This is a genomic window from Mesorhizobium sp. WSM4844, from assembly GCF_055811775.1.
In genome coordinates this window covers 1-51,295 of sequence record NZ_JBVVQB010000049.1, presented here as the reverse complement: position 1 = coordinate 51,295, position 51,295 = coordinate 1, and the positions used below count along the sequence as shown (strand labels likewise).

33 protein-coding genes and 1 pseudogene are annotated in these 51,295 nt (G+C 64.2%); 23 read left to right on the top strand and 11 right to left on the bottom strand.

The annotated features are described in order from the left end of the window. Nucleotides 1-178 precede the first annotated feature (178 nt). Entirely contained in the window at nt 179-466 is a 288-nt protein-coding gene (locus AC0L2A_RS28110) for a DUF3175 domain-containing protein (RefSeq protein WP_473611549.1), read from the bottom strand. A 180-nt stretch (nt 467-646) separates the two neighbouring features. Here AC0L2A_RS28110 and AC0L2A_RS28105 point away from each other — a divergent pair, with 180 nt between their 5' ends. From AC0L2A_RS28105 to AC0L2A_RS28060, 10 genes are all read left to right on the top strand, one after another. Next, nucleotides 647-1,879, top strand: coding sequence for an MFS transporter (locus AC0L2A_RS28105; protein WP_473611548.1), 1,233 nt, complete (start codon nt 647-649; stop codon nt 1,877-1,879). A gap of 141 nt (nt 1,880-2,020) precedes the next feature. Beyond that, entirely contained in the window at nt 2,021-2,344 is a 324-nt protein-coding gene (locus AC0L2A_RS28100; protein WP_128175152.1) for an ArsR/SmtB family transcription factor, read from the top strand. After that, entirely contained in the window at nt 2,341-2,751 is a 411-nt protein-coding gene (locus AC0L2A_RS28095; protein ID WP_473509232.1) for an SRPBCC family protein, read from the top strand. The genes AC0L2A_RS28100 and AC0L2A_RS28095 overlap by 4 nt, the downstream gene beginning before the upstream one ends. 122 nt (nt 2,752-2,873) lie before the next feature. Further along, nucleotides 2,874-3,095 (top strand): hypothetical protein, encoded by a 222-nt coding sequence (locus AC0L2A_RS28090; protein ID WP_473611546.1) that lies wholly within the window; start codon nt 2,874-2,876, stop codon nt 3,093-3,095. Nucleotides 3,096-3,343: 248 nt separating this feature from the next. Beyond that, nucleotides 3,344-4,372, top strand: coding sequence for an HTH-type transcriptional regulator GntR (gntR, locus tag AC0L2A_RS28085; RefSeq protein WP_473611545.1), 1,029 nt, complete (start codon nt 3,344-3,346; stop codon nt 4,370-4,372). Nucleotides 4,373-4,700: 328 nt separating this feature from the next. Then, nucleotides 4,701-5,825 (top strand): sugar ABC transporter substrate-binding protein, encoded by a 1,125-nt coding sequence (locus AC0L2A_RS28080; protein ID WP_473611543.1) that lies wholly within the window; start codon nt 4,701-4,703, stop codon nt 5,823-5,825. 69 nt (nt 5,826-5,894) lie between these two features. Then, entirely contained in the window at nt 5,895-7,463 is a 1,569-nt protein-coding gene (locus AC0L2A_RS28075; RefSeq protein ID WP_473611542.1) for a sugar ABC transporter ATP-binding protein, read from the top strand. Further along, nucleotides 7,460-8,440 carry an ABC transporter permease gene (locus tag AC0L2A_RS28070; RefSeq protein ID WP_023798662.1) on the top strand — a complete coding sequence of 327 codons (981 nt, stop codon included), beginning with the start codon at nt 7,460-7,462 and terminating at the stop codon, nt 8,438-8,440. Before AC0L2A_RS28075 ends, AC0L2A_RS28070 begins: the two co-directional genes overlap by 4 nt. Next, entirely contained in the window at nt 8,437-9,423 is a 987-nt protein-coding gene (locus tag AC0L2A_RS28065) for an ABC transporter permease (protein WP_023798663.1), read from the top strand. The genes AC0L2A_RS28070 and AC0L2A_RS28065 overlap by 4 nt, the downstream gene beginning before the upstream one ends. Nucleotides 9,424-9,452: 29 nt before the next feature. Next, nucleotides 9,453-9,980 carry a gluconokinase gene (locus tag AC0L2A_RS28060; RefSeq protein WP_473611541.1) on the top strand — a complete coding sequence of 176 codons (528 nt, stop codon included), beginning with the start codon at nt 9,453-9,455 and terminating at the stop codon, nt 9,978-9,980. 37 nt (nt 9,981-10,017) lie between these two features. On the opposite strand, the gene AC0L2A_RS28055 is transcribed toward AC0L2A_RS28060, so the two are convergent. Together AC0L2A_RS28055 and AC0L2A_RS28050 are read right to left on the bottom strand one after the other, a co-directional pair. Then, entirely contained in the window at nt 10,018-10,467 is a 450-nt protein-coding gene (locus AC0L2A_RS28055) for an RrF2 family transcriptional regulator (protein ID WP_027154320.1), read from the bottom strand. A 252-nt stretch (nt 10,468-10,719) separates the two neighbouring features. Continuing rightward, a complete protein-coding gene (locus tag AC0L2A_RS28050; protein ID WP_091600295.1) occupies nt 10,720-11,706 on the bottom strand; it encodes a sulfate ABC transporter substrate-binding protein in 987 nt (328 codons plus the stop codon). A gap of 379 nt (nt 11,707-12,085) precedes the next feature. Between AC0L2A_RS28050 and AC0L2A_RS28045 the strand changes: the two are divergent. Beyond that, nucleotides 12,086-12,205: pseudogene (locus AC0L2A_RS28045) on the top strand (type II toxin-antitoxin system VapC family toxin); the annotation flags it as partial. A gap of 18 nt (nt 12,206-12,223) precedes the next feature. On the opposite strand, the gene AC0L2A_RS28040 reads toward AC0L2A_RS28045, so the two are convergent. From AC0L2A_RS28040 to AC0L2A_RS28015, 6 genes are all read right to left on the bottom strand, one after another. Next, nucleotides 12,224-13,264 (bottom strand): sulfate/molybdate ABC transporter ATP-binding protein, encoded by a 1,041-nt coding sequence (locus AC0L2A_RS28040; RefSeq protein ID WP_473509220.1) that lies wholly within the window; start codon nt 13,262-13,264, stop codon nt 12,224-12,226. An 80-nt stretch (nt 13,265-13,344) separates the two neighbouring features. Further along, a complete protein-coding gene (gene cysW / locus AC0L2A_RS28035; protein WP_023798668.1) occupies nt 13,345-14,229 on the bottom strand; it encodes a sulfate ABC transporter permease subunit CysW in 885 nt (294 codons plus the stop codon). Further along, nucleotides 14,222-15,073 carry a sulfate ABC transporter permease subunit CysT gene (cysT, locus tag AC0L2A_RS28030; protein WP_473611539.1) on the bottom strand — a complete coding sequence of 284 codons (852 nt, stop codon included), beginning with the start codon at nt 15,071-15,073 and terminating at the stop codon, nt 14,222-14,224. The genes cysW and cysT overlap by 8 nt, the downstream gene beginning before the upstream one ends. A 32-nt stretch (nt 15,074-15,105) precedes the next feature. Further along, a complete protein-coding gene (locus tag AC0L2A_RS28025; protein ID WP_473611538.1) occupies nt 15,106-16,134 on the bottom strand; it encodes a sulfate ABC transporter substrate-binding protein in 1,029 nt (342 codons plus the stop codon). 272 nt (nt 16,135-16,406) lie between these two features. Next, on the bottom strand, nt 16,407-18,512 hold the full coding sequence (pbpC, locus tag AC0L2A_RS28020) for a penicillin-binding protein 1C (protein ID WP_473611537.1): 2,106 nt from the start codon (nt 18,510-18,512) through the stop codon (nt 16,407-16,409). 193 nt (nt 18,513-18,705) lie between these two features. Then, complete coding sequence (locus AC0L2A_RS28015; RefSeq protein WP_473611535.1) at nt 18,706-24,186, bottom strand: alpha-2-macroglobulin family protein; 5,481 nt, start codon at nt 24,184-24,186, stop codon at nt 18,706-18,708. Nucleotides 24,187-24,490: 304 nt separating this feature from the next. On the opposite strand from AC0L2A_RS28015, the gene AC0L2A_RS28010 reads away from it, so the two are divergent. The 6 genes from AC0L2A_RS28010 to AC0L2A_RS27985 all read left to right on the top strand — a co-directional run bounded on the left by AC0L2A_RS28010 (nt 24,491) and on the right by AC0L2A_RS27985 (nt 41,088). Beyond that, complete coding sequence (locus AC0L2A_RS28010; RefSeq protein WP_473611534.1) at nt 24,491-26,419, top strand: autotransporter assembly complex protein TamA; 1,929 nt, start codon at nt 24,491-24,493, stop codon at nt 26,417-26,419. After that, nucleotides 26,419-34,335 carry a translocation/assembly module TamB domain-containing protein gene (locus tag AC0L2A_RS28005; RefSeq protein ID WP_473611533.1) on the top strand — a complete coding sequence of 2,639 codons (7,917 nt, stop codon included), beginning with the start codon at nt 26,419-26,421 and terminating at the stop codon, nt 34,333-34,335. Before AC0L2A_RS28010 ends, AC0L2A_RS28005 begins: the two co-directional genes overlap by 1 nt. A 388-nt stretch (nt 34,336-34,723) precedes the next feature. Then, nucleotides 34,724-36,379: an ABC transporter substrate-binding protein gene (locus AC0L2A_RS28000; RefSeq protein ID WP_473611531.1), complete on the top strand. Its 1,656-nt coding sequence runs from the start codon at nt 34,724-34,726 to the stop codon at nt 36,377-36,379. A gap of 224 nt (nt 36,380-36,603) precedes the next feature. Further along, nucleotides 36,604-37,638 (top strand): ABC transporter permease, encoded by a 1,035-nt coding sequence (locus tag AC0L2A_RS27995; protein WP_287292385.1) that lies wholly within the window; start codon nt 36,604-36,606, stop codon nt 37,636-37,638. A 12-nt stretch (nt 37,639-37,650) separates the two neighbouring features. After that, nucleotides 37,651-38,808 (top strand): ABC transporter permease, encoded by a 1,158-nt coding sequence (locus tag AC0L2A_RS27990; protein ID WP_473611530.1) that lies wholly within the window; start codon nt 37,651-37,653, stop codon nt 38,806-38,808. Between the two features lie 51 nt (nt 38,809-38,859). Beyond that, nucleotides 38,860-41,088: a dipeptide ABC transporter ATP-binding protein gene (locus AC0L2A_RS27985; protein WP_473611529.1), complete on the top strand. Its 2,229-nt coding sequence runs from the start codon at nt 38,860-38,862 to the stop codon at nt 41,086-41,088. 13 nt (nt 41,089-41,101) lie between these two features. Here the strand turns inward: AC0L2A_RS27985 and AC0L2A_RS27980 are convergent, their stop codons facing one another. Next, the gene (locus AC0L2A_RS27980) at nt 41,102-41,692 is read right to left on the bottom strand and encodes a transglycosylase SLT domain-containing protein (protein WP_473611527.1); all 591 of its coding nucleotides are present in this window, start codon (nt 41,690-41,692) and stop codon (nt 41,102-41,104) included. A gap of 218 nt (nt 41,693-41,910) precedes the next feature. On the opposite strand from AC0L2A_RS27980, the gene AC0L2A_RS27975 reads away from it, so the two are divergent. Both AC0L2A_RS27975 and AC0L2A_RS27970 read left to right on the top strand, forming a co-directional pair. Further along, the gene (locus tag AC0L2A_RS27975) at nt 41,911-43,449 is read left to right on the top strand and encodes a trimethylamine methyltransferase family protein (protein ID WP_473611526.1); all 1,539 of its coding nucleotides are present in this window, start codon (nt 41,911-41,913) and stop codon (nt 43,447-43,449) included. Between the two features lie 88 nt (nt 43,450-43,537). After that, nucleotides 43,538-45,979: a GcvT family protein gene (locus AC0L2A_RS27970; RefSeq protein ID WP_473611525.1), complete on the top strand. Its 2,442-nt coding sequence runs from the start codon at nt 43,538-43,540 to the stop codon at nt 45,977-45,979. Between the two features lie 253 nt (nt 45,980-46,232). Here AC0L2A_RS27970 and AC0L2A_RS27965 read toward each other — a convergent pair whose 3' ends face one another. Beyond that, nucleotides 46,233-47,009 carry a VOC family protein gene (locus AC0L2A_RS27965; protein ID WP_473611523.1) on the bottom strand — a complete coding sequence of 259 codons (777 nt, stop codon included), beginning with the start codon at nt 47,007-47,009 and terminating at the stop codon, nt 46,233-46,235. Between the two features lie 218 nt (nt 47,010-47,227). Here AC0L2A_RS27965 and AC0L2A_RS27960 point away from each other — a divergent pair, with 218 nt between their 5' ends. The 4 genes from AC0L2A_RS27960 to AC0L2A_RS27945 all read left to right on the top strand — a co-directional run bounded on the left by AC0L2A_RS27960 (nt 47,228) and on the right by AC0L2A_RS27945 (nt 51,235). Next, the gene (locus AC0L2A_RS27960; RefSeq protein ID WP_287249480.1) at nt 47,228-48,592 is read left to right on the top strand and encodes an NAD(P)-dependent oxidoreductase; all 1,365 of its coding nucleotides are present in this window, start codon (nt 47,228-47,230) and stop codon (nt 48,590-48,592) included. A 2-nt stretch (nt 48,593-48,594) separates the two neighbouring features. Then, nucleotides 48,595-49,908: an NAD-dependent dihydropyrimidine dehydrogenase subunit PreA gene (gene preA, locus AC0L2A_RS27955; protein ID WP_473611522.1), complete on the top strand. Its 1,314-nt coding sequence runs from the start codon at nt 48,595-48,597 to the stop codon at nt 49,906-49,908. Nucleotides 49,909-50,246: 338 nt separating this feature from the next. Beyond that, a complete protein-coding gene (locus tag AC0L2A_RS27950; RefSeq protein WP_473611521.1) occupies nt 50,247-50,765 on the top strand; it encodes an RrF2 family transcriptional regulator in 519 nt (172 codons plus the stop codon). An 11-nt stretch (nt 50,766-50,776) separates the two neighbouring features. Beyond that, entirely contained in the window at nt 50,777-51,235 is a 459-nt protein-coding gene (locus AC0L2A_RS27945; RefSeq protein ID WP_473611520.1) for a carboxymuconolactone decarboxylase family protein, read from the top strand. Nucleotides 51,236-51,295: the final 60 nt, after the last annotated feature.

Genomic DNA, 51,295 nt, shown 5'->3' with positions numbered 1-51,295 from the left:
ATCCGCGAAGCTGCCGATCTCCCCCAAGTGGGGGAGATGTCGAGTCTTGGCAAAGAGGGCAGGACAGAGGGGGGCGCGAAGGATCGCTACAGAGCGCTTTTATTCTGAGCCGTTGCATTCTTCGGCGGCTGTCACGGAATGGCTCCCAGGGTCTGCGCCGCGTCGCTTCGCTCCTTGCTCAGTGTTCTCTCGGGCGCCCAAACACGGCGCGCAGTTCGTCCTTGGCGTCCTCCAGCACTTTCTTCTGCTTGGCCGGCAGGTTCGTGCCGGCGCGGTTGATGTAAAAATTCAGCATCGACATGGCGGACTGGAACGGCTCGGCCTTGCGCCGGTCGCTGTGCTCGGCCGATCGCTTCAACGAGGCTGCGATCTTCTTGGGGTCGTGGGATTCGAAGATATGGTCCTCGAGGTCCAGCGCATCGCTGTGCTCGGTGACCTCGGCCGACCATTTCCTTTTCGCGGTCATGACAAGCTCCTTCCATTGCTAAGTTTGATGAAAAACTCCGGGAAGGCGGCCACCGTTCCACTGCAGCTCAAATCTCTGGAGCCACGCAATTGCGCGATGTGGCGCTGCACGGCGCCGTCAATCCTGCCGATAGTGGTGTCGAACCCGTCGACTTGCGCACAACCGCGGACAGGAAACGCCTTGACCACAACCGCCTCCAGCCGGCCGAGCAGCCCCGGCATAGACAGCGCCTATGCCTGGCTGCGGCTCGGCATCTCGATGCTGCTGGCGACGATCGGCGGTGTCGGCATGTGGGCGGTGGTCGTGGTGCTGCCCGCCATGCAGGCCGAATTCGGCGTCGATCGCGCCGCCGCTTCGATGCCCTATACCGCGACCATGGCCGGTTTCGCCGTCGGCAATGTGCTGGTCGGCCGCGCCATCGACCGCATCGGCTACTGGATACCGGCGCTCATTGCCTCGGTGACGCTTGGTACCGGATTCCTGCTGGCGTCGCTGACCACTTCGATCCTGCAGTTCACCCTTGTCCAGGGACTTTTGATCGGCGTCGGCACGTCGGCGATTTTCGGGCCGCTGATCGCCGACATCTCGCACTGGTTCAACCGCCGCCGCGGCGTCGCGGTGACGGCTGCCGCCGCCGGCAGCTATCTCGCCGGGGTGATCTGGCCGTTGGCAATGCCCTACGTCATGCAGAGCGAGGGCTGGCGCTTCACCTATGCCGCGATCGGCGTCATCTGCCTCGCCACCATGCTGCCGCTGATCCTGCTGCTCAGGCGCGGCGCACCACATGCCGCCGCTCCCGGTTCACCCGGCAGCCGGCCGGTCCAGCCGATCTCGCTGTCACCGGCAGCGCTGCAGGTGTTGCTCGTCGTCGCCGGCCTTGGCTGCTGCGTGGCGATGTCGATGCCGCAAGTCCATATCGTCGCCTATTGCATGGATCTCGGCTACGGCGTGGCGCGAGGCGCCGACATGCTGTCGATCATGATGGCGGCGGGCGTCGTCAGCCGGCTGGCGTCCGGCTTCCTTGCCGATCGCATCGGCGGCGTGAAAACCCTGCTAATCGGCTCGGTGCTGCAAGCCCTGTCGCTGTTGTTCTACATCCCCTTCGACGGGCTCGCGTCGCTTTACGTCGTCTCGCTGGTCTTCGGCCTGTCGCAGGGCGGCATCGTGCCTTGCTATGCCATCATCGTGCGCGAATACATGCCCGCCAAAGAGGCCGGCCAGCGCGTCGGAATCGTAATCATGGCAACGATCTTCGGCATGGCAATCGGCGGCTGGATGTCGGGCTGGATCTACGATCTGACCGGCTCCTACGCCGCCGCGTTCCTCAACGGCATCGCCTGGAACCTGCTGAACATAGCGGCCATGGTGCTGCTGTTGTGGAAGGCGCGACGCAGCGCCGCGGCGATGGCCTGAGCACTGACCCCGCTGGCCCAGAGCGATGGCAGCGACATGGGGTGAGCCCCCCGTGACGCGGAGCCCGGTCCAGGTTCCTGCTTGACTTACACATATCTCGGCGGTTATTGGTTTTCAATAGCCAGAGAGTTATCGATCGCCATGTCACAGCCCCACGAGATCCTCTTCAAAACGCTTGCCGATCCGACGCGACGGGCCATCTTCGAGCGGCTGTGTCGCGACGGAGACCAGACCGTCGCGGCCCTGACCGCTCGGGCCGGGGTCTCACAACCGGCCGTGTCAAAGCATCTTGGGGTGTTGAAGCAGGCCGGGTTGGTGCGCGACCGCCACGAAGGCCGCAACACGCACTACAGCGCGGAGTTCGGCGCCCTGGCGCCGCTGATCGACTGGACAAACCAAATGGCTGGGTTCTGGCAAAGCCGGTTCGACAACCTCGAAGATCTGCTCAAAAGGATGGACCAATGATCAATACCGAGACCGAAACGCGCGCCGTCATTGTTGAACGGGAGGTCGCTTTTCCGCCGGAAAAGATCTGGCGCGCGCTCACCCAATCACACCTGATCGAGGAGTGGCTGATGAAGAACGATTTCAAGCCAGACGAGGGGCACCGTTTCAATCTGAGCGCGGACTGGGGGACGGTCGACTGTCAGGTCCAGGCAGTCGAGCCCAACAAGACGCTGTCTTACACGTGGGATACCAAGGATCTCAGAAGTGTCGTCACGTGGACGCTCACCCCTACGAGCACGGGGACCCATCTGCGCATGGAGCAGTTGGGCTTCCGGCCGGATCAGCAGCAGTACTATCAGGGCGCCCAACACGGATGGCAGCGGTTCTTTGCGAAGCTGGAGCAGGTCCTGGCGCGAATAGAATAGGCGTGCCGGCGCCATAGGCATCTGCGGGCGAACGCAATGCCCAACAAGACGTCTGTCAACGAAACAAGGTAGCAAAAAAGCCGCCAAGCGGGCGTGCAGCTCGTCTTCAGAGGAGGTCCCAAATGAACTGGAACAAATGGATCCGGCAATTCCACCGCTGGCTGTCGATCATTTTTACGGCGGTCGTCACTGCCATCTTCATCACCTTGGGCGTAGGTGTCGAGCCGGCCTATTGGGTATATCTCATGCCGCTGAGCCCGCTCGGCTTGCTCATGCTCAGCGGTCTCTATCTGTTCGCGTTGCCCTATGCCACGAACTGGCGCAGCGGACGACGCACGGCGTAGAAGACCGAGCACGGTGGACGACAAGACGCCCGCTCACCACCCACAGCCGAAATTCAAACAGTGGCGCTACCCGAGTTCGGGTAGCGTCCTGCCCGGTTCGCTTGACAATGGGGTAAGGCTGCGCGACGCCAGACGGGTGTGGCAAGTCGGGTGCGGCAAAGTCGGATTGGCATGGCGACAGTGGCAAAGACGCTGAACAGCATTTCGCGGTCGCGCTTCGGCGAGGGCGCCGCGTTCGGGACCAGGCTATGACCAAACCGCGCTCGCGCCGTGGCGGCGGCCGTCCGACGATCGCCGATGTCGCGCGCAAGGCCGGCGTCGGCGCCATTACCGTCTCCCGTGCCTTGCGCGAGCCGGAGCGCGTTTCGGAGGATCTGCGCCGCCAGATCGAGGCTGCTGTCGATGAGCTCGGCTATCTGCCCGATCCGAATGCGCGAGCATTGGCTTCGGCGCGCGCCGAGGTCTTTGGCGTGCTGGTGCCGTCGCTCACCAACAGCGTCTTTGCCGAAGTGCTGCGCGGCATCTATGACAGCCTGTCCGACAGCTCCTACCGCATCCAGTTCGGCAACACCCATTATTCCGGCCTCGAGGAGGAACGGCTGCTGCAGGTGTTCGGCCCGCAGCGCCCGGCGGCGCTGATCGTGGCGGGCATCGACCAGACGCCAGTTTCGCGAAGACTGCTCGAGACGGCCGGCTGCCCGGTGGTGCAGGTCATGGAGACCGGCCCCGATCCGGTCGACATGATGGTCGGCTTCTCGCATTTCGATGGCGGCAGGGCGGCGACTGAGCACATGATCGAAATGGGCTATCGCCGCATCGGCTTCGTCGGCGCGCGCATGGACCCGCGCTCGCAGCGGCGTCTGGCCGGCTATCGCGCGGCGATGGAGGCGGCCGGCCTGTTCGACGCGCGGCTTGTCACCACCACGCCGGTGCCGTCCAGCGTGACGCTCGGGCGCGAATTGTTTCGCGACGCGCTGGCCAAGGTGCCGACGTTGGACGGGGTTTTCTGCAACAATGACGACATCGCGCTCGGCGCGCTGTTCGAGTGCCACCGCGCCTCGATCGCCGTGCCGAAGACGATCGGCATCACAGGCTTCAACGATCTCGACATGATGGAAGTGGCTTTCCCCTCGGTCACCAGCGTCCGGACGCCTCGCTACGAGATCGGCCGGCTGTCGGTCGCCATGGCGCTCGCGGCGATTGCAGGCAAGCGGCCGCAACAACCGGTCGTAGACCTTGGCTTCGAACTCAAGCGCCGTGAGAGCACTTCCCGCTGAAAGTACTGGCCGCTGAAAGCACTGGCCGCTGAAAGCGCTTGCAGGCATCGCCAAATGCCGCTTTACTCTACGTCATGGTAGCGCTACCAGTTCTATCCAGGCGAAAGCTCGCGAAAGAGCGAAAGTCTGTTTATTATATATAAGCGACAGCTGATGCTTGTTTATTATGTATAATATGATAGTTTTTATTCCGGTTTACTGAGCCACGAGGGAGGAGATCGGGTCGGCATTCGGCCACCCTGAAAGCGCGACGGCAAGGCAGGAGGTGCCGAGCCAGGCACGCGAGACGCGTAAGAACAATCAGAAACTGCAACTGGGAGGAATATCGATGATCAAGTCACTCGTAGGTGGCGTCGTCGCCGCCACTGCATTCGTCATGCTGAGTTCGTCGGCGCTCGCCGAACCCGAAATCGTCGCAGGCCCATCCGCCGAGCCGGAATGCTTCGCGCCATGGGCCGCCGACACGCAGTTCTTCAAGTTTCCCAAGAAGGAAAGCCCGTACCGCATCGCGCTCGCCAATGGCTATATCGCCAACACCTGGCGCATCCAGATGGTGCAGACGGCAAAAGCCTATGCGGCGCAGCCGGAGGTCGCGGCCAAACTCAAGGAATTCAAGGTCGTCTCGACCGGCGAAGACGTGCCGGCACAGATTTCGGCGATCAACAATTTCATCGATTCCGGCTATGACGCGATCGTCGTCAACGCGCAGAATCCGACGGCGTTCGGTCCGGTCATCAAGCGCGCCAAGCAAGCCGGCGTCGTGCTGGTCGCCTTCGACAACATCCTCGACACCAAGGACGCCATCAACGTCAATGTCGACCAGAAAGGCCTTGGCGAGTTGTGGGCCAACTGGCTGATCAAGCATATCCCCAATGGCGGCAAGCTCCTCGAGGTGCGCGGCGTTGCCGGCACGTCGGTCGACACCGACCGCCACAACGGCATCCATGAGGCCCTCGACGCTTCGGGCAAGAAGTGGGAGGTCACCGAAGTCGTCGGCAAATGGGACGATGGCGTCGCGCAAAAGGCTACGGCCGACGCGATCGCCACCAACGGTCCCTTCGACGGCGTCACCGGGCAGGGCGGCGACACCGGCATCGTCCAGGCGATGATCGACGCCAAGCATCCGTTCGTGCCGTTCGGCGGCGAAACGGAGAATGGCTTTCGCAAATTCTGCGCCAAGTTTGCCTCAGAAGGGCTGAAATGCTCGTCGGCCGGAACCGGACCCGCCCAGGTGGCGGTCGCCATCAAGACGGCGATCGCCGCGCTCGAAGGCCAGGTCGTCCCGCAGGCGGTGAAGCTGCCGCTGGCGATCGTCGAGGATCCGAACTTCAAGGAGGGCGAGGACTATTTCCCCGACCAGTCCGACAATTTCTTCGTCGGCAATTCCTTCCCGACCTGCGGCATCAATTTCACTGCGCAGGAAATCATGGGCCAGAGCAAGGAGAACCAGTAGGCTGATCGCTCGGCGCCGCGGGTATTCCGCGGCGCCAGTCCCGAAGAACAAGCGCCTTGGGAGGGGCCGATGGACGGTGCGGTTCCGCTCTTCCGCATGGAGGGCATATCCAAGCGCTATGGCGGTGTGCGGGCGCTGGAAAAGGCCGAGCTTTCGGTCACGCCAGGCAGCATCCACGCCATCCTCGGCGAAAACGGCGCCGGCAAATCGACGCTGATCAAGGTCATGGCCGGCGTCGTCGCGCCTGACGAAGGCCGCATGATGCTGGACGGAAGCGAGGTGAGCTTCGCGTCGCCGGCCGCGGCCAACCAGGCCGGCATCGTCTGCATCTTCCAGGAATTGTCGCTCGTCCCCGAACTCAGCGTCGCCGACAACATCGTCATTTCCGATCCGCCGAAACGGTTCGGAATGATCGACCGCAAGGCGCAGCGACGCATCGCGGAGGAAGCCCTGGCGCGTGCAGGCGCCGCCGACATCCACCCGCTGGCGCTGGTCAAGGACCTTCCGCTTTCAAGACGGCAGATGGTCGAGATCGCCAAAGCACTTGCCAGGAAGCCGCGCATCCTGATCCTCGACGAGGCGACCTCGGCGCTGACCGCGGCCGACGTCGCCAAGATTTTTGGCGTCTTGAAGCGGCTGCGCTCGGAAGGGTTGGCGCTGCTCTACATCTCGCATCGGATGAACGAGATCGCCGAACTGGCCGACCAGTGCACGGTGTACCGCAACGGCCGCAACGTCGCCAGCTATGCTGCGGGCTCGAAGAGCGACAATGAAGTCGTCGAGCTGATGATCGGCCGCGAATACAGCCATATTTTTCCACCGAAGCCGGTGCGCGCCCCGCCTATAACCGCTCCGGTGCTTGAGGCGCGAGAACTGTCGTGGACCGACCGGCTGGACAATATCTCGCTTACGGTCGGGGCAGGCGAGGTCGTCGGCCTCGGCGGCCTCGACGGCCAGGGCCAGCGCGAATTGCTGCTCGCCTTCTTCGGCGTGCTGCGCGGCCTCAGCGGCCAGATACTGATCGACGGCAAGCCGGTGGCGATCGCCAGCCCGGCCAAGGCCCGCGGTGACCGGATCGGCATGGCGCTGATCCCGGAGGACCGCAAGACCGAAGGCCTGATGCTGCCGATGACGGTGCGCGAAAATCTCTCCTTCGCCGCACTCGACCGGTTGTCCAGGGCCGGCATCATCGACCGTGCCGCCGAGCAGCGGCTGATCGACGACATGGTCGCCCTGCTGGCGATCAAGACGGCCGGCCTCGACATCCCGGTTGGCGCGCTGTCCGGCGGCAACCAGCAGAAGGTGGTCATCGCCAAATGGCTGATGCGGCAGCCGCGCATCATCCTGCTCAACGACCCGACGCGCGGCATCGACGTCGGCACCAAGCAGGAACTGTATCAGCTGATGCGCAAGCTCGCCGACCAGGGCGCGGCGATCCTGTTTTACTCGACCGACTATGACGAGCTGATCGGCTGCTGCGACCGGGTGCTGGTGCTCTATGACGGAGCGGTCAAGCGCGAGCTGGTCGGCGCCGAGATCACCGAGCGGGCGCTGATCGCCAGCGCGCTCAACATCCATGGCGAAGAGATGCCCGTCAGAGGCATGGCGAAGACGCCAGCCCGAGGAGCAGACGCGTGAAGGATTGGCGCTACTGGCTTGCCGAACAACGCGGAACGCTGCTGGCGTTCGGCATCTTCATCGTGATGTTCACGATCTACACCTCGAACCATCCGGCCGGCTTTACCGCCAATGTCGTGCAGACGGCTTCCAACAAGGGCGTGCTGCTTGCCTTCGTCGCCATGGCGCAGACGCTGGTGGTGATCACCGCCGGCATCGACCTTTCCGTCGGCATGATCTTTCTGCTGACCAATTGCCTGGCCTCATGGCTGGTCATCGGCACCGGCATCGAGACCGCCTTCGGTGTCGTCGCGGTGCTCGGCACCGGACTGCTGTGCGGGGCGATCAACGGCGCCATCGTCATCTACGGACGGCTGCAGCCGATCGTCACCACCATCGCCACCGGCGCGGTCTATTTCGGCATCGCGCTGCTGCTGCGACCGTTCCCGGGCGGTTCGGTCAATGAGGATCTTGCCGACGCGCTGACCGGGCGGCTGTTCGGCGTGGTGCCGGCGAGCCTGGTGGCGCTGCTGGCCATCGTGCTCGTCGTCTGGGTGCCGTTCAGCCGCTCGGTGCTTGGGCGCGCGGCCTATGCCGCAGGATCTTCGGAGATGGCAGCCTACATGTCCGGCGTGCCGATCCGCCGGGGAAAATTCGCCGCCTATGCGCTGGCCGGCCTGCTCGCCGCGATCGGCGGGCTGTTCCTGACCTTCTTCACCTATACGGGCGAGGCGGCCTATGCCAGCGGCAATGCCTATACGCTGTTCTCGATCGCCGCCGTGGTGCTCGGCGGCGTCTCATTGTTCGGCGGCAAGGGCAGCGCCATCGGCGCGATTTTCGGCGCGCTCGCCTTCCGCACCATCGGCGACCTGCTCTTCGTCTTCGATTTCGATCCGCTCTGGCAGCCGCTGTTCCAGGGCGTCATCCTGCTGATCGCCGTCAGCCTCGGCGCCTTCGCCCTGTTCAGGGTCCGCAACCGGCTGGAGTGGTTCCTGTGAGCGAAACGACCATCGCCGGCATCGCCGGCCGCATGCCGAAATTCATCCGCCGCGCCGACCCTGCGGTGCTGACCGCCTTTGCCTGCATCGTGCTGCTGCTGTTTGTCGGCAGCCTTTATTCGCGCAGCTTCCTGTCGCCGGAATATCTGCTGCAGCAGCTCAAGGTGGCGTCGTTTCTCGGCGTCATCGCCACCGGCATGATGCTGGTCATCCTGCTTGGGCAGATCGACCTGTCGGTGCCGTGGTCGGTGGCGACGGGCGCGATGATGGCCTGTGCGGCCGCCGCCTACGGCCCGCTCGGCGTGGCGCTGGCGATCCCGTTCGGCATTTTCTGCGGCGTCGCGATCGGCATCGTCAACGGCATCGGCGTCGCTTATCTGCGCATTCCCTCGATGATCATCACGCTCGCCACCAATGCCGTCGCGCAAGGGCTGATGGTGGTCTATACCGGCGGCTTCTCGCCACAGGATTCGGCGACCCGGGCGATGCGCTATCTGGCGACCGGCTTTGCCATTCCGGGCGTGCCCAATGCCGTCGTCATCTGGGCGCTGATCGGTGCTGCGATGGTTTTCGTGCTGACCCGCACCGGCTTCGGCCGCACGGTCTACGGCATCGGCAACCGCGAGCGCGCCGCCTACCTCTCCGGCATCGACACGCGGCGCGTGGTGCTGATCGCCTTCGCCGTATCCGGCGGGCTCTCCGCCTTCGGCGGCGTCCTTCTGGCCGGCTATGCCTCCAAGGCGGCGCAGTCGATGGGCGACGCCTATCTCCTGCCGTCGATCGCTGCGGTGGTGCTTGGCGGCACCTCGATCCTCGGCGGCCGCGGCTCCTATCTCGGCACGGTCGCGGGAGTCATCCTGATCACGCTTTTGCAATCCATTCTTTCCGTCATGCAGATGCCGGAGGCGGGGCGGCAGATCATCTATGGCGTCGTCATCGTCGCCATGCTCCTGCTTTACGGCCGCGCGCCGGCCAGCCGCTGACCCGCATCGTGGACGAAAAGACAGCACAAATGCAGAGGAAACGCATTCGGCCCGCACCGGCCGTCGTGGTGATGGGCGTCGCCGGCTGTGGCAAGTCGGCGGTCGGCGAAGCGCTGGCGGCGGCATTGGGCGCTGTCTTCGTCGAGGGCGACAGGCTGCATCCACCGGAAAACGTCGCACGCATGGCAAGCGGCGAGCCGCTGACCGACGCATTGCGCGAAGGCTGGCTCGACGCGATCGGCCTGCGCATTGCCGGACCGGTCGGCGATGGGCAGAGCGTCGTCGCCGCCTGCTCGGCGCTCAAGCGCAGTTACCGCGAGCGTTTGCGCGGCTTTTGCCAGGACATTTTGTTCCTCTACCTGGAAATCGATCCGGCGACCGCAAAGCAGCGTGTCGGCTCTCGCCAGGGCCATTTCATGCCGGCAAGCCTGGTCGACAGCCAGTTCGCCACGCTCGAACCGCCGGCAGCCGACGAGAATGCATTGACGCTCGATGCGACGCGTGCGATCGCCGATATCGTCGCCGACGTCACAAGCCTGTTCGAGTCGAATTCATGAGGGTTCGCTGGCGCCGATTCCGCTTCAAGACGCCAGATCAGATCTGTGACGTCAGTTCGACTGGAAAATCGTCATTGTCGGCGTCGCGCATGGCGGCGAGGCTGCGATTGTCCAGCACCTCGGCGATCGCATGGCGCACCTCCAGCATCATGTTCCGGACCTGGCATGTCGCCTCGTCGCAATCATCGCAGCGCTGATATTGGGTGCGGCTGGCGCAAGGGATCGGCGCCAGCGGCCCGTCGAGGACACGCACGACATGGCCGATCTTGATCTCGGAGGCCGGGCGGGCGAGGCGATAGCCGCCTTCCTTGCCCTTGCGGCTCTGGACGAACCCGGCATTGCGCAATTCGCCCAGAATGGCATCGAGGAATTTCTTCGGGATGTTGTTGGCGACGGCAATGTCGTTGACGAACGCCAGCTGGCCGACCGGCAAGCCTGACAGGTGTACGAGGGCCTTGAGGCCGTATTTGCCTTTTTTGGTAAGCATGCCCGATTCAGTTCATGAAAACCCCAACCGCCCGCATCTGGCGGTTGTTTGTGTGCAAATCATGACGTTTTGTCGCGCGATGCAGTTTCGCGAAACAAGCCGTCCGCGGGCACAGTAGGCACAAACACGTTGATTCTTCGTGACGTTTTGGACGGCGCGCTAGGAACGTGCGGGAAATCACCTGTCCGGAGCGCGAAAAACGAAGAAAGCCGGCAAAAGCCGGCTTTCTATCGATTTCGAAGATCGCTTGGCTCAGCGGCTGCCATAGGTCTGGTCGAGCAGTCCGCCGGCGGCGAAATGCTCGGCCTGGATCTTGGCCCAGCCGCCGAAGACATCTTCGACCGTCAGCAGCCGGACGTCGGGAAACTCGGCCTTGTATTTGGTGGCGACCGCCGCGTCGCGAGCCCGCAGGCCGTTGCGGGCGGCGATGTCCTGGCCCTGCGGCGTGTAGAGGAAGTCGAGATAGGTCTTGGCGAGGTCACGCGTGCCATGCTCGTCGGCGACCGTGTCGACGATCGCCACCGGAAACTCCGCCAGCAGGCTGACCGAGGGCGTCACCTGCTCGAACTTGTCGTCGCCATACTCCCTGCGGACGCCGCGCGTTTCCGACTCGAAGGTGATCAGCACGTCGCCGATCTCACGCTGCACGAAGGTGGTGGTGGCGGCGCGCCCGCCAGAGTCGAAGATCGGCACGTTGTTGAACAGCTTGGTGACGAATTCCTTGACCTTGGCGTCGTCGCCCTTGAAGGCCTCCTTGGCGTAGGCGGTGGCCGCGAGATAGGTGTAGCGCGCATTGCCCGACGTTTTCGGGTTGGGGAAGATCACCTGGACGTCGTCGCGCACGAGATCGTTCCAATCCTTGATGTTCTTCGGGTTGCCGGCGCGCACCAAAAAGGACGGCAGCGAATAGAAAGGCGAGGCGTTGTCGGGGAAGTCCTTCTGCCAGTCGGCGGAGATAAGCCCCTTCGAGACCAGGAAGTCGATGTCGAGGACCTGGTTGAAGGTAACGACATCGGCGCCGAGGCCTTCGGCGATGGCACGCGCCTGCGCCGACGTCCCGGCGTGCGACTGGTCGACGGTCACGCCGGGGTGCTCTGCGACGAAGGCCTTGTTGATCTGCGCAAACAGTTCGCGGCCGACATCATAGGACGCGTTCAGCAATTTGTCGGCCGACCAGGCTTGGGAGGATGCGAGGAACAGGCCGGCCAATGTGGCGACGCCAAGCAAAAATCGCTTCATGAAAACAGGGCTCCGATGCAGTGCGCTTATTCCCGAACCATAGCGGCAAGGCATGGTGGGCGACGAGACACGCAGAGCGGCTTCACCACGCCCTCACGAGAAAAATGTTCCCATTCCAGGCCGTTGCTAGGATTTTCTTTCACCCGGGGTCTTGCGAAGCACCTGGGCAGCGGTCCCCATGCGTTGGCAAGACGATTGCATCGCGACACTGGCCTCTCGGCGCGGCTCGCGCAATGGGCGCAAGAGCCACCGCTCGGTCCCGAGGACGACTTCCCCGGAACCGACGACATGCCTGTCAAATCCGAAAGAATTTTTTAATGCGGCTCATGCTGGACACCAACTTGTCAGCGACATGATCCGAGACCCGGCGGGCAGAGCCACTATTGGCCAAAACGACCTTTTTATTGCTGCCCATGCCTACGCGCTGGACACCACCCTGGTAACCGCCAACATGGGAGAGTTCAACCGGATCAAGGGCCTGAAGGTCGAGAACTGGCTGAGTAGCGCCGGAAGGGGATCAAGCAGCCGGAAAAAGCTTCCAGCGCCGCGGCCTGAACGCTACCCGGCTCTTCTGCGCCGCCGGATGGTCGACCGGCAGCTCGATCTCGACCCGCTGGCGCTCGCCGCCGATTTCGAGCTCCACCCGTCTGGTGCCGGCGACGCGGCGGCTGGCGGCGACCGTGCCGGCGATGCAGCCATTGCATTCGTCGACCAGGTCGACATCGTGCGGGCGGAAGAACAGCGTTGCTTCGCCCCGCGGCGCCTGCGGCGCCGACAGCCCGATCGGGCGATCGGCGATCCAGACCTGGCCGTCCTCGACCTTGACCGGAAGCACGCTCGATTCACCTATGAAGCCGTAGACAAAGGGCGAATTCGGCGTGTCGTAGATTTCGTCGGCGGTGCCGACCTGCTCGATGCTGCCCTGGCTCATCACCACGACGCGGTCGGCAAGCTCGAGCGCTTCTTCCTGGTCATGGGTGACAAAGACCGTGGTGTGGCCGGTGGCGTCATGGATGTCGCGCAGCCAGCGGCGCAATTCGCGGCGGACCTGGGCGTCGAGCGCGCCGAACGGCTCGTCCAGCAAAAGCACGGCCGGTTCGATCGCCATCGCGCGGGCCAGCGCCACGCGCTGGCGCTGGCCGCCCGAAAGCTGAGCCGGATAGCGCTTTTCCAAGCCGGAAAGCTGGACGAGGTCGAGAAGCTCTGAGGCACGGCGGCGGATTTCCTGCGCCGACGGCCGTGACGGCCCGTGCCGAACTTTTAGGCCGAAGCCGATATTGTCGGCGACCGTCATATGGCGAAACAGCGCATAATGCTGGAAAACGAAGCCGACATTGCGCTGCTGGATCGACTTTTGCGACGCATCCTCCTCGCCAAAGAAGATCTTGCCTTTCGTCGGCCGCTCCAGCCCGGCGATCAGCCTGAGCAGCGTCGTCTTGCCGGAGCCGGACGGCCCGAGCAGCGCGATCAGTTCGCCGGACTTGATGTCGAGCGAAACGTCGTGGAGCGCCGGAAACCGCTCAAACTCCTTGCGCACGTTGGCAACGCGAACTTCCATCAACCGTCCCTTTTTTCAAAATCTTTGTTTCATGCATGTCGTCATCCCCAAAACCGCTACACACTTTTGGGCGACATGCACTAGTGTCCGCGCGTCGCGGCGAGCTCGGCGCCGTAGCGCATCTCGAGAAGTGTTTTCAAGACCAGCGTGACCAGCGCCAGGCCCGCAAGCAGTGAAGCGACGGCGAAGGCGGCTGCGGCATTGTATTCGTTATAGAGGATTTCGACATGCAGCGGCATGGTGTTGGTCAGTCCGCGTATGTGGCCCGACACGACGGAGACCGCGCCGAATTCGCCCATGGCGCGGGCATTGCACAACAAGACGCCGTAGAGCAGCCCCCATTTGACGTTGGGCAGCGTCACGTACCAGAACGCCTGCCAGCCATTGGCGCCGAGCGACAGCGCCGCCTCCTCGTCGCCGTTGCCCTGCTCCTGCATCAAGGGGATCAGTTCGCGGGCGACGAACGGGAAGGTGACGAAGATGGTGGCCAGCACGATGCCCGGCACGGCAAACAGGATGACGATGCCATGCGCCTTCAGCCAGGCGCCGAACAGGCCTTGCGCGCCGAACAACAGCACATAGACCAGGCCGGAAATGACCGGCGAAACCGAAAACGGCAGGTCGATGAGCGTGGTCAGGAAGGCCTTGCCCTTGAACTCGAACTTGGCGATCGCCCAGGCGGCGGAGACTCCAAAGACGATGTTGAGCGGCACCGAGATCGCCGCCACCAGCAGCGTCAGGTGGATCGCCGAACGCGTGTCGGGATTGGTCAGCGCCTCGGTATAGGCACCGATGCCCTTTGCGAAGGCTTCATTGAAGACGACGATCAGCGGCAACAGCAGGAAAATGCCGAGGAAGGCAAAGGTCACGATCATCAGCACGGCTTTCGCCGGGCGGCTTTCGGTCACTGCCGCCGATTGGCTTTCGTGGTGCGGTGCGTAGGATTTTATCTCCGGATCAGCCATAGCGCTTGCGGCTCCACGTCTGCACCAGATTGATGACCAGCAGCATCACGAACGACAAAGCGAGCATGATCGCCGCGATCGCGGTCGCCGCCGCATAATTGTATTCCTCCAGCCGGATGACGATCAGAAGCGGCGCGATCTCGGATTTGTAGGGCAGGTTGCCGGCGATGAAGATGACGGAGCCGTACTCGCCGACGCCGCGCGCGAAAGCCAGCGCGAAACCGGTGACGATGGCCGGCGCCAGGCCCGGAAGCAGGACCCGGGCGATGGTCTGGAAGCGAGTGGCGCCGAGCGTGGCGGCCACTTCCTCGACCTCCTTGTCGATCTCCTCCATGATCGGCTGGACGGTGCGCACGACAAAGGGCAGGCCGATGAAGATCAGCGCTATGACGATGCCGAGCGGCGTATAGGCGACCTTGATGCCGAGCGGCGCCAGCAGGCTGCCGAGCCAGCCGTTCGGCGCGTAGAGCGTGGTCAGCGCTATGCCGGCCACCGCCGTCGGCAATGCGAAGGGCAGGTCGACCATGGCATCGACGATGCGGCGGCCCGGAAAGCTGTAGCGCACCAGCACCCAGGCGACGATCGTGCCGAAGACGACATTGACCATGGCGGCAATGAAGGCGGTGCCAAAACTGATTTCAAGCGCATTGATGGTGCGGCGGTCGGTGGCTATCGCCCAAAAATCGGCCCAGCCAAGCGCGGCCGATCGCCAGATCAGCCCTGACAGGGGAATGAGGATGATGAGCGTGAGGTAGGCAAGCGAGAAGCCGAGCGTCAATCCGAAACCCGGAATGACGCTCGGCTGTCTGAACCGCCACCCCGCCTTGGCGGGTGCTGTGGTCATGTCGTCCTGATCTAGAGTCTAGCTAACTGGGTCTACTGGGCCGGCTTGTAGATCTGGTCGAATATACCACCGTCGCCGAAATGGTAAGGCTGTGCTTTCTTCCAACCGCCAAAAAGCGGATCGTCGATGGTGATCAGCTTGATCTCAGGCAGTTTCGCGAGGTCCTCGGCCGGCACCAGTTCTGGTTTCGACGGACGATAGTGGTGCTTGGCGATCAGCGTCTGGCCTTCCTTGGAGTAGAGGTAGCTCAGATAGGCTTCGGCGACTTTTCGCGTGCCCTTGGCATCGACATTGGCGTCGACCACGGCGACCGGCGGCTCGGCCAGGATCGAGGTCGGCGGATAGACGATATCGAAATTGTCGGCGCCGAATTCGTCGAGCGCCAGATAGGCCTCGTTTTCCCAGGCCAGCAGCACGTCGCCGAGCCCCTTTTGCGCGAAGGTCACAGTTGCGCCGCGCGCGCCGGTGTCGAGCACCGGAACATGCGCGTAGAGATTGCCGACGAATTCCTTGGTCTTGGCCTCGTCACCGCCATCCTTGGCGCTGGCATAGGCCCAGGCGGCGAGATAGTTCCAGCGTGCGCCGCCCGAAGTCTTGGGGTTGGGCGTGATCACCTGGATGTCGTCCTTGACCAGATCGCCCCAGTCCTTGATGCCTTTCGGATTGCCCTTGCGGACGAGGAAGATGATGGTCGAGGTGTAGGGCGCCGAATTGTTCTCGAACTTGGTCCGCCAGTCGGGATTGATCGTCTTCGATTTCTCGACGATGGCGTTGATGTCGCCTTCGAGCGCCAGCGTCACCACGTCGGCGTCGAGGCCGTCGATCACGGCGCGGGCCTGTGCGCCCGACCCGCCATGCGATTGCTGGACGGTTACCGTCTCGCCGGTCTCGGCCTGCCAGTGGGCGGCGAAGGCCTCGTCGAATTGCTTGTAAAGCTCACGCGTCGGGTCATACGACACGTTGAGGATGGTGGTATCGGCAAACGCGAAACCGAGCGTGCCGAACTGGACAGATGTGGCGACCAGTGCGCCGAGCAGTCTCCTGAAATGAGGATTGGTCATTTCCGCCTCCGTTGAGATCACCTCAATCTACTGAATTGGTAGAAATTAGATGCAATCAGTGTTGCTTTTTTCGGCTTTATGAAGCAATTTTTCGCCGGCTTTCGGCATCACGAAGAAATTCTTTCCACGCAACGCTGCAGTGCCGAATCCGGGCACATGAAGCAATCTATCTAGTGACAGGTCGCGCCTCGGCAATGGCCTGAGGAGTCGAGCGTGTCCTGCTTACTCGCCGACCTAATGGAAAGCCAATTCCCTGAATCGCTTGGCGCATTCTATTCAACGAACACTTTCACGCTGGCCGCGCGCCCGGCCGCGTCGATCACGGTCAGGGTCGAATAGCCGGCGCCGTCCGGCTGCCAGGTCGCAGTACGCCGCCGGTCGATGCCGACCAGCGGCTTGCCGTTGGCCAGCCAGCGGAACGGGGCGCGGCCGCCTTGCAGCTTCAGCACCAGTGGCGTGGCGTCGGCGGCGGTGGCGCCGAGATCGACGTGGGCGCCGTCGGGCGGAAAGATGATCGTCGGCGCGGGCTCGGTCGGCGTCGCCTGGACCAGGCCGTCGATCCCAGAGCCGAAGCGCGCCAATGTCACCGGCAGATCGTCGCGCCTGGGTCTGGTGACGCCGGCCAGCTGGCCTGGCAGCGGCACGGCAGCCAGGCCCGAGCGGACAAAGCCCTCGAACAGGATCGGTGCGGCCGAGACATAGCCGGACAGGCCGGGCACCGCGCCGGCGTCGGGGCGGCCGACCCAGACGCCCAGCACATAGCGCCCGTCGAAGCCGACCGACCAGGCATCGCGGTAGCCGTAGGAGGTGCCGGTCTTGTAGGCGATGCCGCGCTGGGCGGCGCCCTCGGGCGGCTTGACGCCCGACAATATGTCGGTGATCTGCCAGTTCGCCTGATCGTCGAGGATGGTAGCGGTCGAGCGCTCGGCATTCGCCGGCTCGGTGCCGTCATGCAGCGTGTGTGCCTTGCCGCCATTGGCGAGCCCGGCATAGAGCTGGACGAGGTCGCGCAGCGTCACGCCGACGCCGCCAAGGCCGATGGCGAGACCCGGCGCCTTGTTGACGGGCAGGATCGGCGTGACGCCGGCCTTCCGGAAGCGCGCGAGCAGCCGCGCCGGCCCGACCGCGTCGAGAACACTGATCGCCGGCACGTTGAGCGACAGCTGCAGCGCCTGCCTGATGCTGACGTCGCCCTGATAGCCCATGTCGAAATTCTTCGGCCGATAGCCGGAGAAATCCGTCGGCCTGTCGTCGATCAGCGTTTCCTGCGCCACCAATCCCTGCTCGAAGGCGAGCCCGTAGATGAACGGTTTCAGCGTCGAACCGGGCGAGCGGACGATCCTGGTCATGTCGATCCAGCCGGAGCGGCTGGCGTCGAAATAGTCGGCGGAGCCGACTTCGCCGAGGATGTCGCCGGTGCGGGCGTCGGCCAGCACCATGGCGACGGACAGGCGAGGGCCGAGCCTGGCGGCGGCATCCCTGGCCACCTGTTCCAGCCCTTCCTGGACACTCTTGCGGATCGTCAGCCGCAGCTTCTGGCCGGGGACGGCCCGGGGCAGCACTGTATAAGCGGCATGGGCGGCGAGTGCCGGCAGCGGGCGGCGACTGGCAGGAACATCGTCAAGCGCGGCACGTGCGGCCTCGCGCTCGCCGAGCAGGCCTGATGCGACCATGCGCGTCAGCACCCGGTCGCGGGCGGCTTGGGCGATTGCCAGGTTGCGGTCGGGCCGGCGCTTTTCCGGCAGTTGCGGCAGCGCGACGAGCAGCGCCGCCTCCGAGACGTCCAGCCGCTTCGGCTCCTTGCCGAAATAGGCCAGCGAGGCGGCGCGCACGCCTTCGAGATTGCCGCCATAGGGCGCCAACGTCAGATAGCGTTCGAGGATTTCGCGCTTGCTGAGCCGCCGCTCGATCTGCAGGGCGCGCAGCAGCTGCTTGAGCTTGGAGCCGAGGCTGCGGCTGTCGCGCGGTTCGGTCAGCCGGGCGAGCTGCATCGACAGCGTCGAGCCGCCGGAGACGATTCGGCCATTGGTCACGAACTGGCCGACGGCGCGGGCCAGCGCCAGCACGTCGACGCCTTCATGATCCCAGAAGCGCTTGTCCTCGTAAGTCACCAGCATGTCGACGAACTGTCTGTCGACCTGATCGAGGCGGGTGGCGAGCCGCCAATAGCCGTCCGGCGTGGCAAAGGTCCGCAACAGCTGGCCGTCGCGGTCCTGTACTTCGGTCGATACCGTCAGCGCCGCCGGCAGCGGCGGCGGAAAGGCGCGGTCGAGCTGCCAAAGGGTGGCGGCGGCGATTGCTGCGAAGCCCGAGAGGGAGGCGGCGGCGATGGCTGAACGGCGCAGGAATTTTTTGGAGAGCACGGCGCTGTCCCTCATCCGCTTGCCGGCACCCTCTCCCCGTATAGTGACGGGGAGAAGGGGGCTGTCACGGCCCACAGGGGCTTTTCTGCAGCGTTCGAGTTTGGCGAAAATTCCGGCGCAGGCCTCTTTCTCCCCGTCACTATACGGGGAGAAATGCCCGGCAGGGCAATGAGGGGCATCGCCATCGCCATGGTTCGCCATCTTTGCCTTACGGCGCCTTGACCTCCATCATGCCGGTCGCGGTGCGGGCCGAATATTGCGGCCGGTACATGTCCTCGACGGTTGCCGCCGGATGGGCATAGGTGCCCGGCGTCACCGCACGCACGACATAGGCGAGCGTGATGTTGCGGTCGCCTTCGCCGTCGTTCGGATTGAAAGCGGCGACGAAACGGTCGTCGCGGAATTCGAGATGGGCGGCGTCGGTCTGGGCCAGCCAGGAGAAATTCGACAATTGGGCGCTGGAAACCAGGCCCGGATTGTCGATCTCGAAGCCGGCCGGCAGCAGATCGGTGATCACCAGCCGCGACGGCCATTTGTTCTGCTCATAGATATTGAGCACGACGACATAGCGTTCGTTCTGGGTCGCCTGCGTGACATTGGCTTCGGTGCCGTCGAGCTTGTAGTAGGTGCGGCCGATGGTGAAGCCGTCGCCGCTGGCCGGCAGCGGCTGGATCGGCGAGGCCACCGTGGTGACGACCGCCTGCAACGGGTTGCTGCCGGTGTTGGCGACGGTCAGCGGACTGTCGGCAATGTCGCTGCCGGTGATCTGGTCCGAATAGGCGCCGGCATGCGGCGCGCCATTGATGGTCAGCGCGATCGCATCATTGCCGGCCTTCAGGGCACGCGCCGCCAGTAGCATCCAGGACTCGTCCTGCGTGCTGGTCCATCTGACGGCGGCGCGTTCCTGCGTCACCCGCTTGATCAGCGCCGGCACGATCGCCGGCACCGGCTTGGATTCGGCAGCAAGCGCCAGCATCGCCGCGCCGTCACGCAGTGGCGAGCCATAATCGGACCTGTAGTAGTCGTATGCCGAGCTCGAATTGGCCAGTTGCAGGGCGGCCTGGAAGGTGGCTTCCGAGCGCTGCGTGTCGCCATAGAGCGCCAGGCCCGCCGCCAATTGGGCGACGGCCATCGGGCTGGTAAAGGCTTCGAGCTGGGTGTCGGCATAGTAGCGCAGATCGCCGATCGAGGCCTTCTTGTTGCGGGCCAGCACGTAGAGCGCATAGGCGATCTCGCTGCCGCGATCCTTGACGTCCTGGTCGTAGCCGATCGCGTTTTGCAGATTGCTCAGCGCCTGGTTCATCGCCACCGCCGGCACGTCGTATTTCTGCTCGCGCGCCCGGGTCAGGAAGTCGGTGACATAGGCGTCGAGCCACAAATCGCCGGAGCCCGGAGCCCACAGGCCGAAGCTGCCGGCCGAGGCCTGGTAGCTCAGCACCTTGTAGATGGCGTCCTGGATGCGGCCGTGCAGATCGGCGTCGCTGGCCATGCCGGCGCCCGACGCCATCTCGTTGACATAGAGCAGCGGCATGGCCCGGCTGGTGGTCTGCTCGGCGCAGCCATAGGGGTAGCGGTCGAGCGTCATCAGGAGCGAGGGGACGTCGAAGGCCGCCGCCTGTGAAACGCCGACACTGACCGAAGCACCGTCGAGCAGGCTTGCCGCCAAGAGCTCCTTGTCGACGCGCAGCGAGCCGCCTTTGCCCTTGAGGTCGACCACCATACGGGTGGTCACCGGCAATTGCGCCGGGCGCACCGGAACATAGAGCGTCTGCTCGACAGCGGTGCCGTCGGCATGGGCGAGCTTGATGGTGATCGAGGCGTTGCCCGGCGCCTCGGCGATCAGCGGCACGGTCAGCGTCTGCCGCTTGCCCTTGGCCAGCGTCAGCTTTTCGGGCAGGGCGGCATCGCCGGTCGAAAGATCGCCTGACGTGCTTATAGACAGCGCATAGTCGCCCTCCGGACCGTCGGCGTCGGTGACATCGAGCCGCATGACGGCCGAATCGCCGGGCGCCAGGAAGCGCGGCAGGCCGGCGGTGATCACCACCGGATCGCGCACGATCACGTCGGACTGGGCGTGGCCGACCCCGTCCTCGGTCCAGGCGACGGCCATGACGCGCACGGTGCCGTTGAACTGCGGGATGTCGAAGTCGACCCGCGCCTTGCCGTCGGCGTCGAGCTGGACCGGACCGGAGAAGAAGGCGACCAGCTTTTCGGTCGGCGGGCTGCCTTGCGACTGGATGTTGGCGCCGTCGCCGCCACTGCGCAGCTTGCCGGTCGTGCCCAGCGAGCCGTCGATCAGGCGGCCGTAGAGGTCGCGTACTTCAAGGCCGAGCATGCGCTGGCCGAAGAACCAGGTCTCCGGATCCGGCACCTTGTAGTTGGTCAGGTTGAGGATGCCGACATCGACGGCCGCGACCATGACATAGGCGTTGGCGCCCGGCTGCACGCCGGCCACCGAAACCGGGATCGACAGCTGCTGGCGCGGCATGGTCTTGTCCGGCGGCGTCAGGCTGACGGCGAGTTTTTTCGAGCCCGGATCGACCTTCAGCCATTTGACGCCGATGGCGCGCGCCGGCATGCGGGTTTCCTGCGCATCACCCGGCCTGAACAGCGTTGCCGTGACATAGGCGCCGGCGCCCCAGTCGTCGCCGACGGGGATGTCGATGGTGCTGCCGCCGGCCGGCACGCTGGCGGTGACGGTCTTCAAGAGCTTGTCGGCGCCGATGGTGACGAGCAGCTCGCCGGCAAAATGCGGCGACAGTTTAAGCTTGGCCACTTCGCCGGCCGCATAGCTGTCCTTGTCGAGGGCGATTTCGAGGCCGTCGGGCGTTTCGGTGGTGGTGGAGCTGACATACCAGCCGGCGTCGAACTCGTAGCTGGTCGCCGGGCCCTCCGGGTCAGACGTCTCGATCTCGAGCCGGTAGCGGCCCCAGTCGACCGGCAGCGAGACGGTGGCCTCGCCGTCGGCGGCCATGTCGACCTGGCCGCTGGCCACCGACTTGGTGAAGGTCACCGGCTCATAATTCCAGGAATTGCTGGAGCGGTACCATTGGTAATTGCGTTCGACCTTGACCAGCGACCATTGCGCGCCCTGGAGCGCCTCGCGCTTGCCGTCGGGGTCGACGGCAATCAAGCCGAACTTCGCCGTGCCGCCTTGCGGCACCTCGTCGCCGTCGAAATCGGGGCGGATGCCGATCATCTGGCCCTGCGGCCGGATGGCGATGTTGAGCGAGCGTTCGACGGCGCGGCCGCCGGTCTCGCGCATCCTGACCGTAACCTTGGCGTCGACCAGCCTGGTGGTCGAGGGCAACTGGTCGACGGAAACCGGGAAGGTCGCCTTGCCGTCGTCGCCGACCACCGGCAGGCCGGTGAACGGGGTGACTGACGGTTCCGCCGACTGCTCGTCGGCGAGGCCGAAGGAATAGCCCTTGAAGCGGTCCCAGGCGCGGGTGGTCGACAGCGTCAGTTCGCCTTCGAGCGCCAGCCCGGCGGCCGGCGCGCCATAAAGGAAGCGGCCGTCGACGGTAACGTTAGCGGTTTCGCCCTGCGCGATCTCCTGCTTGTCGGAGGACAGGTCGAACTCGATGCGATCCGGCACGAAATCCTCGACCAAAAACATCTGGCTGGCGACCGCCGCCTGCTTGGGGTCGGTGTGGATCGCCACCGTCCAGGTGCCGCGCATGGCGTTGGGTTCGAGCGGCAGGTCGACGGCATGGCCGCCGGCCGATGCGCCGTCGCTGATGATGCGGCGGTTCTCGACGCCGTCGGGACGGGTGAAGATGAAGGTCAGCGGCAGGTTCTCGACCGCCTTGGCGGCGCTGTCGCGGGCAAGTGCTGCGACATGGACGTCCTCGCCGGCGCGGTAGATGCCGCGTTCGGTCCAGGCATAGACGTCGAGCGCGCCCGGCGCAGGACGCCCGGTGACGCCGCGATCGGAAAGATCGAAGCCGGCGCGGCCCATGTCGAGGAAGACGAAGTCGCTGTCACCCTGCTTGGCTGTCAGCACGGCCGGCACCATGCCGCCGTCTCCGCGCGTCAGTCCGGGGTTGAAGACGGCGCGGCCTTCCGCGTCCGTGGTCGCGGTGCCGAGGATCTCGTTGTTCCTGGCCAGCAGCGTCAGTTCAGCACCTGATATCGGCTTGGCGGTTGCGAGCGAACGGGCAAAGACGTTCAGCCCGTCCTGCCCGGTATAGGTCGACAGGCCGATATCGGAGACGACGAACCATTGCGTGGCGCGCGAATCATAGTCGTCGTCGTTCTCGTCGACCGGTTGCGCGGTCAGCACATAGACGCCGGGCTTGCGCTGCGGCAGCGCTTCGTCGACCGGGAAGGAGGTGGTGACTTCCTTGTTCAGGTCGTTGGCGATGTCGAGTTGGCCCTGCCAAACCGGCTCGCCCATCTGATCGGAAATGTTGGAGATGTCGTAGCCGTCAAGCTGGCGCAGGAACTGGTAGCCGGACAGAAGCTGGGTCAGCGAGCGATCGCCGATGCGAAAAAGCTTCATTTCGGCGGCGCTCATGTTGACGGTGACGACCGGGATGCCTCGGCGCGCGCCGGCCGGCAGCACGAAGCTGTCGCCGGTGAAACGGGCGGACGGGGCGCGGTCCTGCACATAGATCGACAGCACCACCGGGGTGGAGATCACCTCGCCGATGGCGGCCGGCAGGCCGGGACGGAAGGTCACTTCGTAATGCTGGCCGTGCTCGAGCCCCTCGACGCAGATCTGCTTGTCCTTGGCCTCGACGCCCTTGGGGGCGGCGTTGTCGACGGTGACGAATTGCGCGTAGTCGACGCCGGTCTTGACCAGGTCTTCGGAAAACTGCGCGCAGATGCGTGGCGCGCTGGTGTCGGCGTCGACCGTGTGATCGACGACGCGGAAGCCCTTACGCGCCTTGAGGTCCTGATAGGCGGCCGTGACCCAGGGCGAACTGACCAGCGCGAGGCTCGCTTCGTAGGCCTGCAGCGCCGGCCGAGCGAGGTCGCGGCGATCGAGCCCGTCGCCAAGCAGTGCCAGCGCTTCGGCACGGGTTTTTGTGGTGCGCAGCAATTTGTAGGCGTTGAAGCCGGCGGAGGTGGCGTTCGCCGGCAGGGTCGACGCCTCGGCGCTGTTGGCGGTCGGCTGCACGGCAAGTGTTTCCCGCGCCAGTTCAAGCCAGAGTTGGCCATCGTCGGGCAATACCGAAACCAAAGCCTCGTATTTTTGAACGGCCAAGCGGTGGTCGCCGGTCTGCGACGCTTGCCTTGCCGCCTCCCGCAGCGCCGTCAGCCCTTCGGTGGGCTTGGTGTAGGCCGGGCCGGTGAGCCTGTTGCGGTATTGCTGGGCCTGGTCGGCCATCCAGGCGGGGAAGAAGGCGAGCGCCGGCGGCGCGCCGATGTCGGGGTCGCCTTCGACGTTGATGACCTTGCCGGCGACGGCGCCCTTGAAGGGCTTCACCGTGTTATAGTCGGATTTGAGAAAACACCACTTGGCCTTGGGGTTGTAGGTGAAAGCGCGGCAGGCGGGATCGCCGAGACATGTCGTCGTGCACTGATCGAGGCTGACATTCTGGTCGGATCTGAGATCGAAGCCGAAATAATCGGAATTGTCCGATGTCACCACCCGGCGCGCTTCGGCCGCTTGCGCGACACTGCCCCAGGCGAGAAAGAGAAGAAAAAGAATCGACAGACCACGAGCCGCGCGCATTGCCATGACACCCCTCCGGACACTGCTTACGTTACGTCCACGTTACGCCCAGACATGTTCAAGCTTCGGTCCAGCTTGTCAACACAAGGACGCGGCAGGTTCCCGCCTGCCAACGGTTTCCTTTCCGGCCGATGACCGGTAGTACCTCCACAGGACAGGGATCACGCTTTCTTGCGGCGACGCAGAAGGTGTGAATTCCAAGCCCTGTCCATTTAAGACAGTTGGATTGTGGCAATTGGATTGTGGCCCGTTTACGAGCAATTCAGAACTTCATTCCAATTTTAGCTTTGGCCGCTAGTGTAGAGTTGTAATGTCGGCGTATGAAAGGCAGATGTCGGGAGGAACCGCGCCACGGCGCGTGTTTTCGCTCGCCTTGCTTTCCGCCTTGCTATGCTCGACTGCACTGGTTGGCGCGAGCGGAAATGCGGCCGCTTTCGAGATCTTCGGCATCAAGCTGTGGGGATCGTCGGAGGATGAAGATGCCGACATCGTCGATCCGCTGCGCTATGCGGTGACCATAGAGGCGCCCGACGCCGACGAGGATCTCGCCGAAAAACTCGAAAACGCCTCGGCGCTGAAGGACGACGAAGAACGTCCGGTCTCCGGTTCGCTCGGCCTGCTGGCCAAGGCGCGTGCCGACCGCGATCAGCTTGTCGCCGCCCTTTATGCGGACGCCCGCTACGAGGGCGTCGTCACCATTACCATCGAAGGCAAGCCGCTCGACGATTTGCCGCCCGACGCCGAATTCTCGGGTCCGCAGCCGATTCCGGTGGTGATCAACATTGCGGCCGGGCCGAAGTTCACGCTTGGCGACATCAGGCTGGAGGGCGATGCGGCGGGGCTGTCGGGCGCCGATTTCGGCCTGATCGCCGGCGGCGATGCCGGGTCCGGTGCCGTGCTCAAGGCCGAGGCGTCGATCGTGCGGGCGCTCAAGGAGGACGGCAGGCCGCTGGCCAAGGTGACCGCCCGCGAGATCGTTGCCGATCACGCCACCTCGACGCTCGACGTGGCGCTGACCGTGGCCGCCGGGCCGGTTGCCGGCTACGGCGACACCACGGTCGAAGGCACCGAGAAGGTCGACCGCGATTTCACCGAATACATGACCGGCCTGAAGCGCGGCCGCCAATATTCGCCGGAAGAGGTCGACGAGGCGCGCGACCGGCTGCTCGGGCTGGAAGTCTTCAACAGCGTGACGCTGAAGGAGGCCGACGGTCTCGACGCCGACGGCAACATCCCGATCGGCGTCGAAGTGAGCGAGCGCAAGCCGCGCTATTTCGGCCTTGGCGGCACCTTCTCCAACACCGAGGGGCTCGGCCTCGAAGGCTATTGGGGTCACCGCAATCTGTTCGGCCGTGCCGAAAAACTGCGCATCGAGGGCGAAATCAGCGGCATCGGCAGCAACGAACTGACCGAGCTCAACTACAATGCCGGCATCATGTTCGAAAAGCCGGGCGTGGTCGGGCCAGCGTCTAAATTCTTCGCCGGCGCCAACACCGTGCTGGAGCATCCCGACGCCTACGACCGTTTCTCGGTCAAGGGCAACACCGGCCTGTCGTATGACCTCGACCGGCAGCAGACGGTTTCGGCGGAAGTCGCGCTCGACTATTCGAAGATCACCGATTCCTTCGGCAAGCACACTTTTCTGATCGCCAGCATTCCGCTGCGCTATGTCTACGACAACCGCGACAACCGGCTCAACCCGACGACCGGATTCAGGGCGCTGGCCTATGCCGAGCCGAGCTACGACATTTTGAACGGTGCCGCCTTCGTCAAGCTTAGGGGCGAAGGATCGGCCTATCAGTCGCTCGACGCGGCCTCGAAGTTCGTCCTGGCCGAACGCGTCGCCATCGGCTCGATCATCGGCGCCGGCCTTCAGGATGTTCCGGCCGACCGGCGCTTCTATTCCGGCGGCGGCGGCTCGGTGCGCGGTTATGCCTATCAGGGCATCGGTCCGAAGGACGCCGACGGAGAGCCGATCGGCGGGCTGTCCTTCTTCGAGACCTCGTTCGAGATGCGCATCGCCATCACCGACACGATCGGCGTCGTGCCGTTCGTCGATGCCGGCACCGTCTCGACCGATCAATTCCCGGATTTTTCCGGCATGAAGGTCGGCGCCGGCGTCGGCTTGCGCTATATTACGCCGTTCGGACCGTTGCGCATCGATGCGGCGGTGCCGCTCAACCCGGATCCCGACGACCCGGATTTCGGCATCTATGCCGGTATCGGCCAGGCGTTTTGATGACAATGTTCAAGCGCATCCTTCGCATTGCCCTTTACACGCTGCTCGTCCTGGTGGCGGCGGTGGTCGGTGCGCTCGTCGTGCTGACCAAGACCGAGCGCGGCCGCGCCAATCTCGCGGGCATCATCTCGACCGTGGCGTCGACCGATGACCAGAAGGTCACGGTCAGCGGCATCGACGGCATCTGGTCCGGCGCCCTGACGGTCGACCATGTGGTGCTGGAGGATCGCCAGGGCGCCTGGCTGGTGGCGCGCAAGGTGGCCGTCGACTGGTCGCCGCTGGCGCTTCTGTCGAAAAACTTCAGCGCCGGCCGCGTCAGCGCCGATCGCATCGAGCTGGCGCGGCTGCCGGTGGCCGGCACGCAGCCGAGCCAAGGTGGCGCCACCACGCTGCCGGTGTCGCTCGACATCAAGCAGATCGACCTGCCGGAAATCGCGCTCGGGCAGGCGCTGGTCGGCAGCGGTATCGCCGAGCTCGCCGCCAAGGGATCGTTCAAGGCCGATGCGGCGCCATTGGCGCTCGCAACCAGCCTCAACATCACCCGCCGCGACGGCAAGCAAGGCAAGCTCGACGCCAACATCCATTTTGCGCCCGCCGATAACAAGCTGGACCTCGATCTGAAGGCGTCGGAGCCGGCCGGCGGCATCATCGCCAATCTGCTCAAATTGCCGGATACGCCGCCGGTCAACATCGTCGTCACCGGCACCGGGCCGGTCGCCAATTGGAGCGGCATCGGTACCTTCGTCGTCGACGGCCAGATCGTCACCCAGCTCACAGGTCGCCACCAACTCACCGACAAGGGCAACTATGTCGAGGCCAAGGGCGACGGCGACTTCCAGCGCTTCTTGCCCGACAATCTGAAATCCTTGTTTGCCGGCAAGACCAGCTTCGACCTCGCCGGAACCGCGATCGTGACGGGCGGCGTCGAGGTCGAGCGCGCCAGCATCGACAGTGACGCCGTGCATGGCACCGCCGCGGGCATCATCGACCCCAACGGCGCCAGCGACCTTTCGGTGGAACTCGCCGCCAAGGGTCCACCAATCGTGCTCAGCCTCGGCGCCGCGGCGCAGCCGGTGACGGTCGCGATCACCGGCGCCACGGCTCGCGCGTTCGGCGGCGGCAAGGCGCCGATAATCGACATCGGCGCGTCCCTGGTCTCGGTGGTGGCGGGCGGCACGCGGGTGGACGATCTGGTGGCCGAAATCCATTCCGACGGCTTTGACATCCAGGACCGCAGCGGACCGGTCACCATCAAGCTTATCGCCGGCGGCCTGAACACCGACGTGGCGACGCTGGCGCCGCTGGTGACCGGCAGGGTCACCGCCGACCTCGCCGGGTCGGTCAGCAAGGACGAGATCGTCGTCGATCAAGGCACGCTGCGCAGCGATGCGCTCAATGCGTCGGTGACATCCAGGGTGACGCTGGCCGATCTGGCGATGACGCTCAAGATGAATGCCGATGCCGTCTCGACTGCGCTGCCGCCGCAGATCCGCCCGGTTCTCGGCGAGCGTGTGACATTCTCGGCGACCGCGACCCGCGACCCGCAAGGCTTGTTTGCCGCCAATGCGCTGCAACTCAATTCGGGCTCGCTCAGCGCCAGCGGCACCGCCAGCGCGACGGGCACCGACATCCAGGCCGACATCAGGGGCACGCTCGGCGACGTCTCGGTGCTGTCGCCGATCGTTGGCGTACCGGTCGGCGGGGCCGTCAATTTCGCGTTGACGGCGAGCGGCGCGCGCTCGGCGCCGGATTTCTCGGTCTCGGCCGACAGCGACAGCCTGACCGCGTCGGGCCGGACGGTCAAGACGATCAAGCTGACAGCGACGGGCAAGGCCGACATCGTCAATCCCGCTGCCGATGTCGCACTGACAGGGTCCGTCGACGACCAGCCGCTCGATCTCAGGGCATCTTTGGTGACGCGTGACGGAACGCGTTCCCTCAACGGGCTTAGCCTGTCGCTGGCCGACAACAAGGTCTCGGGCGATCTCGTGCTCGACGACAGCTTGCTGCCGCTCGGCACGCTGACCCTCGAAGCGCCCGATATCGGCCCGCTGGCCGCGCTTGCCGGGCAGACGGCGGCCGGCGACGTGCAGGGCAGCATCCGCCTCTCGAATGATGGTGGCGTGCCGACGGTAGTCATCGATATGACGAGCGGGTCTATTTCCCGCGGCGATCTGGCGGCGAAGACCATCGCCGTCAACGCGCTGATTGCCAACTATGTCGCCGCACCGGCGATCTCCGGTAAAATCCGTGCCGACAGCGTCACATCAGGCGCCACCGTGATCAGCGGCATCGATGTCGATTTGAAGCGCGACGGCGACTGGACCGGGTTTTCCGGCGGCGCCACCGTCGCCGGAATTCCGGCCACGGCAGAAGGCAGGGTGAGGATCGCCGACGGCACGACAAGCGTCGAAATCGCCTCCGGCGATGCGACCATTCGCGGCATCAGGGCGGCGATCGCGCAGCCGTCGACCCTGAGCATCGCCAACGGCGCCGCCAGCATCGAGAAACTGATGCTCGATGTCGGCGGCGGATCGGTGACAATGTCCGGCACCGCCGGCCAGACGCTCGATCTTGCGGCAGAGTTTTCCGGGCTGCCGGCCGCCCTGGCCAATGATTTTTCACCCGGCCTCGACGCCGCGGGCACGCTCGGTGGAACGGCGCAAGTGACGGGACCGTCAGCAGTCCCTGACATTCGTTTCGATGCGCAGCTCAGCGGCGCCGAGACCAGCCAGACCCGCCAGGCGGGGCTCGGGCTGCTCAACTTCGATGCCGCAGGCAGCTTCTCCTCCGCCGGCGGCGTCGCCATCGACCGCGCGACGCTTTCAGGAGACAAGATTTCCGGCAAGGCTGCCGGCACCATCAATCCGAACGGCGCCAGCGATTTTTCGCTCGACCTGGCCTCGACCGGCCCGAGCCTGCCGCTGGCGCTTGGCAGCACCGAGAGCCCGATCAAGCTCGAGTTGCAGGCGCTGTCGGTGGAGGTCGCGGGGCAGGGCACGCAATCGACGCTGAATATCTCCGCGACACTGCCGTCGGTCGCCACCAACCTCGCCAAGGCCGAAGGCATCGCGCTTGCGCTCCATTCCGACGCCTTCGATCTGAAGGGCCGAACAGGGCCGATCTCCGGTACGGTGACGGCGGGCAAAATCGGCCTGGACAATCCGACCATCGCGCCGCTGCTCGCCGGAAAGATTACTGCCAAGGTCGCCGGCGATCTCGCTACCGATACCATCGTCATCGACAGCGGCTCGGTAACGAGCGAGGTACTGGACAGCGGCTTTAATGGAAGGGTCTCCCTGGCCGATGGCGCCATCGATCTCAACCTCAGGGCGGTTGCGGCTTCCGCGGCACTGCCGGCGGCAGTGCGCGGCGTGCTCGCCGAGCGGACGCAGCTCAGCGCGGCACTGAAGCGCGACGCCAACGGCAATGTTATCGCCAACGCCATCAGGCTGGTATCAGGTGCATTCAGCGCCGACGGGCAGGCCAGCCTCGCCGACAACAAGGTCAGCGCCGACGTCAAGGGCGCGCTCGCCGACATCTCGCTTCTGTCCGGGGATGCCAAGGGCGCCATCACCTTCGCGCTGAACGCGCAAGGCGCCAGCACCGCGCCCGACCTGTCGCTGACGGTCAACAGCGACCGGCTTTCGGTGGTGGCGCGAGAAATCACCGGGCTAAAGCTCACCGCGACGGGGAAGGGCGACATCGCCAGCCCGGCGGCCGATATCTCGCTCACCGGATCCGTCAATGACGAGCCACTCGATTTCAAGGCGTCGCTGGTAACGCGCCAGGGAAAGCGGTCCATAAACGGACTAAGCCTGTCACTGGGCGACAACAAAGTTTCGGGCGACCTTGCTCTCGACGATCGATTCCTGCCGCTCGGCACGGTTGCGCTGGATCTACCCGATATCAGTCCGCTCGCAGCCCTGGCGCTGGAAAAAGCTGACGGCGACGTGCGTGGCACGATCGTCTTCTCGAAGACCGGCAATGCGCCTCATGTCGCCATCAAGGCGACCACAGATTCAATTTCGCGCGGCGATCTTTCGGCAAAGACGGTCACCATCGATGCGCTGATTGCCAACTATGTCGCCGCACCGGCGATCTCCGGTAAAATCCGTGCCGACAGCGTCACCTCCGGCGGCACCGTGATCAGCGGCATCGATGTCGATTTGAAGCGCGACGGCGACTGGACCGGGTTTTCCGGCGGCGCCACCGTCGCCGGAATTCCGGCCACGGCAGAAGGCAGGGTGAGGATCGCCGACGGCACGACAAGCGTCGAAATCGCCTCCGGCGATGCGACCATTCGCGGCATCAGGGCGGCGATCGCGCAGCCGTCGACCCTGAGCATCGCCAACGGCGCCGCCAGCATCGAGAAACTGATGCTCGATGTCGGCGGCGGATCGGTGACAATGTCCGGCACCGCCGGCCAGACGCTCGATCTTGCGGCAGAGTTTTCCGGGCTGCCGGCCGCCCTGGCCAATGATTTTTCACCCGGCCTCGACGCCGCGGGCACGCTCGGTGGAACGGCGCAAGTGACGGGACCGTCAGCAGTCCCTGACATTCGTTTCGATGCGCAGCTCAGCGGCGCCGAGACCAGCCAGACCCGCCAGGCGGGGCTCGGGCTGCTCAACTTCGATGCCGCAGGCAGCTTCTCCTCCGCCGGCGGCGTCGCCATCGACCGCGCGACGCTTTCAGGAGACAAGATTTCCGGCAAGGCTGCCGGCACCATCAATCCGAACGGCGCCAGCGATTTTTCGCTCGACCTGGCCTCGACCGGCCCGAGCCTGCCGCTGACGCTCGGCAGCACCGAGAGCCCGATCAAGCTCGAGCTGCAGGCGCTTTCGGTAAAGGCTGCAGGGCAGGGCACGCAGCCGCAGCTCGACATTTCCGCTGTTCTGCCTTCGGTCGCGACGAAATTCAGCGATGTCGAGGGGCTCACGCTGGCATTGCACTCGGACGCTTTCGACGTGAAGAGCCGGACGGGGCCGGTCTCCGGCACGGTGACGGCAAACAAGATCGGCCTGGACAATCCGACCATAGCGCCGCTGATCGCCGGCAAGATCACGGCACAAGTCGCCGGCAGCCTGGCGACCGACGGCATTCTCATCGACAGCGGGTCGGTGACGAGCGACGCGCTGAACACCGGCTTCAATGGAAGGATCTCGCTGGCCGACGGCGCCATCGACCTCAACCTCAAGACCGACGCGGTTTCCGCGGCGCTGCCGGCGGCAGCGCGCGGCGTGCTCGCGCAGCGGACGGAACTCAGTGCCGCGCTGAAGCGCGACGCCAATGGCAATGTCACCGCCGATGCGATCAGGCTGGTGTCCGGCGCGCTGACCGCCGACGGGCAGGCCAGCCTTGCCGACAACAAGCTCACCGTCGATATCAAGGGCGCGCTGGCCGACATCTCGCTTCTGTCCGGGGACGCCAACGGCGCCATCACCTTCGCGCTGAACGCGCAAGGCGCCAGCACCGCGCCAGACCTGTCGCTGACGGTCAACAGCGACCGGCTTTCGGTTGCCGAACGCGAGATCGCCGGGTTGAGCCTCACCGCCACAGGCAAGGCCGATGCCGCCAACCCGGCGGCCAATGTCCAATTGACCGGAAATGTCGCGGGCCAGCCCCTGAAGGGCAGCGCCGTGCTGGCGACGTCAGACGGCAAGCGCGCTATCGACGGGCTTTTGCTGTCGCTCGGCAAGAACCGGATATCAGGCGACCTGGCGCTTGACGAGGCTTTCGTGCCTGAAGGCACCGTGGCGCTCGACCTGCCTGACATCGGACCGCTGGCAGCGCTTGCGCTGGAAAAGGCGGAAGGCGACGTGCGCGGCACGATCGTCTTCTCGAAGGCCGGCAATGCGCCTGAGGTCACCGTCAAGGCTTCGACGGCTTCGATTACACGCGGCGATGTTTCGGCAAAGACGGTGACCATCGACGCATCGATCGCCAACTATCGAGCGGCGCCGGTGATCTCCGGAAAAATCCGTGCCGACAGCGTCACCTCCGGCGGCACCGTCATTCGCGGCATCGATGTCGATCTGACCCGCGACGGCGACTGGACCGGCTTTTCCGGCGGCGCCACCGTCAAGGACATTCCGGCCAGGGCGGCCGGCCGCGTCAGGGTCGCCAATGGCACGACGACGGTTGAGCTCGCCTCCGGCCAGGCGACCATGCGCGGCATCAAAGCGGCGATCGCCCAGACCTCGACCATCACCATCGCCAACGGCACCACCAGCCTGGACAGGCTCGCACTCAACCTCGGCGGCGGCACGGCGACGGTTTCGGGCAAGGTCGGGGAGGCGCTCAATCTCAACGCGACGCTGGCGCGGGTGCCGATGTCGCTCGCCAACAGTTTCTCGCCCGGCCTCGATGCCGCCGGCACGATCTCGGGCACGGTGAAGGTGACGGGCGCGCCGGCCAATCCGGCCGTCGCCTTCAAGGTCGACGCCGCAGGCGTCCAGACGTCGCAGACCCGCGGCGCCGGTTTCGGCGGCATGGGCGTTTCGTCCTCCGGCACGTTTTCCGGCAACCGACTGACCTTCGAGGCCAACATGAGCGATGCCGCCGGTCTCGGCCTCAAGGGCGGCGGCACGATGACGACATCAGGCACGCCGACGCTTGATCTCGACTTTTCCGGCAAGGTGCCGTTCGCCTTCCTGACCCGGACACTGGCCGCACAAGGCCTGTCGTTGAGCGGCACGGCCGACGTCAATCTGAAGGTGCGCGGCCCGGCGACGGCGCCGGTGATCACAGGCACGGTCCGCACGTCGGGTGCCCGCCTGATCGATGCACGCTCGGGACTTGCGATCAACGATATCACCGCCGATGTGGCGATCGGCGGTGGCGTCGCCAGGATAAACCGCCTGACCGGCAATTTGTCGACGCGCGGCAGCCTGTCGGCCAGCGGCACGGTCGGCATCAATCCGGCGCAAGGCTTTCCGGCCAACCTGTCGATCAAGCTCGTCGACGGCCGCTACACCGACGGCAGGGTGGTCACCGCCAATCTCGGCGGCGACCTGACCATCAAGGGGCCACTCGCATCGGCGCCGGTGATCTCGGGCACGATCAACCTGGCCAAGACCGTCATCACCGTTCCCGAGAAGCTGCCGGGCTCGCTGGCGGCGCTCAACGTCAGGCACAAGAACGCACCGGCCGCCGTGCGCGCGCAGGACAAGGCGTTGCGCCCGGCGACGGCGAGTAGCAGCAGCAGTGGCGGCGGCCTCAACCTCGATGTCACGGTCAACGCGCCCAGCCAGATCTTCATCCAGGGCAGGGGCGTCGATGCCGAGCTTGGCGGTTCGCTGCGGCTGACCGGCCCGGCATCGTCGCCGCAAGCGGTCGGCACCTTTGACTTGCAGCGCGGTCGGCTGTCGATCCTGGCCAAGCGGCTGACCTTCACCGAAGGCACGGTCGGCTTTTCGGGGTCGCTGGTGCCTTATCTCAATCTCACGGCGACATCGACGACGAGCAGCACCACCGTCACCATCGTGGTTTCGGGCGAGGCGACCAATCCGAAATTCAACTTCTCGTCGGTGCCGGCGCTGCCGGAGGACGAGGTCCTGGCGCAACTGATTTTTGGCCGCTCGATGTCGAACCTGTCGCCGCTGCAGATCGCCCAGCTTGCCGAAGCCGCCGCGCAACTGGCCGGCATCGGCGGCTCGACCTCGCTGCTCCAGAACCTGCGCAGCGCCATCGGCGTCGACGATCTCGACGTCGTCACCGACGAGGAGGGCGGCACCGCGGTCTCGGCCGGCAAATATCTCAACGACCGCACCTATGTGACGATCCAGAAGGGCGACAAGCCGGGTTCGGGCAAGGCGGCGATCGATCTCGACGTCGGCCGCGGCGTCAAATTGCGAGGCGAAGCCACCGATGCCGGCGAAGCCAAGGGTGGCATTTTCTACGAACGCGAGTACTGAAGCCGGCCTGCGCGAAATGGTCCGGCAATCCGACAGCCCTCGTCGCCATATCGGCACTCATCCGGATCGGCCGGCGCGGTGCAAAGCTTCGCGCATGACCCCGAGAATCGAAATCGATTTCGGCGCAAAATCAAACTGCTACAGCGTCCGTTGCGCGGCCAACCGGACGTGCGGCGCGGCAGTGAATGTCTCAGTTTGATCGATGCCGGAGATTCGAACGAAATCTACCGGGCAATAGCAATTTTGCGCCAAGACTGTCGTTATCACGCGAACTGCTTCCCTTCCAAAGTTGCACATTCCTTGGCATGTTCCCAATCCGTGCCGTTTTTGACATCACGGCCCGGATGCGGAATGGTAAAAGGCAGAAAGCCAACAATGGGAGTTCTCGATGACAATCTACAAGAGTAATGGCGACCGCGTTCCGGATCACATCCATGCGATGGCCGAAGAAGCCAGGGCCGGACGTGTCGATCGCCGCGAGTTTCTCGCTTTGGCCAGCGTCTTCGGCGCGTCCACGGCGATGGCCTATGGCATGCTCGGCCTCGCCGACCCGACGCCGGCGAGAGCGCAGGACGCGCAGGGCAAGAAAGGCGGCATACTGAAGGTCGCTATGTGGATCAAGGATCCGAAGGATCCGCGCAAGGCCGACTGGTCGGAAATCGCCAATGCCGAGCGCCAGGCGCTCGAGCCGCTGGTCAAGTACACGAACGAATACACGTTCCGCCCCTACCTGCTCGAGAGCTGGGACGTCAACGACGACGCCACCGAATACACGCTGCATGTGCGCAAGGGCGTCACCTGGAACAACGGCGATCCGTTCACCGCCGACGATGTCATCTTCAACTTCAAGCGTTGGGCCGACAAGAAGGCCGAAGGCAATTCCATGCCCGGTCGTCTCGGCTCGCTGGTCAAGGACGACAAGCTGGATGAGAGCGCCGTCACCAAGGTCGACGAACACACGGTCAAGCTGACGCTCAGCTCGCCGGATATCGCGCTCATCCCCAACGTGTGCGACTATCCCGGTCTCGTCGTCCACAAGACCTTCGACGAAAAGGGCGGCGATTTCAAAGCCTGCCCGATCGGCACCGGCCCATTTGAACTGGTCTCCTACGATGTCGGCCAGAAGGTCGTCTACAAACGCCGCGAAGACAACAAGTGGTGGGACGGTGAGGTGTTTCTCGACGGCGTCGAGTTCATCGACTATGGCACCGATCCGGCGGCGATGGTCAGCGCTTTCGAAGCCGGCGAAGTCCATACCAATTTCGAGACGTCGGCCGACTATGTGTCGATCCTCGACGGTGTCGATCTGGTCAAGTCCGAGGTGGTCACCGCTTCGACGATCGTCTGCCGCACCAATGTGACCAACAAGCCGTATGACGATCAGAAGGTTCGCAACGCGCTGCAGCTTGCGGTCGACAACGCTGTCGTCCTGCAGCTCGGCTACGGCAATGCCGGCACAGTTGCCGAAAACCACCATGTCTCGCCGATCCATCCGGAATATTTCGAGCTGGCGAAGATTGCCCGCGATCCGGCCAAGGCGAAGGCGCTGATGGCTGAAGCCGGCCAGGCCGACTTCGAGCACGAGCTGATCACGGTCGACGAAGACTGGCACAAGAACACCGGCGATGCGATCGCCGCGCAGATGCGCGACGCCGGCATCAAGGTCAAGCGTACGGTGCTGCCGGGCTCGACCTTCTGGAACGACTGGACCAAATACCCGCTGTCGATGACCAACTGGAACATGCGGCCGCTCGGCGTCCAGGTTCTGGCGATTGGCTATCGCACCGGTGAAGCGTGGAACGAGACGGGCTGGGCGAATGCGGAGTGGGATGGCAAGCTCAACGCTGCGCTCGCCGTTGCCGACCCCGCCAAGCGCAAGGAAATGATGAAGGACATCGAGCAGATCCTGCAGGATGCCGGGATCATCATCCAGCCCTACTGGCGCAAGCTCTACAGCCATTCGGTCGCTTCCGTTAAGAACTACGGCATGCACCCGACCTTCGAGCGCGACTACGGCAAGGTCTGGCTCGACGAGGAGGCCTGATCGGATCGATCGTGGAAGGGGCGGTTCGCCCCTTCCACCCACGCCATGCATGATCCCACAACCGCAGATGGGCGCAGAAAAAAAGCGCAGACTCTTCGGAAAGGGGCGTGCAATAAGACAGGGTTGATCGCATTCTGAGGGTCCGTTTGACAGCCAGCTCTGCCGATTGCGGCTGAGCTGGCTCCGAGCCGGCCTCAACCCCAACCAGCCGGCAGGGGACCGCCATGCTTTCTTTCATCCTTCGACGCCTCGGCACCATGGCATTGACGATGCTGTGCCTGACGATGGTCGTGTTCTTCCTGATCAATCTCGATCCCAATCTGAAAAAGCTGGCGATCAGCCAGACCGAAATGCACACCTCGGCCGAGCAGCTCGAAAACTGGCTTGTCAACCATGGCTACCGCCAGAATTTCTTTTCCCGCTATGGCCAATGGCTGGGTATCGTGCCCAAGCAGCCAGTCACAGACCCGGCAACCGGCAAACCCACGCGACGTTTTGCCTTCTGCAACGATCCTGTCGAGCCGACATTCTCCGGCGTTCTGCAGGGTGACTTCGGCTGCTCGACCAAGTTCAAGACGACGGTCGCGTCGAAGCTTTTCCCGGCGCTCAGTGCTACCGGAATCCTGATGTTCTGGGTGCTTGTGGTTATGGTGCCGATCTCGCTGCTGATCGGCATCCTCGCCGGCATGCGCGAAGGCTCGCGAACCGACCGGACCTTGTCAGTGGCCTCGATCGCCTCGACGGCGACGCCCGAATATGTCTCGGGCGTCATATTCACCGTCATCTTCGCCTCATGGCTCGGCCTGCTGAACGGTTCGGCGGCTTCCGCCAGTCGCGGCATCACCTTCTACAATTTCACGCTGCCTGTGATGACGCTGGCGATCTATGGCATCGGCTATATCGCCCGCATGACCCGCGCCTCGATGGTCGAGGTGATGACGCAGCAATATATCCGCACCGCCCGGTTGAAGGGCCTCTCCTTCGGCAGCGTCGTGGTCAAGCACGCGCTGCGCAACGCACTGATCGCGCCGTTCACCGTCATCATGCTGCAATTTCCCTGGCTGCTCACCGGCGTCGTGATTGTCGAGGTGATGTTCCGCTACCAGGGGTTTGGCTACACGCTGGTCGAGGCGGCCGGCAACAACGATATCGATCTTTTGCTCGGCTGCTCCCTGGTCTCGGTGTTCATCGTCCTGATCACGCAGCTCATTTCCGATGTCGGCTACGCGTTTCTCAATCCGCGTATCAGAGTTCAATAGGGGGTCGAGCGGATGCAGCTTGAATATATCGGCGCCTTCAATGTGGTGCTTGGCGTGCTTGCGCGTTTCTGGCCGGTCTGGACCGCTCTCGTCCTGGTGATGGGGGCGAGCTTCGCCTACAAGAAGAGGCTTGGCCTCTACGGTCAGCTCTTCGACAGCAGCGTCGGCATCGTCGGCGTCGGCATCTGCCTATTCTGGCTGTTCACGGCGATCTTCGCGTCGACCGTCTCGCCCTTCAATCCGCTTGTCCAGATCCCGATCATGAAGGACGCGCTGCCGGGCGCGGTCGAGCCGCAATCGGGACTAGTCTACCTGTTCGGCGGCGACAAGCTTGCCCGCGACGTGTTCAGCCGCATGGTCTACGGCAGCCAGATCGTGCTGATCATCGCGCCGGCGGCGACCGGGTTTGCGCTGATGGTCGGCATCACGCTCGGCCTGCCGGCCGGCTATTATGGCGGCAGGATCGATACGGTGCTGTCATTCCTCGCCAATCTGGTGCTCGCCTTCCCGGTGATCCTGCTGTTCTACCTCCTGGTGACGCCGGGCATCATGGAGACACCTATCCCCTATGCGATGGCCGGCCTGTTCTTCATGTTTCCGATCATCTTCTTCAGCGTGCTGTTCTGGACGCGCTATAAGAAACGGCCCGACCGGCTTTACGTCCTCCTGGGGCTGACTCTGATCGTTGGCGGCTGGGTCTATGCCGGCCTGGTCTTCGACGCCGATCCGTTCAGGATCATCCATATCGATCCCAACCAGCTCAACATCTTCGTGGCGGTGGTGTTCGCCTCCAGCCCCGGCGTGTTCCGCATCGTGCGCGGCCTAGTCATGGACATCAAAACGCGCGACTATGTGGCGGCGGCGCAGACGCGCGGTGAATCGCCGTGGTACATCATGCTGTGGGAGATCCTTCCCAACGCGCGCGGGCCGCTGATCGTCGATGCTTGCCTGCGTATCGGCTACACCACGATCCTGCTCGGCACGCTCGGCTATTTCGGCCTGGGGCTGGCGCCCGAGAGCCCGGACTGGGGCACCGCGATCAAGGATGCCAGCCGGCTGCTGCGCTCCTTCATCCATCCGGCGCTGCCGCCGACGATCGCGCTGATGTCGTTCGTGCTGGGCCTTAATCTGCTGGCCGACTCGCTGCGTGAGCAATCGATGAAAGATTGATGGACGGGTTCTCGACCCGATATGCTGAAAGTACCAGGATTGGAGCGACCCATGAATGAGGCAGTTCGAAATCCCCCCAAGCCGACCAATGGGCCGACCAATGGGCCGATCATCGAGATCGAGAACCTGTCGATCTCCTTCTTCACCCGCAAGGGCGAGATACCGGCCGTCATGGATTTTTCCTGCACGGTCATGCCTGGCGAAGCGATGGGCATCGTCGGCGAATCCGGCTGCGGCAAGTCGACCGTGTCGCTCGGCATCATGCGCGACCTCTCCAACATCGGAAAGATCGTCGGCGGCCGGATAAAGTTCCAGGGCAAGGACATGGGCGAGCTGTCCGACGAGGAACTGCGCGCCATCCGCGGCAACAAGATCGCGATGATCTACCAGGAGCCGATGGCCAGCCTGAACCCGGCGATGAAGGTCGGCCAGCAACTGATGGAAGTGCCGCTGATCCACGACAAAGTGTCGAAGGAAGAGGCTTACAGGCGCGCGCTGGAAATGGTGCGCTCGGTCAGGCTGCCCGATCCCGAACGCATGATGCGCTCGTTTCCGCACCAGCTTTCCGGCGGCCAGCAACAGCGCATCGTCATCGCCATGGCGCTGCTGTCGAAGCCGGCGCTGCTGCTGCTCGACGAGCCGACGACGGCGCTCGACGTGACGGTCGAAGCAGGCATCGTCGACCTGGTCAAGGGACTTGGCGAGAAGTTCGGCACCTCGATGATCTTCGTGTCGCACAATCTCGGCCTGATCCTGGAAACCTGCGACCGCATCACGGTGATGTATTCGGGCGAAGCGGTGGAGACCGGCAAGATCAAGGACGTCTTCGACCGGATGCGCCATCCCTACACGCAAGGCCTGTTCCGCTCGATCCCGCTGCCCGGCGCCGACAAGAATTCGCGGCCTCTGATCTCAATCCCGGGGCAATTGCCGCTGCCGCACGAGCGGCCGAAGGGCTGCAATTTCGGCCCCCGCTGCCACCATTTCGTCGAGGGCGTCTGCAACGCCGCAGAAATCCCGATGATCGCGGTCGACGGCCATGAAGGCCATTTTTCGCGCTGCGTGCGCTTCAACGAGATCGACTGGGAGGCGCTGCCGCCCGGCGCCAAGAAGGTCAACGAGCGCGTCGAGCCCGGCGCGCCGGTGCTCAAGATCGAGGATCTCAAAAAATACTACAAGGTCGGCGGCAGCGAGGTGTTCGGCTCGAGCGAGGGCCGCGTCGTCAAGGCCAACGAGACGATCTCCTTCATGGCGCGCGAATCCGAGACCGTCGCCATTGTCGGCGAGTCCGGCTGCGGAAAGTCGACGCTGGCCAAGGTGCTGCTCGGACTGGAGACGGCAAGCTCCGGCAGCGTGACGCTCGGCAACCAGCAGATCCAGTCGATCGGGGTCGAGAACCGCAGCGTCGAGACGGTGTCGTCGATCCAGATGGTGTTCCAGAATCCGTTCGACACGCTCAACCCCAGCCATACGGTCGGCTCGCAGATCATCCGCACGCTGGAAAAGTTCAATGTCGGCAACACCGTTGCCGACCGCCGCAAGCGCATGCTGGAACTGCTCGACCTGGTGAAGCTGCCGCGGGCGTTCGAGACCCGCAAGCCGCGCCAGCTTTCCGGCGGCCAGAAGCAGCGCATTGGCGTGGCGCGGGCTTTTGCCGGCGACGCCAAGGTGGTGGTGGCCGACGAGCCGGTTTCGGCGCTCGACGTGTCGGTGCAGGCGGCGGTGACCGAGCTGTTGATGGACATCCAGCGCAAGAACAAGACGACGATGCTGTTCATCAGCCACGACCTGTCGGTGGTGCGCTACATCGCCGACCGCGTCGTCGTCATGTATCTCGGCTATATCGTCGAGCAGGGCACGACCGACCAGATCTTTTCGCCGCCCTATCATCCCTATACCGAGGCGCTGCTGTCGGCGATCCCGATCGCCGACACCAGCGTGATCAAGAAGCACATCGTGCTGGAAGGCGACATCCCGTCGGCGATGAACCCGCCAACCGGCTGCCCGTTCCAGACCCGCTGCGGCTACAAGAAGCTGGTGCCGGACAACCTTTGCGAGACGCAGGTGCCGCCGGTCAAGCATCTCGGCGACGGTCATATGAGCCTGTGCTGGCTTGCCGACGACGTGCTGGCGAAAATGGAGCCGGTGATCAAGTTCGACAAGGAGCATGCCGCCAATGAAGGCGTGCCCGACGACGCGCCGCAGGGCATCGGTCCGGGCTTTGCCGGCGCTCCGCCGCAACGTCCGCACGGCAAGACGCCGAAGCTGACGGACGATTAGACCCGCGGCGCCATCAACGCGCGCATTGGCGTAGCTGCGCGGCGTAATCATGAGCCATCTGCTCGGTGGCCCGCGCATAGCGCTGCACGCCGGCATCGCCGCGGTTGCCGCGGCCATAGGCCGTCCATCCGAGATAATAGGCGAGATAGAGATTGTAGGTGTCGTTGCGGGCGACGCCGAGCGTGTCTGATGTCTTGGAATGATACCAGCCGACGAAATCGACGGCATCGGCGAAGCTGGTGCGGCGCGCCGCCCAACTGCCGGTCTCGCTCTGATATTGCGCCCAGGTGCCGTCGAGCGCCTGCGAGAAGCCGGTGGCGCTGGAGACGCGTTTCCAGGGAATGAAGCCGAGCAGCTTCTTGCGCGGCGGCCTGGCGTTGCTCTTGAAGCCGGATTCCTTGCGCACCGTCGCCATCAGCACGGGAACCGGCACGCCGTGCTTCCGTTCGGCGCGTTCGGCCGCCGCCTGCCAGTTGTCGAACCAGCCGTCATTCTGGTCGAAGACGGCGCAGACATTGTTGATATGGCTCGGCGGCGTCGCGCAGGCCGACAGCGCCAGCAGCATGGTAACGGCTACAATTTTGCTAAAACTCGACCTACCCATTGGAAGAGGATTAGGCCGGAATCATAAAGGGAATCTTGCAGCGTTCCTTAACGGCTGATCGGCCGCTTTGGCCGCGACACAGCGAGGATAGATATTCCGACGTTTTCCGTCGCTTTTGTCGGCACGAAAATCCCAAAATGCCGCCTTGGCTAAAATCGCGCCCGCAGGCGGCGGATTTCTGACAGCCCGATCGTCGTGCCGGCGCTTTGATGCGCCGCATGACCGAACCGAGACGCAAGCGCGGCGCCGAGCGAACCAGCAACAGGGGACCGGCCGCCATTCCGCAACTGCCGTTGCGCCGCGTGACAAATCCCTATCCGCCGATGGCGATGCTCTCGGCCGACCAGATCGAGGCGATCCACCAGGCGTCGATGCACATTCTGGAGAATTTCGGCATCGAGGTGATGAGCCCGCGGGCGCTTTCGCTGTTCGAGAAGGCCGGCGCCAAGGTCGATCATGCGTCGATGACTGTCCGCATCGACCGCGGCATGGTCGACGAGGCACTGAAGATGACGCGGTCCAGCTATACGCTGACGCCGCGCAACCCGGCCCACACAGTCCATCTCGGCGGCAACACCATCAATTTTACGCTCGTCGCCGGACCGCCGAACGTGCATGACATGGAACGCGGCCGGCGCGCCGGCAATTTGCGCGACTATTGCGATCTCACCCGGCTGGCGCAGCATTTCAACTGCATCCACATGCTCGGCAACCAGGTCTGCGCACCGGTGGAACTGCCGGCCAATTCACGCCACCTCGACACCTATTTCGCCAATCTGACGCTGACCGACAAGAGTTTTCACGTCTCGGCGATCGGTCGCGGCAGGGCGCTGGATGGCATCGAAATGATGGCGATTTCGCGGGGCTTGAGCCTCGACCAGATGCGCGACGATCCCGGCGTCACCACCATCATCTCGGTCAACTCGCCGCGCCGCTTCGACGAGATGATGGCCGAAGGGCTGATGACCATGGCCGAGTTCGGCCAGTCGGTTGCGGTGACGCCGTTCACGCTGATGGGGGCGATGAGTCCGGTGACGCTTGCCGGCGCGCTGGCGCAACAGAACGCCGAGGCGCTGTTCGGCGTGGTCTTGACGCAGCTTGTCCGCCCTGGCGCCCCGGTCATGTATGGCGCCTTCACCTCCAATGTCGACATGAAGTCCGGTGCGCCGGCCTTTGGCACGCCGGAGAACACCAAGGCCAACATCGCCTCCGGGCAGTTGGCGCGGCGCTATGGACTGCCCTACCGGACGACGCCGGGCTCGGCCTCCAACGCCGCCGACGCGCAAGGCGCCTATGAGACGCTGATGGCGCTGTGGGGCGCGGTGCTCGGCCACGGCAATCTCGTCTACCACGCAGCCGGCTGGCAGGAGGGCGGGCTGACCGCATCGTTCGAAAAGTTCATCATCGACGTCGAGATGATCCAGCACATGATGGAATTTTTGCGTCCGATCGAAGTCAACGAGGCGGAACTCGCCGTCGAGGCGCTGGGTGCGGTGCCGACCGGCGGCCATTTCTTCGGCGAGCCGCACACACTGGAGCGCTATGCAACCGCCTTCTACCAGCCGATGCTCTCGAATTGGCAGAACTACGAGGCCTGGCAGGAGGCCGGCGGGCTAGACGCCACGGCGCGGGCGACGCGGCTGTGGAAGAAAGCGCTGGAGGATCATGTCGATCCGGCGATGGATATTGCCGTGCGCGAGGCGCTGGAGGCGTATGTGGCCAGGCGCAAGGAAGCGATCGAGCAGGGCGAGCCGTGATGGTCGAAGGTTTGCGCTCGTGTGGCTTGGCTCCTCCCGCCCCGATTCATCTCACCCCTCCAACTCCCTGAAATAACGAGAAAAACCCATGAAATCGCATGCGAAGGTCGTGGTCATTGGCGGAGGCGTCGTCGGCTGTTCCGTGCTGTTCCATCTCGCCCGTCACGGCTGGACCGACATTGTGCTTCTGGAGCGCGACGAGCTGACTTCCGGCTCGACCTGGCACGCGGCCGGCGGCATGCACACGATCAATGGCGATCCCAACGTCGCCAAGCTGCAGAAATACACGATCTCGCTCTACAAGGAGATCGAGGAACTGTCCGGCCAGGCGACCGGCGTGCATCTGACCGGTGGCGTGCTTTTGGCGGCGACCGAGGCGCGGCTCGACTGGCTGCGCGGCGTTGTCGCCAAGGGCCGCTATCTCGGCATCGACCTCGAGGAGATCTCGCCTGATGAGGCGGCCGAGTTGATGCCGCTGCTCGACCCGAAGCAGTTCGTCGGCGCGGTGCGCAACAAGGAGGACGGTCATCTCGACCCGTCCGGCGTCACCCACGCCTATGCCAAGGCGGCCAGAAAACTTGGCGCCGAGGTCGAGCGCTTCACCAAGGTCGAGGGTATCGTGCGCCGCGCCGACGGGTTGTGGCGGATCATCACCAACAAGGGCGAGGTGGTGGCCGAGCATGTCGTAAACGCCGGCGGCCTGTGGGCGCGCGAGGTCGGCCGCATGGTGGGCCTCGAACTGCCGGTGCTGGCCATGGAGCACATGTACCTGATCACCGAGGACATGCCGGAGGTCGCCGCCTGGAACCAGAAGACCGGCACGGAGATCATCCACGCGGTCGATTTCGACGGCGAGCTCTATCTGCGCCAGGAGCGCGGCGGCATGCTGATGGGCACCTACGAGAGGGCCAACAAGCCATGGTCCGAGCTTCAGACACCGTGGAATTTCGGCCACGAGCTGCTGGAGCCCGACATCGACCGTATCGCGCCGTCATTGGAAGTCGGGTTCCGGCATTTCCCGGCCTTCCAGAACACCGGCATCAAGCAGATCATCAACGGCCCCTTCACCTTCGCGCCCGACGGCAACCCGTTGGTCGGGCCGGTGCGCGGCCTGCCTGGCTTCTGGGTCGCCTGCGGCGTCATGGCCGGCTTTTCGCAGGGCGGCGGTGTTGGCCTGGCGCTGTCGAACTGGATGATCGAGGGCGATCCCGGCGCCGACATCTGGGCGATGGACGTCTCTCGCTACGGCGACTGGGCAACGATGGCCTACACCAACGCCAAGGTGCGCGAGAATTATTCGCGGCGTTTTTCCATCCGCTTCCCTAATGAGGAACTGCCTGCCGGGCGGCCGCTCAAGACCACGCCGGTCTATGACCTTTTGTCGGCGAAGGGCGCGCAGTGGGGCGTGGCCTATGGGCTGGAAGTGCCGCTGTGGTATGCGCCCGAAGGCGTCAGGGACGAGTTTTCGTGGCGGCGCTCGAGCGATTTCGAGCATGTCGCAAACGAGGTGAGGACGGTGCGGACAGATGTCGGCCTGTCGGAGATCTCGAGCTTCGCCAAATACAGGGTGACAGGCGCGGGCGCGGCGGCCTGGCTCGACCGCCTCCTTGCCTGCAAGCTGCCAAAGCCCGGCCGCATGACGCTGGCGCCGATGCTTAAGGAAGACGGCAGGCTGATCGGCGATTTTTCGCTGGCCAATCTCGGCGATTCCAATCGCGACAATGGGAGCTGGTTCCTCGCCGGTTCCGGCATTGCCGAGCAGTATCACATGCGCTGGTTCGAGGCGCATCTGCCGCAAGATGGCTCGGTCCATATCGAGGCGCTGGGGGCGAGACTGACGGGCCTGTCGATTGCCGGTCCGAGGGCGCGGGAGGTGCTGGCAAAGGCTACGCGGGCGGATGTATCGAATGCGGCGTTTCCGTTCATGGCGACGGCCAGGATGGATATCGGCATGGCGCCGTGCCTGGTCGGCCGCGTCAGCTACACCGGCGATCTCGGCTACGAGATCTGGGTGGCGCCGGAATATCAGCGTGCCGCGTACCAGACGCTGATGGCGGCCGGCGAAGACTTCGGCATCGGCCTGTTCGGCGCGCGCGCGCTCAACGCGCTGCGGCTGGAGAAGAATTACGGCTCGTGGGCGCGCGAATACCGGCCGATCTACGGTCCGCTGGAGGCCGGGCTCGACCGTTTCGTCGCCTACGGGAAAGAAACCGATTTCATCGGCAAGCAGGCGGCACTGACCGAGCGCCAGCAAGGCGGCAAGCTGCGACTGCGCGCCTTTGTCGTCGATGCGGCAGACGCCGACGTTATCGGCGACGAGCCGATCTGGTTCGACGGCGCGGTGCGCGGCTGGGTCACGTCAGGCGGCTACGCCCACCATTCGAAGGCGTCGGTGGCCCTGGGCTATGTGCCGAAGGAGATCGCCGACGAGGCCGATGGTTTCGAGATCGAGCTCTTGGGCAAGCGCTACACCGCACGGGTGCAGCCGACGCCGCTGTTCGACGCGAATCTCGAGCGGATGCGAGGGTGATGGCGCCGCTAGGTGGAGGCTATCCAAAATGCGCGGGGTCGGCGGGACAGCGCCCCCCTCTGTCCTCCCCCACAAGGGGGGAGATCGGCCGTCATCACTGAATTCGCCAATCACAAAGGTCGCAAGAAGAGTGCCGTCGCCGGAGCTGCCAATCTCCCCCCAAGTGGGGGAGATGTCCGGCAGGACAGAGGGGGGCGCGAAGGATCGCCCACTTCGACAAGCATGACGCCAAATAGCGTGACGCCTGACCCAGCTACCGCATCGGCGCCGTCAGCGCGAAATGAGCACCCTGTGGGTCCGTGCACATCACGATCCAGCCGCCGCCGGGAACCTCCATCGGTCCCATCAGGATCGTGCCGCCATTATCGGTGACACGCTTGGCCGCCGCGTCGATTGCGGGGACATTGAAATAGAACTGCCAGACCGGCACCGGAACCTGCTCGGGCTTGTTCATCATGCCGCCGACAGGTTCGCCGCCGGCGGCAAACAGCTGGTAGGTGCCCATCGGCCCCATATCCATGGCATCGCCCTTGGTCCAGCCGAATTGCCCGGCATAGAAATCGAACGCGGCGCGCCAGTCGGTCGTATAGAGTTCATGCCAGCCAATATTGCCGGGAGTAGTAGCAGGCAACGGCGGCTGGTCAGGGCCGATCGGCTGCAGGAAGTTGAACACCGCGCCTTGCGGATCGGCGACGACGGCAAAGCGGCCGACGCCCGGAATGTCATCGGGTTCGCGGTGAACCGCACCGCCGGCCCCCTTCAGCGATTTCGTCGAAGCATCGACATCCCCGGTATGGATGTAACCGACCCAGGCTGGCGGCATGCCCGTCTTGCGCACTTCGTCCGGCTGCGTCATCAGCCCGGCAACGCCGCGCTCGCCGACATTCATCACGACATAGCGCGGCATGCCGGGCGCGCCGTCGAAGGGCTGCGCCTTCCAGCCCACCACGTCGGTGTAGAACGCTTCGGCAGCGTCGAGATCGGTGGTCATCAGCTCGTACCAGAAGAAGGACGTCGGGGAGTTTGGCATTGTCGTGCTCCTTGGGTTTCCAGTCATCGATCATGCGTGATCCATCTAGGACGATTTTCGCGACGGAATTCCGACAGCCAAGCCCAATATAGAAAACATGAGTATATATATCATGTTTTTGTCGTGGCTTTTCAGCGGCTTGCGTCGAAAATTGACCAATTGATAAAAAAACAAAACGTGCTAGCTTTCCGCAAAACAACAAGGATTGGGGAAGCGGAATGGCGACTGGTCATTTCAAGCAGGGCATTGCCGGCGGGCGGCTTTCGCCCGAGCAATATGCCGATAATTTTTCCGACCTGCATCCGCCGCTCGATCATCACGAGGCGCTGGTCGAGTCCGATCGCTGCTATTTCTGCTACGATGCGCCGTGCATGAACGCATGCCCGACCTCGATCGACATCCCGCTGTTCATCCGCCAGATCTCGACCGGCAATCCGATCGGCTCGGCCAGGACGATTTTCGACCAGAACATTTTGGGCGGCATGTGCGCCCGCGTCTGCCCGACCGAGACGCTGTGCGAAGAGGTCTGCGTGCGCGAAGTGGCTGAAGGCAAGCCGGTGCAGATCGGCCGCCTGCAGCGTTATGCCACCGATGTCGCGATGGCTGAGAACAAGCAGTTCTATGCGCGCGCCGCTCCGACCGGCAAGACGGTCGCCGTGGTCGGCGCCGGACCGGCCGGGCTTGCCGCCGCCCATCGGCTCGCCCGCCACGGTCACGACGTGACCATCCTCGAGGCGCGCCCGAAAGCCGGCGGTCTCAATGAATACGGCATCGCCGCTTACAAGAGCATCGACAATTTTGCCCAGGCCGAGGTCGACTATGTCATTTCGATCGGCGGCATCGATATCCAGAACGGCAAGGCGCTTGGCCGCGACTACCAGCTGTCGGACCTGACCAGGAATTACGATGCAGTGTTCCTCGGCATGGGGCTTGGCGGCGTCAACGCGCTCCGCGCCGACGGCGAGGACGCGCAAGGCGTCACCAATGCGGTGGAGTTCATTGCCGAGCTTCGCCAGGCCAGCGATCTTGCCAGCCTGCCGGTCGGCCGGCGCGTCGTCGTCATCGGCGGCGGCATGACGGCGATCGACGCGGCGGTGCAATCAAAGCTGCTCGGCGCCGAAGAGGTGACGATCTGCTACCGGCGCGGCCAGGAGCACATGAACGCCTCGGAATTCGAGCAGGACCTGGCCGCCGCCAACGGCGTCATCATCCGTCACTGGCTGCAGCCGAAGCGGGTCATTGCCGAAGGCGGCAAGGTCTCGGGCATCGAGCTTGAATATACGGCGATGGATGGCGAGAAACTCGTCGGCACCGGCGAGCGGCTGACGCTCACCGCCGACCAGGTGTTCAAGGCGATTGGCCAGAGCTTTGTCCCGGCTGCGCTCAACGGCAGCGGCGCCTTGCTGGCGCTGGAAGCCGGCCGCATCAAGGTCGACGCCGAAGGCCGCACCTCGCTGCCAAACGTCTGGGCCGGCGGCGACTGCATCTATGGCGGCGATGACCTCACCGTCTCGGCAGTCGCGCAGGGGCGCGACGCGGCCGAATCGATCCACCGGGCACTGACCTCGAACGGGAGGGCATGAGCATGGCAGATATCAGAAACAATTTCGTCGGCATCAAATCGCCGAATCCGTTCTGGCTGGCCTCGGCGCCGCCGACCGACAAGGCCTACAATGTCATCCGCGCCTTCAGGGCGGGCTGGGGCGGCGTTGTCTGGAAGACGCTCGGCGAAGAGGGGCTGCCGGTGGTCAATGTCAACGGCCCGCGCTATGGCGCGATCTGGGGCGCCGATCGCCGCCTGCTCGGCTTGAACAACATCGAGCTGATCACCGACCGCGACTTGCAGACCAATCTGCGCGAGATCAAGCAGGTCAAGATGGACTGGCCCGAGCGCGCCATCGTCGTCTCGCTGATGGTGCCTTGCGAGGAGCATGCGTGGAAGGCGATCCTGCCGGTGGTCGAGGAGACCGGGGCCGACGGCATCGAGCTCAATTTCGGCTGCCCGCACGGCATGTCGGAACGCGGCATGGGCGCCGCCGTCGGCCAGGTGCCGGAATACATCGAAATGGTGGTGCGCTGGTGCAAGGCCAACACCCGCATGCCTGTCATCACCAAGCTGACGCCGAACATCACCGATATACGCAAGCCGGCGCGTGCCGCCCTTGCCGGCGGCACCGATGCGGTGTCGCTGATCAACACCATCAATTCGATCACCGGCGTCAATCTCGACAGTTTCGCACCGGAGCCGACGATCGACGGCAAGGGTTCGCATGGCGGCTATTGCGGCCCGGCGGTGAAGCCGATCGCCATGAACATGGTCGCCGAGATCGCCCGCGATCCGGAAACGCACGGCCTGCCGATCTCCGGCATCGGCGGCATCACCACTTGGCGCGACGCTGCCGAATTCATGGCGCTCGGCGCCGGCAATGTGCAGGTGTGCACGGCGGCGATGACCTATGGCTTCAAGATCGTGCAGGAGATGATCGCCGGTCTCGAAAACTGGATGGACGAGAAGGGCCATGCCTCGCTCGACGACATCGTCGGCCGCGCCACGCCCAACGTCACCGACTGGCAATATCTCAACCTCAATTACGTCGCCAAGGCGCATATCGACCAGGAGGCGTGCATCAAATGCGGCCGCTGCCACATCGCCTGCGAGGACACTTCGCACCAGGCGATCACCAGCATGGTGGACGGCAAGCGGCATTTCGAGGTGATCGAAGCCGAATGCGTCGGCTGCAACCTCTGCGTCAATGTCTGCCCGGTCGAGAACTGCATCACCATGGAACCGCTGGCGGCCGGCGTCATCGACCAGCGCACCGGCAGACCTGTGTCGCCGGTCTACGCCAACTGGACAACGCATCCGAACAACCCGATGGCCAAGGTGGCGGCGGAGTAAGTTTGGTCGAAGCGCCATCGGTTTCGTACGGTTGAATTCTCAAGATTGGCGCTGCCCCTCATCCGCCTGCCGGCACCTTCTGCCCGTAAACGCGGAGAAGCCCGCTGGCCGGGGCCTTGGCTCTCTATTCTGCAACGCTGGAGATTGGCGAAAACGTCGATGCCGGCGTCTTTCTCCCCGTTTACGGGGAGAAATGCCCGGCAGGGCAATGAGGGGCGGCGCCATCGATCGTATAAAATCGCCGGCAGCGCAGCCATCCAGAGTGGAGATCCTTAATTTCCAATTGCGGATAAAATTTATCCACGATAAGGTATATCCATGAATTTGGACTCAAAAAAATGAAGCTGGGCGAGGGCGTCGAAGCGGCCATCCACTGCGCCGCCATGCTTGCCGGCGTGGAAGGCGCGGCGACCATGCCGGGTGCTGCCATGGCGGAAGCGTTCGGCCTGTCGCCAAGTTATCTGCTCAAGCATCTCAACGCGCTGACGGCGTCGGGCATCCTGGAATCGGTGCCCGGGCCATCGGGCGGTTTCCGGCTGGCGCGGCCGGCGGAGCGCATAACGCTGCTCGACATCGTGCTCGCCGTCGAAGGACGCGAACCGGCCTTCCGTTGCGGCGAAATCCGTCAGAGCGGGCCGGCCAGGCTCGATGCCTCCGCCTATGTCAAACCTTGCGGCATCAGCGTCGCGATGCTGAAGGCCGAGCGCGCCTATCGCGTTGCTCTTGCGGAGGCCCGGCTGTCCGACATCGTTGCGGAATACATGAGCGATGCCGATCCCCGTTCAGTCGCCGCCAACTGCGCCTTTGTCGAGCGCCATCAACGACCGCAGAAATCCAGTTCAACCAAGCAAGCGTGAAGGGTAAGAGAATGAAACAGAGGCTGCAATTCTTCGGCGCGGCGCCGGAAATCATGAAAGCGGTATCGGCGCTCAACAAGGCAGTCGACCAGTGCGGGCTCGAGGCAAGCCTGCTGCATCTGATCAAGCTGCGGGCGTCGCAGATCAATGGCTGTTCGTACTGCGTCGAGATGCACAGCCGCGAGGCGCGCCGTGATGGCGAGACCGAGCAGCGGCTCTATCTCGTCTCCGCCTGGAAGGAATCGCCGCTGTTTTCCGAGCGCGAACGCGCCGCCTTCGCCTGGACCGAAATGGTGACGAAGATCGCCGACAGCGGCGTGCCGGACGATCTCTACGCTCGCACGCTCGAACACTTCTCGGAAGAGGAACTGGTCAAGCTGTCCGTCGCGATCGGCATGATCAACACCTGGAACCGGCTCTGCGTTCCCTTCCACGCCATTCATCCGGTAGCGGCTGCCAAGGCCGCCTGAGCGGACGAAACTGGAATGCGCGGCGTTAACCTAATTGTCGAGGTTGGCGCTGCCCCTCAT

Bases quoted from the DNA above. Each gene is read 5' to 3' on its own strand.
- AC0L2A_RS28110 (WP_473611549.1), bottom strand. From the start codon at position 466: ATGACCGCGAAAAGGAAATGGTCGGCCGAGGTCACCGAGCACAGCGAT.
- AC0L2A_RS28100 (WP_128175152.1), top strand. From the start codon at position 2,021: ATGTCACAGCCCCACGAGATCCTCTTCAAAACGCTTGCCGATCCGACG.
- AC0L2A_RS28095 (WP_473509232.1), top strand. From the start codon at position 2,341: ATGATCAATACCGAGACCGAAACGCGCGCCGTCATTGTTGAACGGGAG.
- AC0L2A_RS28090 (WP_473611546.1), top strand. From the start codon at position 2,874: ATGAACTGGAACAAATGGATCCGGCAATTCCACCGCTGGCTGTCGATC.
- gntR (WP_473611545.1), top strand. From the start codon at position 3,344: ATGACCAAACCGCGCTCGCGCCGTGGCGGCGGCCGTCCGACGATCGCC.
- AC0L2A_RS28080 (WP_473611543.1), top strand. From the start codon at position 4,701: ATGATCAAGTCACTCGTAGGTGGCGTCGTCGCCGCCACTGCATTCGTC.
- AC0L2A_RS28075 (WP_473611542.1), top strand. From the start codon at position 5,895: ATGGACGGTGCGGTTCCGCTCTTCCGCATGGAGGGCATATCCAAGCGC.
- AC0L2A_RS28060 (WP_473611541.1), top strand. From the start codon at position 9,453: ATGCAGAGGAAACGCATTCGGCCCGCACCGGCCGTCGTGGTGATGGGC.
- AC0L2A_RS28055 (WP_027154320.1), bottom strand. From the start codon at position 10,467: ATGCTTACCAAAAAAGGCAAATACGGCCTCAAGGCCCTCGTACACCTG.
- AC0L2A_RS28050 (WP_091600295.1), bottom strand. From the start codon at position 11,706: ATGAAGCGATTTTTGCTTGGCGTCGCCACATTGGCCGGCCTGTTCCTC.
- AC0L2A_RS28040 (WP_473509220.1), bottom strand. From the start codon at position 13,264: ATGGAAGTTCGCGTTGCCAACGTGCGCAAGGAGTTTGAGCGGTTTCCG.
- cysW (WP_023798668.1), bottom strand. From the start codon at position 14,229: ATGGCTGATCCGGAGATAAAATCCTACGCACCGCACCACGAAAGCCAA.
- cysT (WP_473611539.1), bottom strand. From the start codon at position 15,073: ATGACCACAGCACCCGCCAAGGCGGGGTGGCGGTTCAGACAGCCGAGC.
- AC0L2A_RS28025 (WP_473611538.1), bottom strand. From the start codon at position 16,134: ATGACCAATCCTCATTTCAGGAGACTGCTCGGCGCACTGGTCGCCACA.
- pbpC (WP_473611537.1), bottom strand. From the start codon at position 18,512: ATGAGGGACAGCGCCGTGCTCTCCAAAAAATTCCTGCGCCGTTCAGCC.
- AC0L2A_RS28015 (WP_473611535.1), bottom strand. From the start codon at position 24,186: ATGGCAATGCGCGCGGCTCGTGGTCTGTCGATTCTTTTTCTTCTCTTT.
- AC0L2A_RS28010 (WP_473611534.1), top strand. From the start codon at position 24,491: ATGTCGGCGTATGAAAGGCAGATGTCGGGAGGAACCGCGCCACGGCGC.
- AC0L2A_RS28005 (WP_473611533.1), top strand. From the start codon at position 26,419: ATGACAATGTTCAAGCGCATCCTTCGCATTGCCCTTTACACGCTGCTC.
- AC0L2A_RS28000 (WP_473611531.1), top strand. From the start codon at position 34,724: ATGACAATCTACAAGAGTAATGGCGACCGCGTTCCGGATCACATCCAT.
- AC0L2A_RS27995 (WP_287292385.1), top strand. From the start codon at position 36,604: ATGCTTTCTTTCATCCTTCGACGCCTCGGCACCATGGCATTGACGATG.
- AC0L2A_RS27990 (WP_473611530.1), top strand. From the start codon at position 37,651: ATGCAGCTTGAATATATCGGCGCCTTCAATGTGGTGCTTGGCGTGCTT.
- AC0L2A_RS27985 (WP_473611529.1), top strand. From the start codon at position 38,860: ATGAATGAGGCAGTTCGAAATCCCCCCAAGCCGACCAATGGGCCGACC.
- AC0L2A_RS27980 (WP_473611527.1), bottom strand. From the start codon at position 41,692: ATGGGTAGGTCGAGTTTTAGCAAAATTGTAGCCGTTACCATGCTGCTG.
- AC0L2A_RS27975 (WP_473611526.1), top strand. From the start codon at position 41,911: ATGACCGAACCGAGACGCAAGCGCGGCGCCGAGCGAACCAGCAACAGG.
- AC0L2A_RS27970 (WP_473611525.1), top strand. From the start codon at position 43,538: ATGAAATCGCATGCGAAGGTCGTGGTCATTGGCGGAGGCGTCGTCGGC.
- AC0L2A_RS27965 (WP_473611523.1), bottom strand. From the start codon at position 47,009: ATGCCAAACTCCCCGACGTCCTTCTTCTGGTACGAGCTGATGACCACC.
- AC0L2A_RS27960 (WP_287249480.1), top strand. From the start codon at position 47,228: ATGGCGACTGGTCATTTCAAGCAGGGCATTGCCGGCGGGCGGCTTTCG.
- preA (WP_473611522.1), top strand. From the start codon at position 48,595: ATGGCAGATATCAGAAACAATTTCGTCGGCATCAAATCGCCGAATCCG.
- AC0L2A_RS27950 (WP_473611521.1), top strand. From the start codon at position 50,247: ATGAAGCTGGGCGAGGGCGTCGAAGCGGCCATCCACTGCGCCGCCATG.
- AC0L2A_RS27945 (WP_473611520.1), top strand. From the start codon at position 50,777: ATGAAACAGAGGCTGCAATTCTTCGGCGCGGCGCCGGAAATCATGAAA.